Genomic DNA, 57,671 nt, shown 5'->3' on the forward strand with positions numbered 1-57,671 from the left:
GCGACGCTCTCGGTCTTGGTCTTGCGCAGGGTGTCGGCCTGGGCCTTGCCGCGGCCCTCGGCGACGGCCTCGGCCAGGTTGGCGAAGACCGTGGTCAGCCAGAGCCACACGGTGATCGACCAGGCGAACACCGACGGGTCGGCGATCGCGGAGATCGTGGTGACGACCGAGCCGACCTCGACCACGAACATGACCGGGTTCTTGACCATCACCCGGGGGTCGAGCTTCTTCACCGCGTCGGGGAGCGACGTGAGGATGAGTTTGGGGTCGAGAAGGCCGCTCTGGACTCGGTGCGGGGTCGTGCTGTGGTCGACCGGTGCGGGGTTGTGGGTGGTGGACATCAGTGGAGACCTTCTGCGAGCGGCCCGAGGGCCAGGGCCGGGAAGTAGGTGAGGCCGACGACGATCAGCACGACACCGGACAGCAGCCCGACGAACAGCGGCTTGTGGGTGGGCAGGGTGCCCGGAGTGGCCGGCACCGGCTGCTGCTGCGCGAGCGAACCGGCCAGCGCCAGGACGAACACCATCGGCAGGAAACGGCCGAACACCATGCACAGGCCCAGCGCGGTGTCGTACCAGTCGGTGTTGACGGTGATCCCGGCGAACGCCGAGCCGTTGTTGTTGCTCGCGGAGGTGAACGCGTACAGCACCTCGGAGAAGCCGTGCGCACCGCTGTTGAGCATCCCGGCCCGCTCGCCCGGCAGGGCCATCGCCACACCGGTGCCGACGAGCACCAGGATCGGGGTGGTGAGGATGTACAGCGACGCGAACTTCATCTCCCGGCCACCGAGCTTCTTGCCCAGGTACTCGGGGGTGCGCCCGACCATCAGGCCCGCGACGAACACCGCGACGACGGCGAGGATCAGCATGCCGTACAGGCCGGAGCCGGTGCCGCCGGGCGCGATCTCGCCCAGCATCATGTTGAAGACCGTCAGGCCGCCGCCGAACGGCGTGTACGAGTCGTGGAAGGAGTTCACCGCACCGGTCGACGTCAGCGTCGTCGAGGCGGCGAAGAGGCCCGACGCGGCGATGCCGAACCGCTGCTCCTTGCCCTCCATCGAGGCGCCCGCGGCCTGCAGGGCGGAGCCGTGGTGCTGCGACTCGGCGAGGGTGATCAGGGCGACCGAGGCGACCCAGAACAGGCCCATCACCGCGACGATCGCGTAGCCCTGGCGGTTGTCGCCCACCATCTTGCCGAAGGTGCGGGGCAGGGCGAACGGGATCACCAGCAGCAGGAAGATCTCCAGCCAGTTCGTGAACCCGGTCGGGTTCTCGAACGGGTGCGCCGAGTTGGCGTTGAAGAAACCGCCGCCGTTGGTGCCCAGCTCCTTGATGACCTCCTGCGAGGCCACCGGACCACCCGGGATCTTCTGCACGTCACCCGCGAGGTTGGTCACCTCGTGGAAGCCGTGGAAGTTCTGGACCACACCGTTCGCCACCAGCACGAGGGCGAACACGACCGACAGCGGCAGCAGCAGCCGCAGCGTGATCCGGACCAGGTCCACCCAGAAGTTGCCGACCCGGTCGGTCCTGTTCCGCATGAAACCGCGGATCAGCGTGGCCATGACGGCGATGCCGACGGCGGCGGAGACGAAGTTCTGCACCGCCAGGCCCGCCATCTGCACCAGGTGGCCCATCGCGGACTCACCGCTGTAGGACTGCCAGTTGGTGTTGGTGACGAACGAGATCGCGGTGTTCCAGGCCTGGTGGCCGTCCATCTGCTGGACACCCAGGTTCAGCAGCAGGTGGCCCTGGAGGCGGATCAGGCCGTACAGGAAGAGCACGGAGACGGCCGAGAAGGCCAGCACCGAGCGCAGGTACACCGGCCAGCGCTGGTCGGCGTCACCGTCGACGCCGATCACCTTGTAGATGCCGCGCTCGACTCTGAGGTGCTTGGCGGTGGTGAGGAGCTTGGCGATGTAGTCGCCGAGCGGGCGGTAGCACAGGGCCAGCGCGCCGACGAGGGCGAGGGCCTGCAGCCAGCCCGCGAGAGTGGAGCTCATGATCAGAACTTCTCCGGGAAGATCAGCGCGATGACGAGGTAGCCGACGAGCGCGACGGCGACGATGAGACCTGCGAGGTTCTCGGCGCTCACAGCTTCTCGACCCCCTTCGCGGCCAGGGCGATGACGGCGAACACGGCAACCGTGAGGCCGACGAACACAAGATCGAGCATGGGTTCCACCAGGTGGGGATGTGGGGGACGCCGCAGGCACTGCCCGGAGACGTGCGCGGCACCGGCAGACGAACCGGCAGAGGGCAGCAAACCAGCCGTATGGAACGCGCCATCGTTTCCTGACGCGTTCCATACGGGTGGTTCGGAACTTTGACGCGGCTTTGACGGCCGCGTCATGTGCCCGAGACCAGCGGTTGTCCGAAACGTTTCACGCGGAACGGTCCGCCGTGGCTGGATCCCGCGGTCAGTCCTCGTCGGAGACGGACCGACGGCGATGCAGAAGATGGCCGTGGGCTGCCTCGGCATGGGTGACGACGTAGACGTCGATGTCGTCGCCGGAGCCCTCGATGATCGCCTCGCCGGTGCCGCGACCGAGGAGGTTCTTGAGACGGCTGCGGCGGGTGGCGCCGATGACGATCTGGGTGGCGTTGACCTGTCGGGCGAACGCCAGGACCGCCTGGGCCGGATCGTCGCCGGTCACCGCGTGCCAGCTGCCGCCCAGGCTCTCCACCAGGGTGCGCTGGCGGGCCAGCAGCTGCGGGGACGCGCCGGCCAGCCCGTCGTCGTGGGCGACGTGGACGGCCAGGAACTCGCCACCGGCACCGCGGGAGGCGGTGCGCTTGGCCCGTCGGATCAGGGTGTCGCCCTCGGGACCGCCGGACAGTGCGACCAGGACGCGTTCCCGCGTGCCCCACGGCTGCTGGATGCCGTGGTCGTGGCGGTAGTGCAGCAGGGCCTCCTCGACCCGGTCGGCTGCCCAGAGCAGGGCGATCTCGCGCAGGGCGGTCAGGTTGCCGGCGCGGAAGAAGTTCGCGAGCGCCGTGTCGATCCTCTCGGACGGGTAGATGTTGCCGTGGACCATCCGTCGGCGCAGCGCCTCGGCGGACATGTCGACCAGCTCGATCTGGTCGGCGCGGCGCACCACGTCGTCCGGGACGGTCTCGTGCTGCCGGACGCCGGTGATCTGCGCCACTACGTCATTGAGCGACTCCAGGTGCTGGATGTTGACCGTGGAGATGACGTCGATCCCGGCCTCCAGCAGTTCCTCGACGTCCTGCCAGCGCTTCTCGTTCCGGCAGTCGGGGACGTTGGTGTGTGCCAGCTCGTCGACCAGGGCGACCCGGGGGTGACGGGTCAGCACCGCGTCCAGGTCCATCTCGGTGAAGGTGCAGGACCGGTACGCCACGGTCCGGCGGGGAACGGTCGCCAGGCCCTCGGCCATCCGGCGGGTCAGAGGTCGGCCGTAGTCCTCGACGTAGGCGATCACCACGTCCGTGCCGCGCGAGGCGCGGCGGTGGCCCTCGGCGAGCATGGCGTAGGTCTTGCCGACTCCGGGGGCCGCCCCGAGGTAGACCCGCAACCGACCACGAGGCATCACTGCCGTCCTTCCCCGCCGCCCGGTGAGACCTGGCGCGGCTCCGAGGCCTCCGTCACGGGTGGCCGCGGGCAGCGGACCACCGTCCTCTTCCATGGTCGTCCTCGCAGGTACCGAGCCGCATCGGGGGACAGACTGCGGTGCTCGCACCCAGGGTGCGTCGACCGTGCTCCCGGTGGCGGGTGCGCATGCCCTGCACTCCCGAATCCCTGCGGGAGATCACGACTGACGAGTCCCTGCTGTTCGGGGAGGCGGGTCCGGCCTCCGCGGTCGCCGCGGCCTGGTGCCCGCTCGCCCCTCGCCGCACGGGATGCGTTCACTCCCATCTCATTGCAACGACAGGCTCTGCCGGCCATTGCGTTTGGCGTCATAGTCATTGCAACGATAGTCAACATGCCGCTTCTGGCTTGGTATTTGGCGCCGGTATCGCGTTGACGTATATCTGAACGCAATGTAGCTTCATCATTGTTCAGTGATTCGCGAACGCTTTCACAGGGGGAGATCCATGATGGGACAGAGCAGCGGCGGCTTCTCCGAAGCAGGGCTGCGCAAGGTGCGCGACGTGCTGGCGCGCCACGTCGATTCCGGGCGGATCCCCGGGCTCGTCGCGCTGGTCGGCCGGGGCGACGAGACGTACGTCGAAGCGATCGGGACGATGAGCCACGACGGCGGTTCGCCGATGCGCCGGGACACGATCTTCCGGATGGCCTCGACCTCCAAGCCGGTCACGATGGCTGCGGCGATGGTCCTGCTCGACGAGTGCGGGTTGCGGCTGGACGACCTGGTGGAGCAGTGGCTGCCGGAGCTCGCCGACCGTCGGGTGCTGAAGCGGATCGACGGCCCGCTGGACGACACCGTGCCGGCGCGCCGCCCGATCACCGTGCGGGACGTTCTGACCTCGACGTTCGGGCTCGGAATGGACATGACCTCGCTGGGGACCCCGATCATGAACGCGGTCTTCGAGCAGGGGCTCACGCCCGATCTGCCGACGCCGATGCCCGAACCGGACGAGTGGATGCGCCGCCTCGGGACGCTTCCGCTGATGCACCAGCCCGGAGAGCAGTGGCAGTACCACATCGCCAGCGACCTGCTCGGTGTGCTCGTCGCCAGGGTTGCGGGCCAGTCCTTCGAGACGTTCCTGCGCGAGCGCGTCTTCGGCCCGCTGGGCATGAAGGACACCGGTTTCCACGTGCCCGCCGACCGGATCGACCGACTGCCGCCCCTCTACGCCCCCGACCCGCAGACGGGGGAGTTCACCGTGTGGGACGAGCCGGCGAACGGACGCTGGAGCCGGCCGCCGGCGTTCCCGGGCGGCGGTGGCGGGCTGGTCTCCACCGTCGACGACTACCACGCCTACTTCCGGATGCTGCTGAACCGGGGCATGCACGGGAGTGAGCGGATCCTGTCCCGGCCCGCCGTCGAGCTGATGACCGGCAACCGCCTCACACCCGAACAGACCGCGACCCGCACGGCAATGGCCCGTGACAACGTCCACGTGTCGTACGGCCAGGGGCAGCACGGCGGTTGGGGCTTCGGCATGGCGGTGCGCACCTACCGCGGCGACTACGCGCCCGTCGGTCAGTTCGGCTGGGACGGCGGAAGCGGCACCACGACCTACGCCGACCCGGAGAACCGGCTCGTCGGCATCCTGCTCACCCAGGTCGGGATGTCCGTCCCGCACGCGGCGCGGCTCGCTCAGGACTTCTGGACCACGGTCTACCAGGAGATCGTCGACTGACTCGGACCCGCTGTCCGGGCTACGGCTGACGGCCTCGCAGCGGCCGTCGGACCTCGGTGCGCTCTCCCGACGGACGGCGGAAGACGCGCCTACACCTCGATGTGCGCGCCCATGATGACCGTGCGGTCGCGGGGGAGACCGAAGTACTCGGCCGCGTCGGCCGTGATGTACGAGGTGGCGATGAACAGCCGCTTGCGCCAGGGCGCCATGGTCGGGGCCTTTCCCCGTCGCAGCTCGATCGTGGACAGGAAGTAGGACGCCTGGTCGAGCTGCAACGGCCCCTCGGTCCGGGCGGGGTCGAGCATCGAGAGTGCGCCCGGCACGTCCGGTGTCTCCATGTAGCCGAAGCGGGCGGTGACGTGGATGATCCCGTCCTCGGCGTATCCGAGGTCGTCGACGGCGAGCCGCCGGTCGTCGGGGAGACGCGGCAGCGGCTCGGTCTCGATGGACAGGATGACGACGTGGTCGTGCCGGACGTGGTTGTGCTCGACGTTGGCCCGCATGGCCAGCGGCGCCGTCTGTTTTCCGCGGTTGAGGAAGACGGCGGTGCCGGGCACTCGCAGCGCCGGCACCGCCCCGCTGTGCAGGCGGTCGACGAACTCGGGCAAGGGGCCCTCGTGCCGTGCCCGCTCGGCAGTGACGACCTCGCGCCCGTGCTGCCAGGTCGTCATGACGGTGAACACGGTGACGCCGATCAGCAGCGGCAGCCACGCGCCGTGGACGAGCTTGGTCACGTTGGCCGCGACGAACAGGAGGTCCACCGTGAGCAGCACCGCCGCGCCGGAGACGAGCAGCCAGACCGGGGTGGCCCACCTTGCCCGCGCGACGTAGAAGAAGAGCAGGGTGGTGATGGTGATGGTTCCGGTGACAGCCATGCCGAACGCGAAGGCCAGCGCCGTGGAGCTGCGGAAGGCGAAGACCAGGGTGAGCACCGAGACCATCAACAGCCAGTTGACCCATGGGACGTAGATCTGGCCCACGGTGGACTCGGAGGTGTGTGCGATGCGCAGCCTCGGCAGGTAACCGAGCTGGGCGGCCTGGGAGGTGACCGAGTAGGCGCCGGTGATCACCGCCTGGGAGGCGATCACCGTCGCGGCCGTGGCCAGTACGACCATCGGCAGCCGTCCCCAGTGGGGGACGAGCAGGAAGAACGGGCTGCTCACGTGAGCCGGATCGGCGAGGATCAGCGCACCCTGACCGAGGTAGCTCAGGATGCAGGCGGGGAAGACGAGGACCAGCCAGGCCCGGGTGATCGACCGGCGGCCGAAGTGCCCCATGTCGGCGTAGAGCGCCTCGGCGCCGGTGACCGCGAGCACGACGGCGGCCAGCGCGAAGAACGCGGTGCCGAAGTGGCCGAGCAGGAAGCCCAGGGCGTAACCCGGTGACAGCGCCCTGAGGATCTGCGGGTGGTCGGCGATCCCGGTCACGCCGCAGGCCCCGATGGTCACGAACCAGACGATCATCACTGGTCCGAACAGCCGGCCCACCGCTGCGGACCCCCTGCGCTGCACCAGGAACAGCAACACGATGATCACCGCGGTGAGCGGCACGACGGCGCTCTCCAGCGACGGCTCGACGACCTTGAGCCCCTCGATCGCCGACAGCACCGAGATCGCGGGGGTGATCATGCTGTCGCCGAAGAACAGCGAGGCGCCGAAGATGCCCAGCGCGGCCAGTACGGCCGTGGTCCGTCGGCCACGCGGCGAACCGGACCGCCGCAGCAGGGTGATCAGGGCCATGATGCCGCCCTCGCCGTCGTTGTCGGCGCGCATCGCCAGGAACACGTAGGTGACCAGGACGATGATCACCACCGACCAGAACACCAGCGACACCACCCCGTACACGTTCTCCGCCGTGACCGGGACCGGGTGCGGGTCGCTCGGGTTGAAGACGGTCTGGAGGGTGTAGATCGGGCTGGTCCCGATGTCGCCGAAGACCACCCCGAGCGCGGCGATCACCACCGCCGGACGCACGGAGTCGTGCACGCTCGGACCGGGAACGTCAGGCTGCCGCGCAGGCGAGCCGCTGTCGGCCATGGTGGACCTCCTCCGTGCGGGGCTGTCGGCCCGCAGACCAGGGGCATCCCGGCGGACGATACCGATCCGGCCGTTCGATCGCGGGGAGGCGTGCGCCGCCGGGCGGCGCATGTCGATGCCCCCGGCGCCTGCGGCCGAGGGCATCGGTGTCGGTGGCGGGAGCGCCTGCGGCGTCGACCTGCCGTGCGCAGTCGGGCCGATCGTCAGCGCGGACCGGCGGTCGGCGCGGACCGGCCGCCCGTGACGAGGGGGAGCGGCTCTCCGTCACGGGCGGCGAGGTCCAGCTGGCGGAGCAGCTCTTCCGGGGAGACGGCGATGATCGGGCAGGTCGCGTAGGTACGGCAGTGGTGCAGGACGGAGCCGTGCAGCAGCTGGTCGAGGCGGCCGTGCCTCCCTGTGCCGACGACGAGCAGATCGGTCGGCGCGGTGACGGCGCGGACCAGGGCCGCCCCGGCGTGGCCCCTGACCACCAGCGGGTGGACGACCAGGTCGGCCGGGTAACCGCCGAACACCTGCTCGAAGGCGGTGTCGACGCGCTTGCGGGCGGCGTGCTCCAGCTCGGGCAGCGGGCGCAGGTGGTCGCGGTCGGTGCCGCCGGAAGGACCCCACGCCACGACCGGCACCAGCGTGGCCCCGCGTCGGGCCGCCTCATCCACGGCACGTCGCAACGCGGCGAGACTGCTCAACGAGCCACTCAGCCCGACGATCACACGGGTAGTGCCGGTCATGGCCGTACGCCTCCGTCAGAGGATGGTTCACTGCGTCCAGTGAACGCGCCACGCGGGTCGGGCGGAGGGCCGCTGACGACATCATGACGCCCGGCCGCGGGTTCCTGACGGACCTCTGACGTGCGCGGTTCCCGGTGACGGCCGACCCCCTCGCGGGGCGAGGGCGGGCCCGGCCCGGTATGCGCCGTGGCCGCCCCGGCGGGTGGTGGTGATCGCCGGCGGGCCCGAGGGTGAGATGCTGATCCGCCGGCGCCCGGATCGCTGCCCGGACCGGGGGAGGGGGCCTCCTCGCCGTGCATGTGGTCACCCGCGAAGCCTCCGGCCGGCGGCAACCGCCGTGCCCGTCGGGCGGGTTCGGGCCGGCATGAGGGGGGGGCCGGGCCTCTTGCTTTCGGTGTCCGACCGCGTACATTCGGTAGCGGTGTGCCGGGAAGTCTGGTCGGCGTGAAGGTCGCGCGCGCCTCCGTGCGGTCGGGTGGCGCTGCCGACGTGGTCCCGATCACTGGAGCGCGCCATGGACGTCGTCGTTCCGCTCGTGTTCTTCCTCGCCCTGGTCTCCCTGGTGCTCGCCGCGCCGCGCCTCGACGCGTTCCGCGGGCGACGCCGGGCCGGGGCGCTCGCCGGTGACCTGATGACACATCACGGATTCAAGTCCAGGCCGGAGTTCACGGTTTCCCGGCTCCCGGTGGCCGGTCCCCCCTGCCACTACGGCGCCGCGCAGCGGCTCACCGACCAGGTCGGCGGCGTGGTCGGCGGCCTGCCGCTCACCTCGGCCGGGTACAGCTGCCGGTACAACGGCGCGACCCACGTCTACGGGATCGCGGTGGTGTCGCTGCCGACCCCGGTCGACGGCATCGAGGTGCGGCACGAACGCGCCTTCCACTCCGTTCTCGTCGTCGAGCCGGTGCCCGAGGGCCGGATCAGCAGTGGGGAGACGGAGTTCGACCGCCGGCACCAGAGTTACGCGGCCGATCCGGAGCAGGCCAGGCGGGTGCTCTCGGCCCAGGGCGTGCGCGAACTGTCCTCCGCGCCGGAGCCGTTCAGCTGGCGCGTGGACGGGACGGACCTGTTGCTCTGGCGCCCCGGCGGGTGGGACTCGGCGGACTCGCTGCTCGGCTGCGTACGCGCGGTGACCTCCGTGCTCCGGCCCGAGAACGGGTGACGGAGCCCGGAGCGCTCGGCCGGCCCCGTCCGCCCGCCGAGCGGGCGGGAAGTCTCGCAAATTCCTTAGCCGCGTCAGTGGTTCGCTGGCTGTGCCGAGAACGGTCCGCGAGCAGTGGCTGAAGGGGAACGGATGTCCAAGCGTGCACTGATCACCGGGGTGACCGGCCAGGACGGGTCATACCTGGCCGAGCACCTGATCTCCATGGGGTACCAGGTGTGGGGCCTCACCAGGGGACAGGCGAATCCGCGGAAGGACCGGGTCAGCCGGCTGATCCCGGACCTGCGGTTCGTCGACGGCGACCTGATGGACCAGGGCAGCCTGGTCTCCGCGGTCGACGCCGTCCAGCCGGACGAGGTGTACAACCTCGGGGCGATCTCCTTCGTGCCGATGTCCTGGCGCCAGCCGGAACTCGTCACCGAGGTCAACGGCACCGGCGTGCTGCGGGTGCTGGAGGCGATCCGGATGGTCAGCGGGATCAACAAGCCCGCGGCGACGAACGGCGGAGCCGGCCAGATCCGGTTCTACCAGGCGTCCAGCTCCGAGATGTTCGGCATGGTCGCCGAGACCCCGCAGAACGAGGACACCCGGTTCCACCCGCGCAGCCCGTACGGCGTGGTGAAGACCTACGGGCACTACATCACCCGCAACTACCGCGAGTCGTACGGGATGTACGGCGTGTCCGGGATCCTGTTCAACCACGAGTCCCCGCGCCGCGGTGCGGAGTTCGTGACCCGGAAGATCTCCCTCGCGGTCGCACAGATCAAGCTCGGCCTGCAGGACCGGCTGCTGCTCGGCAATCTCGACGCCGTCCGCGACTGGGGCTTCGCCGGGGACTACGTCCGGGCGATGCACCTGATGCTCCAGCAGGACGAACCGGGCGACTACGTCATCGGCACCGGCCGGATGCACTCCGTCCGCGACGCGGCCCGGATCGCCTTCGAGTGCGTGGGGTTGAACTGGGAGGAGCACGTCACCGTCGACCCCACGCTGGTGCGTCCCGCGGAAGTGGAGACGCTCTGTGCCGACGCGGACAACGCGCGCCGCACACTGGGCTGGGAGCCCACGGTGGACTTCCCCGAACTCATGCGGATGATGGTCGAGTCCGACCTCGAACAGGCCCGGCTCGCCCGCGACTACGGAGAGGTGCTGGCGGGCGCGCGCTGGTGACGGCGCTCCCGGGGCGGCGGGGCGACGGGGCGGTGGGGGACCGGAGTGGCCCTGGTCCCCCACCGCCCTACGGCTGTTCGGCGGTCGGTGCGGACGGCGGTCGGGAGAGTTCCAGGATCGCCAGTGCGATCCCGGCACCCGGATCGCCGAGTCGGGCGACGTACTGGCGCAGCATCGCGTTCTCCTGGGCCAGGCTGGTCGTCGGCAGACCGGCGGCACGTCGGCTCAGTTGATGGCCGCGTCCCAGGCGGATCCGCCGGACCAGCTGGGCGATCAGCTGCTCGTCGAGTGCGCTGAGCTTCTCCGCCGCCTCGTCTGCGGCGCCCTCGGTGGGCCGCAGGGGTCTCGGCAGGTCGCCGTGCGGGACGGATTGGGGCATGGCGGTGATCCTCGTCGACGTCGGTGGCCCGTTGGCTCGCCCGACGGACCGCACCCAGGGCTCGCGCATCCGACGATCCCGCCTGGGCGCCCGGCAAATCCCTAGAGTCCGCTCGCCGCCCCGGCCGCCCCGAAGACCCTAGGGATTTCCCGTGCCGGACCGATCGAGACTGATCGCCGAAGTGCGGGAATGCGAGCGCCGCGCGTGCGGAGCACGCGGGCCGTCCACAGCGGACCCCCTGCCGTTCGCCGGTCCTCCAGATGGGTTGCGTCGATGATGGACAAGGAACAGAAGCTCCGGGACTACCTCAAGCGGGCCAGCGCGGACCTCCAGCGCTCCCGGCAGCGGGTGGACGAGCTGGAGGCGGCCGCCCGCGAGCCGATCGCCATCGTGGGCATGAGCTGCCGCTTCCCCGGCGGGGTGGCGAGCCCGGAGGACCTCTGGGCCATGCTGGTCGCCGGCGAGGACGGCATCACCGGCCTGCCGGCCGACCGCGGCTGGGAACTCGACCCGGCGGACGGGCCGGTCGACGTCCGGGGCGGGTTCCTCCAGGGCGCCGCCGACTTCGACCCCGGCTTCTTCGGCATCTCGCCCCGCGAGGCGCTGTCCATGGACCCGCAGCAGCGCGTCCTGCTGGAAACCTCCTGGGAGGCCTTCGAACGAGCCGGCATCGATCCCACGACCGTCCGCGGCACCCGCACCGGGGTCTTCGTCGGCGCGATGCCGCAGGACTACCGCACCGGCCCGGACGACGACGTCCAGGGCTTCGTGCTGACCGGCAACGCCACCAGCGTGATCTCCGGCCGGCTCTCGTACGTGTTCGGCGCCGTCGGTCCGGCCGTCACCGTCGACACCGCCTGCTCCTCCTCGCTGGTCGCCCTGCACCTGGCCGCCCAGTCGCTGCGGGCCGGGGAATGCGGGCTGGCGCTCGCCGCGGGCGTCACCGTGATGTCCACCCCCACCACCTTCGTGGAGTTCGCCCGCCAAGGCGGGCTGGCCGCCGACGGCCACTGCCGCTCCTTCGCCGACTCCGCGGACGGCACCGGCTGGTCCGAGGGCGTCGGCGTGCTCGTCCTGGAGCGGCTGTCGGTGGCCCGGCGCAACGGCCACCGGGTGCTGGCCGTGGTGCGTGGCAGCGCGGTCAACCAGGACGGCGCCTCCAACGGCCTGACCGCCCCCAACGGCCCCTCCCAGCAGCGGGTGATCGAGCAGGCGCTGCGCAGCGCCCGGCTCTCGGCCGACCAGGTCGACGTGGTCGAGGCCCACGGCACCGGCACCGTGCTCGGCGACCCGGTGGAGGCCCAGGCACTCCTGGCCGCGTACGGACAGAACCGCGAGACGCCGCTGCTGCTCGGCTCGGTCAAGTCGAACCTCAGCCACACCCAGGCCGCGGCCGGTATGGCCGGGGTGATCAAGACGGTGCTGGCGCTGCGGCACGAGCTGCTGCCGCGCACCCTGCACGTGGACGAGCCGTCCTCGCACGTCGACTGGGAGTCCGGCGCCGTCCGGCTGCTCACCGAGGCCACGCCGTGGCCGCAGGGCGCCGAGCCGCGCCGGGCAGGCGTCTCCTCCTTCGGCCTCAGCGGCACCAACGCGCACGCCATCATCGAGGAGGCCCCGGCGCCCGAGGAGATCCCCGCGGCCGAGACGGCCGAGCCGGGCGCGCTGCCGTGGCTGGTCTCCGGCCGCACCCCTGAGGCACTGCGCGCCCAGGCGCAGCGGCTGGTCGCCTTCCTGGGGACGGACGCCGAGGGCTCCGACGCCGACCTCGCCCACGCGCTCGCCACCACCCGCGCCGCCCTGGAGCACCGCGCTGTCGTCACCGCGGTCGGCCGGGCCGAGGCCGTCGCGGCGCTCACCGCGCTCGCGGACGGCGAGGGCGACGGCCGGGCCGTCCTGGGCACCATCCAGGGCCGGGGCAAGCTCGCCTTCCTGTTCGCCGGGCAGGGCTCGCAGCGCCTGGGCATGGGCCGCCGACTGGCCGCCCGCTTCCCGGTGTTCGCCGCCGCGCTGGACGAGGTGCTCGGCGAGCTCGACGGGCGGCCGGACTCGCCGCTGCGCGGCGTGCTGTGGGGCGCCGACGAGGAACTGCTGAACCGCACCGGCCACGCCCAGCCGGCACTGTTCGCCGTCGAGGTCGCCCTGTACCGGCTGCTGGAGTCCTGGGGCGTGCGGCCGGACTACCTGGCCGGCCACTCGGTCGGTGAGATCGCCGCCGCGCACGTCGCCGGAGTGTTCTCACTCGCCGACGCGTGCGCGCTGGTCGCCGCCCGGGCCCGGCTGATGCAGGCGCTGCCGGCCGGTGGCGCCATGGTCGCGCTGCAGGCGAGCGAGGACGAGGTCGTCCCGCTGCTCGGCGACCGCGTGTCGCTGGCCGCCGTCAACGGGCCGCAGGCCGTGGTCGTCGCGGGTGAGACCACGGCGGCCGAGGCCGTCGCCGCGCACTTCGCCGAACTCGGTCGCAAGGTACGGCGGTTGCGGGTCTCGCACGCCTTCCACTCGCCGCTCATGGACCCGATGCTCGACGAGTTCCGTGCCGTCGTCGCCGGATTGAACCCGCAGGCGCCCACGATCCCGGTCGTCTCGACGCTCACCGGCACGCTCGCCACCGTCGAGCAGCTGACCTCCGCCGACTACTGGGCCGACCAGGCCCGCCGCGCCGTCCGCTTCGCCGACGCCGTCGCCTGGCTCGGCAGCCACGGCACCGGGCTGTTCCTCGAACTCGGCCCGGACGGCGCCCTCGCCGCACTCGCTCAGGGCAGCCCGGACGAGCCGGCCGGCGACGGCCGCAGCGCCCTCGCCGCGCTGCGCCCCGGCCGCGACGAGACCGAGGTGCTGACCGAGGCCCTGGCCGGCCTGCACGTGCGGGGCGTCCCGGTGCGCTGGGACGCCTACTTTGCGGGCACCGGTGCCCGCCCCGTCGACCTGCCCACCTACGCGTTCCAGCACCGGCGCTACTGGCCGAAGACCGCGCTGGCCCGCACCGGCGACGTCCGCGCCGCCGGGCTCGGCTCGGCCAACCACCCGCTGCTCGCCGCCGCAGTCTCGCTCGCCAACACCGACGGCCTGCTGCTGACCGGCCGGCTCTCGCTGCGCACCCACCCGTGGCTGGCCGACCACACCGTCGACGGCACCGTGCTGTTGCCCGGTACGGCCTTCCTGGAGCTCGCCGTGCGCGCGGGCGACGAGGTCGGCTGCGACCGCGTAGAGGAACTGACGCTCACCGCGCCGCTGGCGCTGCCCGAGCAAGGCGCCGTGCAGGTGCAGGTCTGGGCCGGGCGGGCCGACGCGCGCGGACGGCGCACCGTGGGCGTCTACGCCCGCCCCGAGGGCGACGAGGACGCCCCGTGGACGCAGCACGCCGACGGTGTCCTCACGGCAGGTGAACACCCGGACACCACCGAGGAGTTCACGGCGTGGCCGCCGGCCGGTGCCGAACCGCTGGACCTGGACGGCCTGGACGGGCGGCTGGCCGGGGCGGGCTTCCGCTACGGCCCGGCCTTCCGCGGGCTGCGCGCGGCCTGGCGGCGCGGCGAGGACGTGTTCGCCGAGGTCGCGCTGGACGAGGGCGTGAGCGGCGAGGCGGGCGCGTTCGGGATCCACCCGGCGCTCCTGGACGCCGCGCTGCACGCCACCGCGTTCCTGGGGCTCGGTGGGGTGCCGTTCTCCTGGCAGGACGTCAGCCTGCACGCCACCGGGGCGTCGGTGGTGCGGGTGCGGCTCTCCGTGACCGGTGACGACGCGGTGGCGGTCGAGGTCGCCGACGCGGCGGGCGGTCCGGTCGCCTCGGTCGGCTCGCTGTTGCTGCGGGCGCTCCCGGGCCTCCCTGCTACCACCGTCGGGCCGGTGCGGGACGCGATGTTCGAGCTGCGCTGGTCCCGGCCGCGCGGCGGCACATCGGCGCCCGCCTCGGTGACCGTCCAGGGCGAGGACCCGCTCGGCCTCGGCGCGGTGCCGACGGGCGAGGGACCTGCCGAGGTGGTGCTCGTGCCGCTCGCGGGCGACCCGGCCGACCCGGTCGGCTCGGCCCACGCCTTGACGGCCCGGGCCCTGGCCCGGCTCCAGGAGTGGCTCGCCGACGACAGGCGCGACGGCAGGCTGGTCTTCGTGACCCGCGGCGCCGTCGCCACCGGCGCGGACGACGAGGTCACCGACCCGGCGGCGGCCGCCGTCTGGGGCCTGGTGCGCTCCGCACAGGCCGAGCACCCGGGCCGCTTCGGGCTCGTCGACCTGGACCCGGCCGGCGGCCCGCTGCCCGAGCGGGCGCTCGGCGGCGACGAGCCGCAGCTGGCCGTGCGCGGCGGCAACGTCCTCGCGGCCCGGCTGGCCCGGGCTGCTGCGGTGGAAGCCGCCGACAGCGTGTGGGGCCGGGACGGGACCGTCCTGATCACCGGCGGCACCGGTGGGCTCGGTGCCGTCCTCGCCCGACACCTGGCCGCCGAGCACGGCGTTCGGCGTCTGCTGCTCGCGAGCCGCCGGGGCGCCGAGGCCGAGGGCGCCGCCGACCTGGCGGCGCAGCTCTCCGGGCTGGGCGTCGCCGTCGCCGTCGAGGCCTGCGACCTCACCGACCGCGCCGCCGTGGAGCGCCTGATCGCGGGCGTGCCGGCCGAGCACCCCCTGACCGCCGTGGTGCACGCCGCCGGTGTGCTCGACGACGGCGTGATCGCGTCACTCACCCCCGAACGGCTCGCCGCCGTGCTGCGGCCCAAGGCCGACGGCCTGTGGCACCTGCACCAGGCCACCCGCGCGCTCGACCTCGCCGCCTTCGTCGTCTTCTCGTCCTTCTCCGGCACGGTCGGCGCGGCCGGCCAGGGCAACTACGCCGCCGGCAACGCCTTCGCGGACGCGCTCGTGCGCACCCGCCGCGCCGCCGGACTCCCCGGGCAGTCGCTCGGCTGGGGCCCGTGGGCACCGGTCGGCGGTATGACCGACGGTCTGACGGACGCGGACCTCGACCGGCTCGCCCGACTCGGCACTCCGGCGCTCTCCGAGGCCGCCGGCACCGCGCTGTTCGACGCCGCCCTCGCCCGCCCCGAGGCGGTCCTCCTCCCCGTCCGGCTGGACCTCCCGGCGCTGCGCGCCCGGGGCGAGGTGCCGCCACTGCTGCGCGGCCTGATCCGCACCCCCGCCCGGCGCGCCGCCGTGACGGCGTCCGAGGCGTCGGGCGCCCTCGCCCGCCGACTGGCCGGGCTGGACGACCGCGGCCGCACCGAGGCCGTCGTCGAGCTGGTCCGCGGCCAGGTGGCCGCCGTGCTGCGGCACGCCGACCCGTCCGAGGTCGACACCCACCGCCCGTTCCAGGACCTCGGCTTCGATTCGCTCACCGCCGTCGAGCTGCGCAACCGGCTGAGCGCCGCCACCGGCCTGCGCACCTCGGCCACCGTCGTGTTCGACTACCCGACCGTCACCGCCCTGGCCGGGCACGTCCTGGAGGGGCTCACGGGCGCCCAGGCGCCCGCCGCCGCGGCCCCCGTGCGGGCCGCGGCCGACGACGACCCGATCGTCATCGTCGGCATGAGCTGCCGCTACCCCGGCGGCGTCGCCTCGCCCGAGGACCTGTGGCGCCTGGTGCGCGAGGGCACCGACGCGATCTCCGGCCTGCCCACCGACCGCGGCTGGGACGTCGACGCGCTCTACCACCCGGACCCGGACCACCTCGGCACCAGCTACACCCGCTTCGGTGGCTTCCTGCACGAGGCCGCCGACTTCGACCCGGACTTCTTCGGCATGAGCCCGCGCGAGGCGCTGGCCACCGACGCCCAGCAGCGTCTGCTGCTGGAGGCCTGCTGGGAGGCGGTCGAGCGGGCCGGGATCGACCCGGTGTCGCTGCGCGGCAGTCGCACCGGCGTGTTCGCCGGCGTGATGTACAACGACTACTCCGCGCTGCTCGCCGGGGGCCGGTTCGAGGGCCACCAGGGCAGCGGGACCTCGCCGAGCATCGCCTCCGGCCGCGTGTCCTACACCCTCGGCCTGGAAGGCCCGGCCGTCACCGTCGACACCGCGTGCTCGTCGTCGCTCGTCGCCATGCACTGGGCCATGCAGGCGCTGCGCGCCGGCGAGTGCACGCTCGCGCTGGCCGGCGGTGTCACGGTGATGTCCACCCCGACCTCGCTGATCGAGTTCTCCCGTCAGCGCGGCCTCGCCCCGGACGGGCGGTGCAAGGCGTTCTCCGACCGGGCCGACGGGGTCGGCTGGTCCGAGGGCGTCGGTGTGGTCGCCCTGGAGCGCCTGTCCGACGCACGTCGCAACGGGCACCCGGTGCTGGCCGTCGTGCGCGGCTCCGCCGTCAACCAGGACGGCGCCTCGAACGGGCTCACCGCCCCGAACGGGCCGTCCCAGCAGCGCGTCATCCGTCAGGCCCTGGCGACCGCCGGGCTCGCGACGGCCGACGTCGACGTGGTCGAGGCGCACGGCACCGGCACCCCCCTGGGCGACCCGATCGAGGCCCAGGCCCTGCTCGCCACCTACGGCCAGGACCGCGAACTCCCGCTGCTCCTCGGCTCGGTGAAGTCGAACCTCGGGCACACCCAGGCCGCCGCGGGCGTCGCGGGCGTGATCAAGACGGTGCTGGCGATGCGGCACGGCATCGTGCCCCGCACCCTGCACGCCGCCGAGCCCTCCTCCCACGTGGACTGGGACGCGGGCGCGGTGGAACTGCTGACCGAGGAGGCGGACTGGCCGGACACCGGTCGGCCGCGCCGGGCCGGCGTGTCGTCGTTCGGTTTCAGCGGCACCAACGCCCACGTCATCCTCGAACAGGCCCCCACAGCGGCGGTGCACGTCCGGACTCCGACCGTAGCGGAGCCCGTCCTGCTCTGGCCGCTGGCCGGCCGCAGCCAGGCCGCCCTGCGCCACCAGGCCGCCCGCCTGCGCGCCTTCGCCACCGCGGACCCGGCGGCGAGCCCGGCCGACCTCGGCCTCTCGCTCGCGACGACCCGCTCCGGCTTCGATCACCGCGCCGTGGCCGTCGGCGGCGACCGTGACGAACTGTTCACGGCCCTGACCGCCCTCGCCGCGGGCGAGCCCGCTGCCGGGCTGGTCGCGGGCGAGACCGGCGCCGGCAAACTCGCCCTGCTGTTCGCCGGCCAGGGCGCCCAGCGCCTCGGCGCCGGACGCGAACTCGCCGAGCGCTTCCCGGTGTTCGCCGAGGCGCTGGAGGAGGTGCTGCGCGAGTTCGGCCCCCGTCTGGACCGCCCGCTGCGCGACGTGCTGTGGGGCGAGGACGAGGAGCTGCTGAACCGCACCGGCTGGGCGCAGCCCGCGATCTTCGCCGTCGAGGTCGCGCTGTTCCGCCTGGTCACCTCGCTCGGCGTGCGACCCGACGTGCTGCTCGGCCACTCCGTCGGCGAGATCGCCGCCGCGCACTGCGCCGGGGTGCTCTCGCTCGCCGACGCGTGCGCGCTCGTCGCCGCGCGGGCCCGGCTGATGGACGCGCTTCCCGAGGGCGGCGCCATGGTCTCCGTCGAGGCCACCGAGGACGAGATGCTGCCACGCCTGGCGCCCGGCGTCTCCGTCGCGGCCGTCAACGGGCCCCGGGCCGTGGTCGTTTCCGGCCTGGAGGACGAAGTCCTGCGCATCGCCGGGGAGTTCGCGGCCGAGGGCCGCCGGACCAAGCGGCTGCGCGTCTCGCACGCCTTCCACTCGCCGCTGATGGACCCGATGCTGGAGGAGTTCCGGCGCACCGTCGCCGAGCTGGAGTTCCGCGCGCCGGCCGTCCCGATCGTCTCCGACACCACCGGCGAGCTCGCCACCGAGGCCGAGCTGTGCTCCCCGGACCACTGGGTCGAACACGTCCGCCGGGCCGTGCGCTTCGCCGACGGCGTCCGGACCGCCCGCGCGGCCGGCGCCGCCACCTTCCTCGAACTCGGCCCCGACAGCGTGCTGTCCGCGCTGACCGAGGAGATCCTCGCCGAGGACGTCCTGGCGGACGCCGCCGCCGTGACGGCCGTCCCGCTGCTGCGCGCCGCGCGTCCCGAGGAGCGGACCGCCGCCCTGGCCCTGGCCGCGCTGCACGTGCGCGGCCACGCCCTCGACTGGGCCGCGCTGTACGCGGGCACCGGCGCCCGCCGCACCGACCTGCCCACCTACGCGTTCCAGCACGAGCGCTACTGGCCCGAGGCCGAGGGCGGCACCGCCCACCCGTCGCCCGCCGCCCCCGGCGACTCCGCGCTGTGGGGCGCCGTCGAGCGCGGCAGCGCCGCCGAACTCGCCGACCTGCTCGGCCTGCGCGACGAACAGCACGCCGGCCTCTACGCCCTCCTGCCCGCCCTCGCCGACTGGCGCCGCACCCGGCACGAGAAGGCGCAGCTCGACGCGGCCCGCTACCGCGTCCACTGGCGGCCCGTGCGCCCGGCGGCCGCCCCCGTGCTGGACGGCACCTGGCTGGTCGTCACCACCGATGCCGTCGACGACAGCGAACTCCTCGACGCCCTGCGCGGCCATGGCGCCCGCCTGGAGCGGCTGGTGCTCGACGAGGCCTGCCGGGACCGCGCCGAACTCGCCCGGCGGGTCGCCGAGTTCGGCGAGCTGAGCGGCATACTGTCGCTCGTCGCGCTGGCCGACCGGCCCGTCCCCGGGCCCGGCCTGCCAGAGGGTGTCGCGCTCGGCGTCGTCCTCGCCCAGGCCCTCGGCGACCTGCACTCCGCCGCACCGCTGTGGACCATCACCCGCGGAGCCGTCTCCACCGGTCCCGCCGACCCGCTCACCAACCCCGTCCAGGCCGCCGCGTGGGGCCTCGGCCGGGTCGCCGCCCTGGAGCGCCCGCAGGCGCCGGGCGGGCTGGTCGACCTTCCGCCGGTACTGGACGCGCCGACCGTGCAGGGCCTGGTCGGCGTCCTGGCGGCCGGTGTGCGCGGCGGCGAGGACCAGGTCGCGCTGCGCGGCACCGCCGCGTACGGCCGCCGCCTGGTGCGGCACGCGGTCGACGAGCTGCCCCGTGCCGAGGAGTTCACCGCCGACGGCACCGTCCTCGTCACCGGCGGCACCGGTGCGCTCGGCGCCGAGGTGGCCCGCTGGCTGGCCCGCAGCGGCGCCCGGCACCTCGTGCTCACCGGCCGCCGTGGCCCGGACGCCCCCGGCACCGCCGAGCTCGTCGCCGAACTCGCCGAACACGGCGCCTCCGCGACCGTCGTCGCCTGCGACGTCGCCGACTGCGACGCGCTCGCCGCCGTCCTCGCCGCGATTCCCGCCGAGCACCCGCTGACCGGCGTCGTGCACGCCGCCGGCGTCGGCCAGGCCGCCCCGCTCACCGACACCCCCCTGGAGGACCTGTACGGCCTCACCGCCGCCAAGCTCCACGGCGCCGCCCACCTCGACGCCCTGCTCGCCGACCACGACCTGGACTTCTTCGTCCTGTTCTCCTCCGTCGCCGGCATCTGGGGCAGCGCCGGCCAGAGCGCCTACGCCGCGGCCAACGCCTACCTCGACGCCCTTGCCGAGAACCGCCATGCCCGCGGCCTGACCGCCACCTCGATCGCCTGGGGCCCGTGGGCCGGCGCCGGCATGGCCGCCCACGAGGCCGTCTCCGACGGGCTGCGCCGCCAGGGCCTGCGCTTCCTCGCCCCGGAGACCGCGCTCACCGAGCTGCGCCGCGCGATCGTCCACGAGGACGTCGCCGTGACCGTCGCGGACGTCGACTGGGAGCGCTACGCCCCCGTCTTCACCGCTGCCCGGCCGAGCGTCCTGTTCGACGAGCTGCCCGAGGTCCGTGCCCTCGCCCGCGGCGCCGAGGCCGACACGGGCGCCGCCTCCGACCTCCTCCGCCGGCTGCGCGGCCTGCCCGAGGCCGAGCGGGACCGGTTGCTCGTCGACCTGGTGCGCCGCGAGGCGGCCGCCGTCCTCGGCCACGCCTCCGTCGACGGGGTGCCCGACAAGCGTGCCTTCCGTGACGTCGGCTTCGACTCGCTCACCGCCGTCGAGCTGCGCAAGCGGCTCGCCGTGCTGACCGGCCTGCCGCTGCCCAGCACGATGGCCTTCGACCACCCGACGCCGGTCGCGCTGGCCGCCTTCCTCCGTGGCGAACTGCTCGAAGGACCGCAGGAGGTGACGGCACACCCGGTCGCCGCCGCCGACCCGGACGAGCCGATCGCCATCGTCGGCATGGGCTGCCGCTTCCCCGGCGGCGCGGCCACCCCCGAGCAGCTGTGGCGGTTGGTCGCCGAGGGCACCGACGCCATCTCCGAGTTCCCGGACAACCGCGGCTGGGACACCGGACTCCACGACCCCGACCCGGACACGCCCGGCCGCACCTACTCCACCCGGGGCGGCTTCCTGCACGGGGCCGGCGAGTTCGACGCCGCGTTCTTCGGGATCTCCCCGCGCGAGGCCCTCGCCATGGACCCGCAGCAGCGCCTGCTGCTGGAGACCACCTGGGAGGCCCTCGAATCCGCGGGCATCGACCCGACCTCCGTGCACGGCACCGCCACCGGTACCTTCATCGGGTCCACGTACCAGGAGTACGGGCTCGGCATGGACGACAGCTCCGCCGGGCACGCCGTCACCGGCACGAGCCCGAGCGTGCTCTCCGGCCGCCTCGCCTACCTGTTCGGACTGGAGGGCCCGGCCGTCACCGTCGACACGGCGTGCTCCTCGTCGCTCGTCGCGCTGCACCTGGCCTGCCAGTCGCTGCGCGGCGGCGAGAGCTCCCTCGCGCTCGCCGGCGGCGCCACCGTCATGACCAACCCGAACGCCTTCATCGCCTTCAGCCGCCAGCGTGCGCTCGCCGTCGACGGCCGCTGCAAGGCCTTCTCCGAGGCCGCCGACGGCATGACCCTCGCCGAGGGCGTCGGCGTCGTCGTCCTGGAGCGGCTCTCCGACGCCGAGCGCAACGGCCACCCGGTGCTCGCCGTCATCCGCGGCTCCGCGATCAACCAGGACGGCGCCTCCAACGGGCTCACCGCGCCCAACGGGCCGTCCCAGCAGCGCGTCATCCGTCAGGCCCTCGCCAACGCGGGCCTGACGCCGGACGACGTCGACGTGGTCGAGGCACACGGCACCGGCACGGCCCTCGGCGACCCGATCGAGGCCCAGGCCCTCCAAGCCGCGTACGGCCGCGACCGCGACCCGCGGCGCCCGCTGCTGCTCGGCTCCGTCAAGTCCAACATCGGCCACACCCAGTCGGCGGCCGGCGTCGCCGGCGTGATCAAGATGGTCCAGGCGCTGCGCCACGGCGTGCTGCCGGCCACCCTGCACGCGGACGAGCCGTCCTCGCACATCGACTGGACCCCGGGCACCGTCAGCCTGCTGAACGAGCCCACACCCTGGCCGGCCGGCGAGCGGACCCGCCGCTGCGCGGTGTCCTCCTTCGGCATCAGCGGCACCAACGCGCACGTCGTGCTGGAAGAGGCACCCGCCGCCGCCGAGGCTCCGGTCGCCGAGGCACCGGACGGCGTCGTGCCGTGGGTGCTCTCCGCCCGCACGCCGGGCGCCCTGCGCGCCCAGGCCGCACGCCTCGCCGACCACCTCGACGCCGAGCCGGACCTGCGCCCGCGCGACGTCGGGCACACCCTGCTGACCACCCGCGCCCTGTTCGAGCACCGGGCCGTCGTGCTCGGCACCGACACCGCCGAACTGCGCGAGGGCCTCGCCGCGCTCGCCACCGGCGCCTCCGCGCCGACCGCCGTTCACGGCCTCGCCTTGGACGGCGGTCGGACGGTCTTCGTGTTCCCCGGCCAGGGCTCGCAGTGGGCCGGCATGGGCGCCCGCCTGCTCGACGAGTCGCCGGTGTTCGCCGAGCGCATCGCCGAGTGCGCGGCGGCCCTGTCCGCGCACCTCGACTGGTCGCTGCTCGACGTGCTGCGCCAGGCCGAGGGCGCGCCCGCGCTGGACCGCGTCGACGTCGTCCAGCCCGCGACCTTCGCCGTCATGGTGGCCCTCGCCGAGCTGTGGCGCGCCCACGGGATCCACCCGGACGCCGTGGTGGGCCACTCCCAGGGCGAGATCGCCGCGGCCGTCGTCGCCGGGGCGCTCTCCCTGGAGGACGGCGCCCGTGTGGCCGCGCTGCGCAGCCGGCTGATCGGCCGGGTCCTGGCGGGCTCCGGCGGGATGATCTCCGTGCCGCTGTCGGCCGACAAGGTCGAGGAGCGGCTGCGCTCGCGCGGCGGCGGGCTGACCGTCGCCGCCGTGAATGGCCCGCGGACCGTCGTCGTCGCCGGTCCGGCCGGCGAACTCGACGAGCTGATGGCCGAGTTCGAGGCCGAGGGCCTGCGGGCCCGGCGGATCAGCGTGGACTACGGATCGCACTCCGCCCAGGTCGAACTCCTCAGGGACGACCTGCTCACGGCCCTCGCCCCCGTGCGGCCTCGCGCCGCCCAGGTGCCGTTCTTCTCCACCGTCACCGGCGACTGGCTCGACACCACCGCCATGGACGCCGGCTACTGGTACCGCAACCTGCGGCGGCCCGTGCGCTTCGACCCGGCCGTTCGGGAGCTGCTGGCCCAGGGCCACGGCCTGTTCGTCGAGGTCAGCCCGCACACCGTGCTCACCATGGCGATCGAGGCCACCGCCGAGGACCGCGGCCACCGCGCCACCGCCGTCGGCACCCTGCGCCGCGACAAGGGCGGCACCGACCGCTTCCTCGCCTCACTCGCCGAGGCCTTCGTCCGCGGCGGACGGGCCGACTGGTCCGCCCTGGTGGGCGGCGGGCGCCGCGTCCCGTTGCCCACCTACGCCTTCCAGCACGAGCACCTGTGGGCCGTCGCGCCGCGCCCCGGCGGGGCACCGGAGGACGGCGAGTTCTGGAGCGCCGTCGAGGAGGCCGACATCGGGGCGCTGGCCGCCCGGCTGCGCATCGACAGCGATGCGCTCGCGCCGGTGCTGCCCGCACTGTCCGACTGGCACCGCCGCCGGCGAGAGCGCTCGACGCTCGACTCCTGGCGCTACCGAGTGACCTGGAAGCCGCTCTCCGTCGCCCCCGCCCGCCTGGACGGCACCTGGCTGCTCGTCACCGCGGAGGACCGCGAGGGCGAAGACGTCACCGAGGCCCTGACCGCGCACGGCGCCCGGGTCGAACGGCTCGTCCTGGACGACACCTGCACCGACCGGCAGCGGCTCGCCGGCCTCCTCGACTCCCCCTCCGGGGACCTGGCCGGGATCGTCTCCCTGCTCGCCACCGCCGGGCGGCCGAGCGAGCGCCACCCCGCCCTGCCCCAGGGCGTCGCGCTCACCCTCGCGCTGATCCAGGCCCTCGGCGACACCGGCCAGGACGCCCCGCTGTGGTGCCTCACCCGCGGCGCCGTCGCCGCCGGGCGCACCGACCGGGTCGCCAACCCGGTCCAGGCGCAGGTCCACGGCCTCGGCTGGACGGCCGCCCTGGAGCACCCGCAGCGCTTCGGCGGCGTCGTCGACCTGCCGGACGTGCTCGACCGGCGCGGCGGCGAGCGGCTGGCCGCCGTGCTGGCCGCCCGCGACGAGGACCAGGTGGCGATCCGCCCCTCCGGCGCCTTCGCCCGCCGCATCGTCCGTGCCGAGGCCGTCACCCGTGCCGAGACCCGGCCGCTGCGCGGCACCGTCCTGATCACCGGCGGCACCGGCACCCTGGCCCCGCACCTGGCCCGCCGGCTCGCCGCCGAGGGCGCCGAGCGGATCGTGCTCACCAGCCGCCGCGGCCCCGCCGCGCCCGGCGCCGCCGACCTCCTCGCCGAACTCGCCGCCGCGGGCTGCGAGGCCGCGATGCTGGCCTGCGACCTCACCGACCGCGACGCCGTCGAGCGGATGCTCGCCGAACTCGCCGCCGCCGGCCACCAGGTGCGCACCGTCGTGCACACCGCCGCCGTCATCGAGCTGTTGTCCGTCGAGGAGACCACCCCCGAGGCGTTCGCCAAGGTCCTGCACGCCAAGACCGCAGGCGCCCGCCACCTCGACGAGCTTCTGCCCGACGACCAGCTCGACGCCTTCGTGCTGTACTCCTCCACCGCCGGCCTGTGGGGCAGCGGCCGGCACGCGGCCTACGTCGCCGGCAACGCCTACCTCAACGCACTCGCCGAGCACCGCCGCGCCCGCGGCGGCCGGGCGACCGCGATCTCCTGGGGCATCTGGGCCGACGACCTGAAGCTCGGCCGGGTCGACCCCGGCCAGATCCGCCGCAGCGGCCTGGTCTTCATGGACCCGTCGCTCGCCCTGGACGGGCTGCGCCAGGCCCTGGACGCCGACGAGCAGGTGCTCGCGATCGCCGACGTCGACTGGGAGCGCTACCACCCGGTCTTCACCTCCGGCCGCCCGACCGCGCTGTTCGAGGACGTCCCCGAGGTGCGCCGGCTCGCCGAGGCCGCCGAACGCCCTTCCGGGGACGGCGAGTTCGCGGCTCGGCTGCGCGCCCTGCCGGCCGCCGAGCAGGAGCGCCGGCTGCTGGACCTGGTCCGCGCCGAGGCGGCCACCACGCTCGGCCACGCCTCGCCCGAGGTCCTGTCCGAGCAGCGGGCCTTCCGCGACGTCGGCTTCGACTCGCTGACCGCCGTCGACCTGCGCAACCGGCTGACCGCCGCGACCGGTCTCACGCTGCCCAGCACCCTCGTGTTCGACCACCCGAACCCGCTCGCCCTGGTGCGCCACCTGCGCGAGAAGATCGCCGGCGCCGTCGGCGGCCCCGCTGCCACCATGGTGAGCGTCGCACCGGACGAGCCGATCGCGATCATCGGAATGAGCTGCCGCTACCCTGGCGGGATCGCCTCGCCCGAGGACCTGTGGCGGCTCGTCACCTCGGGCGGCGACGCCATCACCGAGTTCCCGGCGGACCGCGGCTGGGACACCGAGGGGCTGTACGACCCGGACCCGGACGCGCCCGGCCGCACGTACTCGGTGCGCGGCGGCTTCCTGCAGGGCGTCGCCGACTTCGACGCCGCGTTCTTCGGCATCTCCCCGCGCGAGGCCCTCGCCATGGACCCGCAGCAGCGCCTCCTCCTGGAGACGGCCTGGGAGGCGATGGAGCGCGCCGGCCTCGACCCGTCCGCCCTGCGCGGCAGCCTCACCGGCACCTTCATCGGCGCCAGCTACCAGGACTACAGCCCCGGCGACTCCGCCCAGGACGGCGCCGAGGGGCACCTCGTCACCGGCACCATCCCCAGCGTCCTGTCCGGCCGGCTCTCCTACACCTTCGGCTTCGAGGGCCCGGCCGTCACGCTCGACACCGCGTGCTCGTCCTCGCTCGTCGCGCTGCACCTGGCCTGCCAGTCGCTGCGCAACGGGGAGAGCTCCCTCGCCCTGGCCGGCGGTGTCAGCGTGATGGCCACGCCCAACGCGTTCGTCGGCTTCAGCCGCCAGCGCGCGATGGCCGTCGACGGCCGCTGCAAGGCCTACGCCGAGGCCGCCGACGGCATGAGCCTCGCCGAGGGCGTCGGCCTCGTCCTGGTCGAGCGCCTCTCCGACGCCGAGCGGCTCGGCCACCCGGTGCTCGCCGTCCTGCGTGGCTCCGCCGTCAACCAGGACGGCGCCTCCAACGGGCTCACCGCCCCCAACGGGCCCGCGCAGCAGCGCGTGATCCGCGCCGCACTCGCCGGCGCCCGGCTCGCCCCGGGCGAGGTCGACGCCGTCGAGGGCCACGGCACCGGCACCAAGCTCGGCGACCCGATCGAGGCGCAGGCACTGCTCGCCACCTACGGCCAGGAGCGCGAGCTGCCGCTGCTGCTCGGCTCGGTGAAGTCCAACCTCGGCCACACCCAGATGGCCTCCGGCGTGGCCGGCGTCATCAAGACCGTGCTCGCCATGCAGAACGGGGTTCTCCCGGCCAGCCTGCACATCGACCGGCCGTCCACGCACGTCGACTGGACGGAGGGCGCCATCGAGCTCCTCGTCGAGGCGCGCGACTGGCCCGAGACCGGGCGTCCTCGCCGGGCCGCCGTCTCCTCCTTCGGGCTCAGCGGCACCAACGCACACGTGATCCTGGAACAGGCGCCGGCCGCTGTCGTGGCCGCTGCGCCGACGGACGGCGACACCGTGCCGTTCACGCTGTCCGCCCGTACCGACGAGGCCCTGCGCGCCCAGGCCGAGCGGCTGCTGACCGCGCTCGACGAGCGGCCCGAACTGCCGCTCGCCGACCTGGCGTTCTCCCTCGCCACCACCCGCACCGCGCTCGACCGGCGCGCCGCCGTCACCACCGGCGGCCGCGCCGAGCTGCGGCGCGCCCTCGCCGCGCTGCGGGACGGGCTGCCGGACGCGGCCCTGGTCGCCGGTCGACCGGCCGCGGGTGGCCTGGCCTTCCTGTTCACCGGCCAGGGCAGCCAGTACCCGGCCATGGGCAGGGAGCTGTACGACCGGTACCCGGTGTACGCGGAGGCGCTCGACGCCGTCCTGGCCCGATTCGACCTCGCAGACGAACGGCCCGTCCGGGACGTCCTGTTCGCGGAGGAGGGTTCGGCTCAGGCGGCTCTGCTGGACGACACGGGGTATGCGCAGCCGGCGTTGTTCGCGCTGGAGGTGGCGCTGTTCCGCTTGGTGGAGTCGTGGGGTCTGCGCCCGGATGTCGTGGTCGGGCATTCGATCGGTGAGATCGCGGCGGCGCACGTGGCGGGGGTGTTCTCGCTGGAGGACGCGTGCACGCTGGTTGCGGCTCGGGCCCGGCTGATGTCCGAACTCCCCGGTGGGGGAGCGATGGTGTCCGTCGAGGCGCCGGAGGCGGAGGTGCTGCCGCTGCTGGCGGACGGCGTCTCGATCGCCGCCGTCAACGGGCCCACTTCGGTGGTCCTCGCGGGCGACGAGAGCGAAGTCCTGCGCATCGCCGGGCAGTTCGAAGCCCAGGGGCGGCGCACCAAGCGGCTGCGCGTGTCGCACGCCTTCCACTCGCCGCTCATGGAGCCGATGCTCGACGCCTACACCCGCGTCGCCGCCACGCTCACTTACGACGCCCCGGCGATCCCGCTGATCTCCACGGTCACCGGCGCGCCTGCCACCGCCGACGAGCTCGCCGCGCCCGCGTACTGGGCCCGGCAGGTGCGCGACACCGTCCGCTTCGCCGACGCCGTCCGCGCCCTCGCCGGCCACGGCGCCGCCGCCTTCCTCGAACTCGGCCCGGACGGCGTCCTCACCGCCGCCGCCCGCAGCACCCTCGGAGACGGCGCCCGCGTGGCCGGCGTGCCCGCACTGCGGCGCGGCCGGCCCGGCGTCCCGACTCTGACGGCCGCGCTGGCCCGGCTGTTCGTTCAGGGCGTGCGTCCCGACTGGACGGCCGTCTTCGCCGGCACCGGTGGCCGCCGCGCCGACCTGCCCACGTACCCGTTCCAGCGGGAGCGTTACTGGCCGGAGGGGCGGTCCGCCCCGTCGGTGGGATCCGACCCCGTGGATGCCGAGTTCTGGGCCGCCGTCGACCGCGGCGACCTCGGCGCGCTCGGCAGCGGGCTCGACCTCGACCGGGACGCCGTGGCCGCCCTGTCCACCTGGCGCCGCGCCCGGCGTGAACGCTCCATCGTCGACGCCTGGCGCTACCGCGCCGCCTGGACGCCGCTCGACGCGAAGGGCGCTGTTGCGGCCCGGCCGTCCGGCCGCTGGCTGGTGCTCGCCTCGGACGACGCGAGCTGGGCGGACGGGCTCGTCGACGCGGTGACCCTCCGTGTCGTCGGCGACCGGGCCGCACTCGCTTCACAGCTCCGTGACGTGACCGCGGAAGAGCGTGAGCTCGCCGGCGTCCTGTCCCTGCTCGCGCTCGGCGACGACCCGCTCGCGGCCACCGTCGCCGCCGTCCAGGCCCTCGGCGACGCGGACATCACCGCCCCGCTGTGGTGCCTCACCCGCGGCGCCGTCGCCACCGGCCGCTCCGACCGGCCCGCCGACCCCCGGCAGGCCGCCGTCTGGGGCCTCGGCCGCTCCGCCGCCCTCGAACTGCCCACCCGCTGGGGCGGGCTGATCGACCTACCGGAGCAGCTGGACGACGCCGCGCTGCGCCGTCTGGCCGCCGCGGTCGCCCGCACGGACGGCGAGGACCAGCTCGCCGTCCGCGCCTCTGGCACCTTCGCCCGGCGCCTCGTGCGGCACCCGCTGGATCACCCGCTGGGCGAGCGCCCGGCCGCCAGGCCGTACACACCCACCGGCACCGTCCTGATCACCGGCGGCACCGGCGGACTCGGCGGGCAGCTCGCCCGCCGCCTCGCCGCCCAGGGCGCCGCGCACCTGCTGCTGGTCAGCCGCAGCGGCGCGGACGCCCCCGGCGCGACCGAGCTCCGCCGGGAACTCACCGCGGTCGGAGCGACCGTCACCCTGGCCGCCTGCGACGTCGCAGACCGGGACGCCCTCGCGGCCGTCCTCGCCACGGTGCCCGCCGATCAGCCGCTCACCGCCGTGTTCCACACCGCCGGCGTCGTCGCCGACGGCACCCTCGACACCCTGACCGCCGAGCGGTTCGCCGAGGTGCTCCGCCCCAAGGTCGATGCCGCGCTCCACCTCGACGAGCTGACCCGCGACGCCGACCTCGCCGCCTTCGTCCTGTTCACCTCCACCGCCGGCACCATCGGCGCGGCCGGACAGGCCAACTACGCGGCCGCCAACGCCTTCCTCGACGCCCTTGCCGAACGGCGGCGCGCCGACGGCCGCCCGGCCACCGCGATCGCCTGGGGCCCATGGGCCGGCGACGGCATGGCCGGGGCCGGCAGCGGCGTCGAGCAGCGGGTGCGCCGGGGTGGCTACACCCCGATGGTGCCGCAGCGCGCCCTGGCCGCCCTCGGGCACGCGCTCGACCACGACGACACCGCGCTCACCGTCGCCGACATCGACTGGCAGCGCTTCGCCGCCGTGTTCACCGCGCAGCGGCCCGTCCCGCTGATCGCCCAGCTGGCCGGACCGGCCGGCCGGCCGGTGGCGTCCGCCCCGGAGTCCGGACTGCGTCAGCGCCTGGCCGAGCTCTCCGAGCGGGCCCGGGAGCGGTTCGTCCTCGACTTCGTGCGCACCCGCGTCGCGGCCGTCCTGGGCCACCCGGGCGGCGAGCGCGTCGGCGCCGACCAGCCCTTCACCGACCTCGGCATGGACTCCCTCACCACCGTCGAACTGCGCAACGCCCTCACCGCCGTCACCGGCCTGACCCTGCCCGCCACCCTGGTCTACGACCACCCGACCCCGGCCGACCTGGCCGCCCACCTCCTCGGTGAACTCCTCGGCACCCTGCCCGAACCCGACCGGGCCCCGGCCCTGCGGGACGTTGCGGACGACCCGATCGTGATCGTCGGCATGGCCTGTCGCTTTCCCGGTGGCATCGAGTCGCCGGAGGACCTCTGGCAGCTGCTCGGCGACGGCGCCGACGCCATCCGCCCGTTCCCCGCCGACCGCGGCTGGGACCTCGACACCCTCGGCCGCGGCGGCTCCGCCACCCTCCACGGCGGCTTCCTCGACGGCGTCGGCCGCTTCGACGCCCGCTTCTTCGGCATCTCGCCCCGCGAAGCCCTCGCCATGGACCCCCAGCAGCGCCTCCTCCTGGAGACCTCCTGGGAGGCCCTGGAGCGCTCCGGCATCGCCCCCGACCGCCTGCGCGGCAGCGACACCGGCGTCTTCGTCGGCACCAACGGCCAGGACTACCTGACCGTGCTGCGCCGCGGCACCGCCGACGTCCGCGGCCACGCCGCCACCGGCAACACGGCGAGCGTCCTGTCCGGCCGCCTCTCGTACACCCTCGGCCTGGAGGGGCCCGCCGTCACCGTCGACACCGCCTGCTCCTCCGCCCTCGTCTCGCTCCACCTGGCCGCCCGCGCGTTGCGCGCCGGGGAGTGCTCGCTGGCCCTGGCCGGCGGCGCCTCGGTGATGTCCAGCCCGGACGCCTTCGTCGAGTTCACCGCGCAGGGCGGCCTCGCCGCCGACGGCCGCTGCAAGCCCTTCGCCGACGCCGCCGACGGCACCGCGTGGTCCGAGGGCGCGGGCGTGCTCGTCCTGGAGCGGCTCTCGGACGCCCGCCAGCTCGGGCACCCGGTGCTCGCGGTCGTGCGCGGCAGCGCCGTCAACCAGGACGGCGCCTCGAACGGGCTGACGGCCCCCAACGGCCGAGCCCAGCAGCGGGTGATCCGCGCGGCGCTGGCCGACGCGGGCCTGACCGCCGCCGAGGTCGACGCCGTCGAGGCGCACGGCACCGGCACCGCCCTCGGCGACCCGATCGAGGCGCACGCCCTGCTGGCCGCGTACGGGCGGGAGCGCGAACGGCCGCTGCTGCTCGGCTCGGTGAAGTCCAACCTCGGCCACACCCAGGCCGCCGCCGGCGCCGCCGGCGTGATCAAGACGGTGCTCGCGATGCAGCACGGGGAACTGCCGAAGTCGCTGCACGTCGACGCGCCCTCCCGGCACGTCGACTGGACGGCCGGCGCCGTGGAGCTCCTGACGGAGACCCGCGACTGGCCGGAGACCGGCCGCCCGCGCCGGGCAGGCGTCTCCGCCTTCGGCGTCAGCGGCACCAACGCGCACGTCCTGCTGGAGCAGGCGCCTCCGGCTGCGGAGCCGGCCGGTCCGGTGCTGCGCGCGGACGCGGAGCCGTGGGTGGTCTCCGCCCGGTCGGAGGCCGCCCTGGACGCATCGCTCGCGCGTCTGGCCGAGGTGGACGGGCCGTCCGCGCTGGACGTCGCCCACTCGCTGGCCGTCGGCCGGGCCTCGCTCGGGCACCGGGCGGTGCTGCTGGACGGCGCCGAGGTCGCGCGCGGCGTCGCCGCCGAGCGCTCGACGGCGTTCCTGTTCTCCGGGCAGGGCTCGCAACGGCTCGGCATGGGACAGGAGTTGTACGACCGCTTCCCGGTGTTCGCCGAGGCCTTCGACGGCGTCTGCGCGCGTCTGGACCAGCTGCTGGACCGACCGCTGCGGGACGTCGTGTGGGGCACGGACGAGGAACTGCTGAACCGGACGGAGTACGCCCAGGCGGGGTTGTTCGCCGTCGAGGTGGCGCTGTTCCGGCTCGTCGAATCGCTCGGCGTGCGGCCCGAGTTCGTGGCCGGGCACTCGATCGGCGAGGTGGCGGCGGCTCATCTGGCCGGAGTGTTCTCGCTGGAGGACGCGTGCACGCTGGTGGCCGCCCGTGGCCGGCTGATGCAGGCGCTGCCGGAGGGCGGCGCGATGCTCGCCGTGGAGGCGACGGAGGACGAAGTCCTGCCGCAGCTGGGCGAGTCGGTGTCGATCGCGGCGGTGAACGGGCCCACGTCCGTGGTGGTTTCGGGTGACGCCGAAGCCGTCGCGGCGATCGAGGCGCACTTCGCCGACCGGCGGACCACGCGCCTGCGGGTCTCCCACGCCTTCCACTCGCCGCTGATGGACCCGATGCTGGACGACTTCCGGGCCGTCCTCGACGGGCTCGTGTACGGGGCGCCGTCGATCCCGCTGATCTCCAACCTGACCGGAACCCTGGCCGACGGTGTCGAGTCGCCCGACTACTGGGTGCGCCACGTCCGCGAGACCGTCCGCTTCGCCGACGGCGTCCGGGCACTGGCGGACGCGGGTGCCACCGCCTTCCTGGAGCTGGGCCCCGACGGCGTCCTCGCCGCGCTCGCCCAGCGCTCCACCGGCGACCGCGACCTCGTCGCCGAACCGGCCTGCCGCCGGGACCGGCCCGAGGAGCGGACGCTCGTCACCGCCCTCGCCCGGCTGCACGTCGCCGGCGTGCCGGTCGACTGGACCACACTGCTCGCCGGCACCGGCGCCGCGCGCGTCGACCTGCCCACCTACCCGTTCCAGCGCGAGCTGTACTGGCCCGAGCGCGCACCCGAGACCGTCGCCGTCGGCGACCCGGCGGACGCCGCGTTCTGGTCCGCCGTCGAGCGCGCCGACACCGCCGCCCTCGGCACGACCCTGGGCCTCGACGACGACACGTCGCTGACCGCGCTGCTCCCCGCCCTGTCCGCGTGGCGCCGCCGCCGGACCGAGCGGAGCGACGCCGACCGGCTGCGCTACCGCGCCGTCTGGAAGCCGTACGCCGCCCCCACCGGCCCGGACACCCTGCCGGGCACCTGGCTCGCCCTCGTCCCGTCCGACCGGGACGACGACGCCTGGACGTCCGCAGTACTCGCGGCCCTCGGCGCGAACGTCGTGCGCGTGGCGGTCGACGGGGACGACGCTGTGGACCCGGGCCCGCTCGCCGCGCCGGTCACCGGCGTGGTGTCCCTGCTCGCCGCCTCCGAGGGCCTGCCCACCGGGCTCGCCCGGCCGGACGTCCTGCTCGCCGCCCTGGGCGAGGCAGGCGTCGAGGCCCCGCTGTGGTGCCTCACCCGCGGTGCCGTCGCCGTCGGCGACACCGAGGCCCCGCAGGACGCCGCGCAGGCGGCCGTCTGGGGCATCGGCCGGGTGGCCGCCCTCGAACACCCGCAGCGCTGGGGCGGGTTGATCGACCTCCCGGAGGCACCCGACGCCCGCACGTCGGCCCGTCTGCGCGCCCTGCTGACGGCCGGGGACGGCGAGGACCAGCTGGCGCTGCGCCCCGCCGGAGCCTTCGCCCGCCGCCTCGTGCACGCCACGACGGCCGACACCGCACGCCCGTGGACCCCGCGCGGAACGGTCCTGGTGGTCGGCGACGCGCAGGGTCACGCGGCCCCCACCGCCCGCTGGCTGGCCCGCGCGGGCGCCCGGCAGGTGGTGCTGCTCTCCGGCGTCGACGGCCGGGCCGTCGACCGCCTGCGCGCCGAGGTCGCCGAGCACGGCGCCGAGCTGACGCTCGTCACCGGCACGCCCGGCGACCCGGAGGCCGTCGCCTCCGTCCTCGGGCTCCCCGAGCTCTCCGCCGTCCTCTACACGGGCCGGGCCGGCGAGCCCGCCGACCACCTCGCCGGGCTGCTAGCCGACGTCAGGGCGCTCGACGAGGCGATCGCGGACCGGGAGCTCGACGCCTACCTGCTGTTCGGGTCGATCACCGGCACCTGGGGCGTGAAGGGGCGGTCCGACGAGGCCGCTGCCAGTGCGCTCCTCGACGCCCTCGCCCAGGGCCGTCATGCCGCCGGGCGGGCCGGTACCGCCGTCTCGTGGGGTGCCTGGGCCGGTAGGACGCCCGACTCGCTGGCCGCGCACCTGCGGGCCAACGGGCTGCCGCCGATGTCGCCCGACCGCGCCCTGACGGCCCTCGCCGCCGCCCTCGACGGCCCCGCCGTCACGGTCACCGACGTGGCATGGGAGCGCTTCGCGCCCGCCTTCGCCGAGGCCCGGCCCAGCCGGCTCTTCGCCGACCTGCCCGAGGCCCGCGTGGCCGTCAGCGAGACCCCCGCGAGCGTCGGCGGCTCCGGCCGGGCCGACGCGCTGCGCGCCGGCCTGCGCGAGCGGTCGGCCACCGAGCGCACCGATGCCCTGCTGGCGATCGTCCGGGCCGAGTCGGCCGCCGTGCTCGGCCACGCCGACGCCGACGACGTGCCGTCCGGGCACCCGTTCAAGGACCTCGGCTTCGACTCGCTGACCGCCGTCGACCTGCGCAACCGGCTCGACACCGCGACCGGCCTGCGCCTGCCCGCGACCCTCGTGTTCGACTACCCGACCCCGGCGGCCCTCGCCGCCCACCTGCGCGCCGAACTCTTCGACGAGGCCCAGGAGGTGGAGCGTTCGGCTGCCGCGGCCGACACCGACGACCCGATCGTGATCGTCGGCATGGGCTGCCGCTACCCGGGCGGCGTCCGCTCGCCCGAGGACCTGTGGCGGCTCCTGCGGGAGGGCACCGACGCGATCGGCCCGTTCCCGGCGGACCGCGGCTGGGACCTCGACCGGCTCGCCCACGGCGACCGCGACGGGCGCGGGCGCAGCGTCACCCAGCAGGGCGGGTTCCTTTACGACGCGGGCGAGTTCGACGCCGCCTTCTTCGGGGTCTCCCCGCGCGAGGCGATGGTGGTCGACCCGCAGCAGCGCCTGCTGCTGGAGACCGCGTGGGAAGCGCTGGAACGAGCCGGGATCGACCCGGCGGGCCTGCGCGGCGGCGACACCGGTGTGTTCGTCGGCGGCGGCAGCGGCGACTACCGGCCGGCCATCGGCCAGCTCGGTCACGTCGAGACCGCGCAGTCCGCGAGCCTGCTCTCCGGCCGGCTCTCCTACACCCTCGGGCTGGAAGGCCCCTCGGTCAGCGTGGACACCGCGTGCTCGTCCTCCCTGGTGGCCCTGCACCTGGCCGCCCAGGCGCTGCGCGCCGGCGAGTGCTCGCTGGCCCTGGCGGGCGGCGTGACGGTGATGTCGAGCCCGGTCGGGTTCGTCGAGTTCGGCGAGATGGGGGCGCTGTCCCCGGGCGGCCGCTGCCGCACCTTCTCCGACGCCGCCGACGGCACCGCGTGGTCCGAGGGCGTCGGCGTCCTGGTGGTCGAGCGGCTGTCGGACGCCGAGCGCCGCGGCCACCGGGTGCTCGCCGTCCTGCGCGGCTCCGCGACCAACCAGGACGGCGCGTCGAACGGCATCACCGCGCCCAACGGCCCGTCCCAGCAGCGCGTCATCCGGCGCGCCCTGGCCAACGCGGGCCTGGAACCCGCAGAGGTCGACGCCGTCGAGGCGCATGGCACGGGCACGACGCTCGGTGACCCGATCGAGGCCCAGGCGCTCCTCGCCACCTACGGCCAGGACCGTGAACGGCCCGTCCTCATCGGCGCGCTGAAGTCCAACCTGGGTCACACCCAGGCCGCCTCCGGCGTGGCCGGCGTGATCAAGATGGTCCTCGCCATGCGGCACGGCCTGCTGCCGCGCACCCTTCACCTCGACGCGCCCTCCCGGCACGTCGACTGGGCGGCCGGCGCCGTCGAGCTCCTCACCGAGGAGACCGCCTGGCCGGCCACCGGCCGCCCCCGCCGGGCGGGCGTCTCCGCCTTCGGCGCGAGCGGGACCAACGCCCACGTGATCGTCGAGGCGCCGCCCGCGGCCGAGCCCGTCGAAGCGCGTCCGGACGACCGGCCGCTGCCCGTCCCGCTCTCCGCCGCGACGCCGGGAGCGCTGCGCGAGCAGGCCGACCTGATGCTCGCCCGCCTCGCCGCAGACCCGGAGCTGACGGTCCGCGACCTCGGCCACTCGCTGGCCACCACCCGCACGCTGCTCGACCACCGCGCCGCCGTGCTCGCCGCCGACCGCGACGAGCTGGCACAGGGCCTGCGCGCCCTCGCCGACGGGCAGGCCGCGCCCAACCTGGTCCAGGGCGCGGCCCTGGGCGGGAAGACCGCCTTCCTCTTCCCCGGCCAGGGCTCGCAGCGCCCCGGCGCCGGGCGGGAGCTGTACGCGGCGTACCCCGTCTTCGCCGACGCGCTGGACGCCGTCCTGTCGGGCTTCGAGGGACGGCTGGCCGGGCCACTGCGCCCGGTGCTGTTCGCGGAGGAGGGTTCGGCTCAGGCGGCTCTGCTGGACGACACGGGGTATGCGCAGCCGGCGTTGTTCGCGCTGGAGGTGGCGCTGTTCCGGCTGGTGGAGTCGTGGGGCCTGAGCCCGGACTTCGTCATGGGCCACTCGATCGGTGAGATCGCGGCGGCGCACGTGGCGGGGGTGTTCTCGCTGGAGGACGCCTGCACGCTGGTCGCGGCCCGGGCCCGGCTGATGTCCGAACTCCCCGGTGGGGGAGCGATGGTGTCCGTCGAGGCGACGGAGGCGGAGGTGCTGCCGCTGCTGACGGACGGCGTCTCGATCGCCGCCGTCAACGGCCCGCGCGCCGTCGTCCTGTCCGGAGACACCGACGCCGTCGAACGCATCGCCGCCGGATTCGCCGCCGCCGGACGCAGGACTAGGCGTTTGCGGGTGAGCCATGCGTTTCACTCCGTACACATGGACGCCATGCTCGACGACTTCGAGCGGACCGCCCGGGGCATCGCCTACACCGCCCCGCGCATCCCGCTCGTGTCCAACCTGACCGGTGACGTGGTCACCGGTGACACCGGGGCGGCGTACTGGGTGCGCCACGTCCGCGACGCAGTCCGCTTCGCCGACGGCGTCGCCGCCCTCACCGCCCGCGGTGTGCGCCGCCACCTCGAACTCGGCCCGGACGGTGTCCTGTCCGCCCTCGTCCAGGCCGACACCGGGGAGGACGCCGACCCGGCCCGACCCGTGGTCACCGCCACGGCGTTGCGCCACGGCCGCGACGAGCGCACGACCCTGCTCGTCGCCGTCGCCCGCCTGCACACCGACGGGCTCGCGCCGGACTGGTCCGCGGTCTTCGCCGGCACCGGCGCCCAGCGGGTCGACCTGCCCACCTACCCGTTCCAGCGGCAGCGCTACTGGCCCGAACAGTCGTTCGCCTCGGCCGCGTCCCCGGACGGGGAGTTCTGGACGGCGCTGCGCACCGCGTCCTTCGACGCGCTCGCCGGCACCCTGGACGTCGACGGCGACGCCCTCGCCCAGGTGCTCCCGGCGCTGCGCGACTGGCACGACCGGCGCGAGGAGCAGACTGCCGTGGACGCCCGTCGCCGGCGGATCGTCTGGAAGCCGCTCGACCGGGCGCGCTCCGGCGCCCCGGCCGGCAGGTGGCTCGCCGTCCTGCCGTCCGGACACGTCGACGCGGCCTGGACGGACGCCGTCCTCGCCGTGCTCGGCCCGGACGCCGTCCGGCTGACCGTCGAGGCCGACGCCGACCGCGCCGGCCTCGCCAAGCAGCTCGCCGAACTCCCCTGCCCGGCCGAGGAGATCACCGGAGTGTTGTCCCTCCTGGCGCTCGACGAGTCGGCGGACGGCAGCATCCCCGCCGGGCTCGTCCGCACCGCCGTCCTGGTACAGGCCCTCGGCGACGCCCGGATCGGCGCACCCCTGTGGGGCCTCACCCGCGACGCCGTCGCGGCCGCCCCCGGCGACCGCGTCACCGGCCTGCCCCAGGCAGCCGTCTGGGGCCTCGGCCGAGTGGCGGCGCTCGAACTCCCACAGCGCTGGGGCGGCCTGATCGACCTGCCCGCCACCATCGACCGGCGCGCGGGCACCCTCCTGGCCGCCGTCCTCGCCGACCCGGACGGGGAGGACCAACTGGCCGTCCGGCCCACCGGCGTCCTCGTCCGCCGCCTGGCCGCCACACCGGGCGGGTCCGCGAGCGACCCGACGAGCTGGGACCCGACCGGCACCGTCCTGATCACCGGCGGCACCGGGGCACTCGGCGGCGAGGTCGCCCGCAGCCTCGCCGCCGCCGGGGCCCGGCACCTCGTGCTGCTGAGCCGCCGCGGCCCGGACGCCCCCGGCGCGACCGAGCTCCGCCGGGAACTCACCGCGGCCGGAGCGACCGTCACCCTCGCGGCCTGCGACGCGGCCGACCGGGAAGCGCTGGCCGCCGTCCTGGCCGCCGTGCCCGCCGAGCACCCGCTGACGGCCGTCGTCCACGCCGCCGGCGTGCTCGACGACGGCGTCATCGACGGCCTCACCCCCGACCGGTTCGAGGACGTCTACCGCGCCAAAGCCACCTCGGCCCTCCTGCTCGACGAGCTGACCAGGGACCACGACCTCGCCGTGTTCGCCCTGTTCTCCTCCGCCTCCGCGGCCGTCGGCAACCCCGGCCAGGGCAACTACGCGGCCGCCAACGCCGTCCTCGACGCCCTCGCCGAACGCCGCCGCGCCGACGGACTCGCCGCCACGTCCCTCTCGTGGGGCGCCTGGGCCGGCGGCGGCATGGCCGCCGACGCCCGGGCCGGCGAGGCCGCCCGCCGCACCGGCATCCGGCCGCTCGACCCGGCCGTTGCCGTCGCCGCGCTGCGCCGCGCCGTCCTCGACACCGCGCCGACCACGCTGGTCGCCGACGTCGACCCGGACCGCTTCGTCCGGGCCTTCACCGCCGTCCGCCCGAGCCGACTGCTCGCCGACCTCCCCGGCTACGCCGACCCGCAGGGTCCGGGTGGGGACAACGCCAACGGTCGCGAGCTGCGGGCCGAACTGGCCACGCTCAGTCCGGCCCGTCGCTCCGCCGCCCTCCTCGGGCTGGTGCGCGGCCGCGCGGCCGAGGTGCTCGGACTGCCCGGCACCGAGGCCGTCGGCCCCGAGAAGGCCTTCCGCGACCTCGGGTTCGACTCGCTCGGCGCGATCGAGCTGCGCAACCGGCTCGGCGCCGCCACCGGCCTCGACCTGTCCCCGACGCTGGTCTTCGACCACCCGAGCCCGACCGAGCTCGCCGAGCACCTGCTCGGCCTGCTGTTCGAGGGCGACGGCGGGGCCGGAACGGACGGCTCGGACCCCGAGCGCGCCCGCCTGCGGGCGCTCTTCGAGTCCGTCCCGCTGGACCGCCTGCGGCGCAGCGGCGTGCTGGACGCGCTGCTGAGGCTCGCCGACGGTTCGCCCGCCCAGGAACCCGACGGCACCGACGCGATCGACGCGATGGACCTGGACGACCTGGTGCAGGCCGCCCTGCGCAACGACCCCGACCACGCCCAGGACTGACGGAGCACCCATGACCACGCCCCACGACAAGGTAGTCGCCGCTCTCCGGTCCTCGATGAAGGAGACCGAACGGCTGCGCACGCAGAACCGTCGACTCCTGGCCGCGGCCGCCGAACCCGTCGCCGTCATCGGCATGGGCTGCCGTTACCCCGGCGGCGTTGCCTCGCCCGAGGACCTCTGGGACCTCGTGGCAGGCGGCACCGACGCCACCGGCGGCTACCCGGCCGACCGCGGCTGGGACCTCGGCGCCCTGGCGGACGCCGGCGTCGACGAGCGCGGCACCCGCGTCTCGCGGCGTGGCGGCTTCCTCGACTCGGTGTCCGGCTTCGACGCCGACTTCTTCGGCATCTCGCCCCGCGAGGCCGTCTCCACCGACCCGCAACAGCGCCTGCTGCTGGAGACCTCGTGGGAGGCGTTCGAGCGGGCGGGCCTCGACCCGACGGCGCTGCGCGGCAGCCGTACCGGTGTCTTCCTCGGCACCAACGGCCAGGACTACGCGTACCTGCTGGTGCGCTCCCTGGCCGATGCCACCGGCGACATCGGCACCGGCATCGCCGCCTCGGCCCTGTCCGGCCGCCTCTCCTACACCCTCGGGCTGGAGGGCCCGGCGGTCACGGTCGACACCGCCTGCTCGTCCTCTCTGGTCGCCCTGCACTGGGCGGTCCAGGCGCTGCGGGCGGGCGAGTGCACACTGGCGGTTGCGGGCGGCGTCAACGTGATGGCGACGCCCGGCGCGTTGCTGGAGTTCAGCCGGCAGGGCGGGCTCGCCTCGGACGGGCGCTGCAAGGCGTTCGCGGACGGCGCCGACGGGACGGGCTGGTCGGAGGGTGTCGGCGTCCTGGTGTTGGAGCGGCTCTCGGACGCCCGCCGCAACGGGCACCGCGTCCTCGCGGTCGTCCGGGGCTCGGCGGTGAACCAGGACGGCGCGTCCAACGGTTTCACGGCACCCAACGGCCCTTCCCAGCAGCGGGTGATCCGCCAGGCCCTGGCCGCCGCCGGACTGTCGGCCGCTGAGGTCGACGCCGTCGAGGGTCACGGGACGGGGACGCCGCTCGGCGACCCGATCGAGGCCCAGGCCCTGCTCGCCACCTACGGGCAGGGGCGGGAGGACGGCCGGCCGCTCTGGTTGGGCTCGATCAAGTCCAACCTCGGCCACTCCCAGGCGGCGGCCGGCGTCGCGGGCGTGATCAAGATGGTGCAGGCGATGCGGGCGGGCGTGCTGCCGAAGACGCTCCACGCAGATGCGCCGTCCTCGCGCGTGGACTGGTCGGCGGGCTCGGTGCGGCTGCTGACGGAGGCGCGAGAATGGCCGGGGGTCGAGCGGCCCCGCCGGGCGGGGGTGTCCTCGTTCGGGATCAGCGGCACGAACGCGCACGTGATCGTCGAGGAGGCTCCGGCGGAGGACGCTTCCGGGGCGGATCCCTCGGTCGTGCCGGGTGTGGTGCCCTGGGTGGTCTCGGCGAAGTCGGAGGCCGCGCTGGACGCACAGGTGGAGCGGCTGACCGGGGTCGGGGGCTCTACGGGGGATGTGGGGCTGTCGCTGGCGGGGCGGTCGCGGTTCGGGCACCGGGCGGTGCTGGTGGACGGGGCCGAGGTCGCGCGCGGGTTGGCGGGGGAGCGGTCGACGGCGTTCCTGTTCTCGGGGCAGGGATCGCAGCGGCTGGGGATGGGGCGGGAGTTGTATGCCCGCTTCCCGGTGTTCGCCGAGGCGTTCGATGCGGTGTGTGCGGAGTTCGAGCCGGGCTTGCGCGAGGTGGTGTGGGGCTCGGACGAGGAGCTGATCGACCGGACGGAGTACGCCCAGGCGGGGTTGTTCGCGGTCGAGGTGGCGTTGTTCCGGCTGCTCGAATCGCTGGGCGTGGAGGCGGAGTTCGTGGCCGGGCACTCGATCGGTGAGGTGGCTGCGGCGCATGTGGCCGGGGTGTTCTCGCTGGAGGATGCCTGCACGCTGGTGCGTGCCCGTGGCCGGCTGATGCAGGCACTGCCGGAGGGCGGCGCGATGCTGGCCGTGCAGGCGACGGAGGATGAAGTCCGGCCGCTGCTGGGTGAGTTCGTGTCGATCGCGGCCGTCAACGGCCCGACCTCCGTGGTCGTCTCCGGTGTCGAGGAGGCCGTCGAGGAGATCCGCGCGCACTTCTCCGACCGCAAGACGACGCGGCTCAGGGTCTCCCACGCGTTCCACTCGTCGCTGATGGATCCGATGCTGGCGGACTTCCGCGAGGTCCTGAACGGCCTGTCCTACAGCGCCCCTTCGATTCCGGTTGTTTCCAACCTCACCGGCGCTCTGGGTGCGGACCTCACCACCCCCGACTACTGGGTGCGCCACGTCCGCGAGACCGTCCGCTTCGCCGACGGCGTCCGCGCCCTGCACGAGGCCGGCGCCACCGCCTTCGTCGAGGTCGGCCCCGACGGCGTCCTCGCCGCCCTCGCCCAGCAGGACCCGGACGCCCCCGCGCTCCCGCTGCTGCGCCGTGACCGGCCCGAGGAGCACACCCTGGTCACCGCGCTGGCGCGGCTGCACGTCGTCGGCGTCCCGGTCGACTGGACGCGGCTGTTCGACGGCACCGGCGCCCGCCAGGTGGAGCTGCCCACCTACCCGTTCCAGCACGAGCACTACTGGCCCGCTCTGGGCAGTGGTGTCGGCGACGTGACCGGCGCCGGCCTGCTGGCGGCGGACCACCCGCTGCTCGGGGCGGCCGTGCCGCTCGCGGGCACGGACAGCGTCGTCTTCACCGGGCGGCTCGTGCCCGGCACCGTGGCGGCGTGGGAGGGCGACGCGGAGGTCTTCCCGTCGTCCGGGTTCCTGGAGCTGGCGATCCGGGTCGGCGACCACGTCGGCTGCGACCGGGTCGAGCGGCTCGCCGTCACCCGGCCGCTCGCCTTGGGCGGCGCGGGCGGCGGCACGACGCTCCAGGTCCGGGCAGGCGCGCCGGACGGGTCGGGTGCGCGGACGGTGACCTTCTTCTCGCGCCCCGACGGCGGGCTCGACGAGCTCTGGACCGAGCACGCGGCCGGGGTGCTGACCACGGGAGCGCGCGCCGCCGACTTCGACGCGGCGGTCTGGCCGCCGACCGGCGCCGCCGTGGACGGTCCCGGTGTCTGGCGGGGCGGCGAGGAGACCTTCGTCGAGGCCGGGCTCCCGGCCGAACTGGCGGGCTCGGCGGCCGGGTTCGGTCTGCACCCGGCGTTGCTGGCCGCCGTCCTGCGGGCGGACGGCCGAGGGCTCGTGCCGGTGGCGTGGTCCGGGGTGTCGCTGCACGCCACGGGTGCCACGGTGGCGCGGGCCCGGCTGACGAGGACGGGCGCGGACACGCTGTCGCTGGTCCTCGCCGACGCGGCGGGCGAGCTCGTGCTGTCGGCGGAGTCCGTGGAGCTTGGCGAGCCGGCCGCTGCTTCCCACGGGGCGAACGGGTCGCTGCTGCGGCTGGAGTGGGTCGCGGCTGCGCCCGCCCGACCGGTGAGCGCCCGGTCCGTGACGCTGGGCGTGGAGGCCGCGGAGCTGTCGGAGCTCGGCGGCGAGGTGCCCGGCGCTGTGGTGGTTCCGGTGACGGGTGGTTCGACGCCGGAGGCCGTGCACGAGGTGGCGGCGTGGGCGTTGGGCCTGGTGCAGGAGTGGCTGGCCGAGCCGCGTTTCGCGGACGCGCGCCTCGTCTTCGTCACGCGGGGTGCCGTGGCGGGCGGCGAGGTCGCGGACCTGGCCGGCGCTGCCGTGTGGGGCCTGGTGCGGGCGGCGGAGTCGGAGAACCCGGGCCGGTTCGTCCTCGTGGACGCGGACGGTGAACTGCCGCTGGACGCAGTGCTGGCGACCGGCGAGTCGCAGGTGCTGGTCCGCGCCGGAGCCGTGCGGGTGGGCCGGCTGGCCCGGGTGGCGGGCGGCGGGTCGTCCGCGGGCTGGGGCTCGGGGACGGTGGTGATCACGGGTGGGACGGGTGGTCTGGGCCGTCTTGTCGCGCGGCATCTGGTGGTGGAACACGGCGTCCGGGACCTGTTGTTGCTGAGCCGGCGTGGTGGCGTCGGTGCGTGGCTGGAGGAGCTGCGGGAGCTGGGTGCGCGCGTCGAGGCGGTGGCGTGTGACGCGGCCGACCGGGAGGCGCTCGCGGAGGCGCTGCGCGGCCGGAAAGTCACGGGTGTGGTGCATGCGGCCGGTGTGCTGGACGACGGCGTCGTGAGCGCGCTGACGCCCGAGCGGCTGTCGGGCGTCCTTCGCCCGAAGGTGGACGCGGCGTGGAACCTGCACGAGCTGACCGAGGACCAGGACCTGAAGGCCTTCGTCCTGTTCTCGTCGATCTCCGGTGTGCTGGGCAGCGCCGGGCAGGGCAACTATGCGGCGGCCAACGTCTACCTGGACGCGCTGGCGCACTGGCGCCGCCACCGGGGTCTGCCCGCCCAGTCCCTGGGCTGGGGCGCCTGGATGCCCACCGCCGGCATGACCGGGACGCTCTCCGAGGCTGACCTGCACCGTATCCACGCCTCCGGAGTCCCGCCCCTCACCGAGGAGGACGGTCTCGCCCTGCTCGACGCGGCCATGGCCGTCGACGAGCCGTACCTGGTCGCGACCGGCCGCATGGCCGCCGGCGCCCGCCCGCGCGGCGAGGTGCCCACGATGTTCCGTGCGCTCCTGCCCACCGCGCGCCGTACCGCCGTCAGCACCACGGGCACGGGCGCCGCGCTCGCCGCCCGTCTCACCGAGCTGCGCGAGACCGACCGGCTGCGCCACGTCGTCGACCTCGTCCGCGCGGAGGCCGCCGGCGTCCTCGGCCACGCCTCGGGCCAAGCGGTCGCCCCCGGACGGGAGTTCCGGGACCTCGGATTCGACTCCCTCACCGCGATCGAGCTGCGCAACCGCCTCGCCGACGTCACCGGGCTCCGGCTCCCGGCGACCATGGTCTTCGACTACCCGACCCCGCACGCGCTCGCCGCGCACCTCCTCGGGGAACTCCTCGGCGAAGAGGACGACGTGGTGACTCCGGAGGCCGCCACCCGCGCCGACGCCGGGGACCCGATCGCGATCGTCGGCATGGCCTGCCGCCTGCCCGGCGGAGTGCGGACACCCGAGGACCTCTGGCGGCTCCTGAGCGATGGCCGCGACGGCATCACCGACTTCCCGACCGACCGAGGCTGGGACCTCGACGCACTGTTCGGCACCGGCCACGGCGTGAGCGCCACCCGCCAGGGCGGCTTCCTCGCCGGCCTCGGGGACTTCGACGCCGGCTTCTTCGGGATCTCGCCGCGCGAGGCTCTCGCGATGGACCCGCAGCAGCGCCTGCTGCTGGAGACGTCCTGGGAGGCGTTCGAACGGGCGGGCATCGACCCGACGGCGCTGCGCGGCAGCCGCACCGGCGTCTTCGTCGGCACGACCGGACAGGACTACGCCTCGCTGGTGATGAACTCCCGGGACGAGGTCGAGGGCCACGCGAGCACCGGGCTGGCCAACAGCGTGATCTCGGGCCGGGTGTCGTACTGCTTCGGCCTGGAGGGCCCCGCGCTGACGATCGACACCGCGTGCTCCTCCTCGCTCGTGGCGATGCACCTGGCCGCGCAGTCCCTCGACAGCGGTGAGTGCACCCTGGCGCTGGCCGGCGGCGTGACCGTCCTGTCCACGCCGATGAGCTTTCTCGGCTTCACCCGCCAGGGCGGACTGGCCACGGACGGGCGCTGCAAGGCGTTCGCGGACGGCGCCGACGGGACGGGCTGGTCGGAGGGCGCCGGTGTGCTGGTGCTGGAGCGGCTCTCGGACGCCCGCCGCAACGGGCACCCGGTCCTGGCCGTCGTTCGCGGCTCGGCCGTCAACCAGGACGGTGCGTCGAACGGCCTGACGGCGCCCAACGGCCCGTCCCAGCAGCGGGTGATCCGCCAGGCCCTCGCCAACGCGGGGCTTTCGCCCGCCGAGGTCGACGCCGTCGAGGCGCACGGTACGGGGACCACGCTGGGCGACCCGATCGAGGCCCAGGCGCTGCTCGCGACCTACGGCCAGGACCGCGAACGGCCGCTGTTCCTCGGCTCGGTGAAGTCCAACCTCGGGCACACCCAGGCGGCGGCCGGGGTCGCGGGCGTCATCAAGATGGTGGAAGCCATGCGCGCGGGCGTGCTGCCGAAGACGCTGTACGTCGACGCGCCGTCGTCGCACGTCGACTGGTCGACAGGCGCGGTGGAGCTCCTGACGGAGGCGCGCGACTGGCCGGAGGCCGGTCACCCGCGCCGGGCCGGGGTCTCGTCGTTCGGGATCAGCGGGACGAACGCCCATGTGATCGTGGAGCAGGCGCCCGTGGTGGATCAGGCCGGGGAGCCGGGCATCGTGCCGGCTGTCGTGCCGTGGGTGGTCTCGGGAGTGTCGGAGGCCGCGCTGGACGCGCAACTGGCCGGACTCGCGGGGGCGGCCGGTTCGCCGCTGGACGTGGGGCTGTCGCTGGCGGGGCGGTCGCGGTTCGCGCACCGGGCGGTGCTGCTGGACGGCACCGAGGTGGCACGCGGAGCGGCGGGAGAGCGCAGGCTCGCGCTGCTGTTCTCGGGGCAGGGGTCGCAGCGGTTGGGGATGGGGCGGGAGTTGTATGCCCGGTTCCCGGTGTTCGCGGCGGCGTTCGATGCGGTGTGTGCGGCGATGGACGTGCCCTTGCGCGATGTGGTCTGGGGCTCGGACGAGGAGCTGATCGACCGGACCGAGTACGCCCAGGCCGGGTTGTTCGCGGTCGAGGTGGCGTTGTTCCGGCTGCTCGAATCGCTGGGCGTGGACGCGGAGTTCGTGGCCGGTCACTCGATCGGTGAGGTGGCGGCCGCACACGTGGCCGGGGTGTTCTCGCTGGAGGATGCCTGCACGCTGGTCCGTGCCCGCGGCTGCCTGATGCAGGCGCTGCCGTCGGGTGGCGCGATGCTCGCGGTGTCGGCGACGGAGGACGAAGTCCGGCCACTGCTGGGTGAGTTCGTGTCGATCGCGGCCGTCAACGGCCCGACCTCCGTCGTCGTCTCCGGCGCCGAGGGAGCTGTCAAGGAGATCCGCGCGCACTTGACCGACCGCAAGACGACGCACCTGCGGGTCTCGCACGCGTTCCACTCGCCGCTGATGGATCCGATGCTCGACGGCTTCCGGGCCGTCCTCGACGGGCTGACCTACCACGCGCCTTCGATCCCCGTCGTCTCCAACCTGACCGGCGCCCTCGCCGACCCCGACGATCTCCGCACCCCCGACTACTGGGTCCGCCACGCCCGCGAGGCCGTCCGCTTCGCCGACGGGATCCGTACCCTCGACGCCGCCGGCGCGACGGACTACCTGGAGCTCGGTCCCGGCGGCGTCCTCACCGCCCTCGCCGCACAGAATCTGGACGAGGGCGCCGACCGCGTCGCGGCTGCCGCGCTGCGCCCCGGCCGGCCGGAGGAGGGCGCCCTGCTGACCGCACTCACCCGCCTCCACGTCGTCGGCGTCCCCGTCGACTGGGCCCGGGTCTTCGACGACACCGGCGCCCGGCGGGTCGACCTGCCGACCTACGCCTTCCAGTACGAGCGCTACTGGCCCACCCCGGCCGCGCGCACCGGTGACGTGACCGGCGCGGGCCTGCGGCCGGCCGAACACCCGCTGCTGGGCGCGGTGGTCTCCCCGGCCGACTCGGGCAGCGTGCTGCTGACCGGCCGACTGTCGGTCAAGGCGCAGCCGTGGCTGGCCGACCACCGGGTGGCCGGCGTCGCCGTGTTCCCGGGGACCGGGTTCCTGGAGCTGGCCGTCCGGGCCGCGGACCAGGTGGGCTGCGACCGGGTCGAGCGGTTGACGCTCGCCGATCCGCTCGTGTTGCCCGAGGACGGCGCCGTCGTCGTCCAGCTGGTGGCCGGCGCCCCGGACGAGGCCGGGACGCGTCCGCTGAGCTGCTACGCCAGGCCGGAGGACACGGTGGACGGTGCGTGGATCTGCCACGCCACCGGCACGCTGGCCATCGGCGAGCGCGAGGGCGGCTTCGACGCCTCCGTGTGGCCCCCGGCGGACGCGGTGGCCGTGGACCCGGAGTCCTGCCACGAGCCGCTGGACCACGGCCCGGCGTTCCGCACTCTGCAGGCCGTGTGGCGGCGGGGCGACGAGGTGTTCGCCGAGGCGGTCCTGCCGGGCCGGGCCGAGGATGCGGCACCGTACGGGCTGCACCCGGCGCTGTTGGAGGCGGCCGTCCAGATCGCGGCCCTGACCAGGGCGGACGACGACGGGCGGCTGGTGCCCGTTGACTGGCGCGAGGTGGCGCTGCACGCGGCCGGCGCGACCGTCGTCCGGCTGCGGGTCGCCCCGGCCGGCGCGGACGCGGTCGAGGTCGAGGTCGTGGACGCGGCGGGCGGGCCCGTGCTGTCGGCGGGGTCGCTGACGCTGGGCGAGCCGGCCGCCGTGGCCGGGCGGGCCGGGCCGGCCGGGGCGCTGCTACGGCTGGACTGGGTGGACGTCCCGGCGCGTGCCACCGGGCCGGCGCGGGCACTCACGCTGGGCGAGGACGTGCCGTCGCTCGCCGACCTGACCGGCGAGGTGCCGGACATCGTGCTCGTGCCCGTGGCGGGCGGCGAGTCGCCCGAGGCCGTGCACGAGGTGACGGCGTGGGCGTTGGGCCTGCTGCAGGAGTGGCTGGCCGAGCCGCGTTTCGCGGACGCGCGTCTGGTGTTCACGACCCGGGGCGCGGTGCCGGGCGGCGAGGTCGCGGACCTGGCCGGCGGAGCGGTCTGGGGCCTGGTGCGGGCGGCGGAGGCGGAGAACCCGGGCCGGTTCGCCCTGCTCGACGTCGAGCGAGAGTCGGATGTGACGGCGGCACTGCCCGCTCTCGGGGCACAAGCGGACGGTGGAGACTTCCAGTTCACCGCCTACGCCGGAGCCGTGCGGGTGGGCCGGCTGGCCCGGGTGGCGGGCGGCGGGTCGTCCGCGGGCTGGGGCTCGGGGACGGTGGTGATCACGGGTGGGACGGGTGGTCTGGGCCGTCTTGTCGCGCGGCATCTGGTGGTGGAACACGGCGTCCGGGACCTGTTGTTGCTGAGCCGGCGTGGGGGCGTCGGTGCGTGGCTGGAGGAGCTGCGGGAACTGGGCGCCGACGTCGAGGTCGTGGCGTGTGACGCCGCCGACCGGGAGGCGCTCGCCGAGGCCCTGGACGGCCGGACGATCACGGGTGTGGTGCATGCGGCTGGTGTGCTGGACGACGGCGTCGTGAGCGCGCTCACCCCCGAGCGGCTGTCGGGCGTCCTTCGCCCCAAGGTGGACGCGGCGTGGAACCTCCACGAGCTGACCGAGGACCAGGACCTGAAGGCCTTCGTCCTGTTCTCCTCCATCTCCGGCGTGCTGGGCAGCGCCGGGCAGGGCAACTACGCGGCGGCGAACGTCTACCTGGACGCGCTGGCGCACTGGCGCCGCCGGCAGGGCCTGCCCGCCCAGTCGTTGGGCTGGGGCGCCTGGGTGCCCACGGCGGGCATGACCGGGACGCTCTCCGAAGCCGACCTGCACCGCATCCACGCCTCCGGAGTCCCGCCCCTCACCGAAGAGGACGGTCTCGCCCTGCTCGACGCCGCCATGGCCGTCGACGAGCCCTACCTCGTCCCCATCGGCCGTGCCTCCGGCCCGGCCCGGATGCCCGGCACCGTGCCCGCGCTGCTGCGCGGCCTCGTCCGCGGCGCCCGCCGCGTGGCCGAGCCCACCGGCGCCCGCAGTGGCGCGGTGGCCGCGCTCGCCGCCCGCCTCACCGAGCTGCGGGAGACCGACCGGCTGCGCCACGTCGTCGACCTCGTCCGCACCGAGGCCGCGGCCGTTCTCGGCCATGCCTCGCCGCAGGCCGTCGCCGCCGACCGGGACTTCCACGACCTCGGCGTGGACTCCCTCACCGCACTCGAACTGCGCAACCGCCTGACGGCCGTCACCGGCCTGCGCCTCCCGGCGACGCTGGTCTTCGACCACCCGACGTCCACCGTGCTCGGCACCCACCTGCTCGGCGTGCTCCTGGACGAACAGGACGCCGCGGACGGCACCGCGCTGCTCGGTCAACTCGACCGCCTGGACGCGGCCCTGGCGGACACCGACACCGACGAGGCGACCCGCAACGCGGTCTCGCTCCGGCTGCGCCGAATGCTGGAGAAATTGCGAAACCAGGACGCGCAGAATGCCGAGGACGTCATCGCGGAGCGGCTCGAAGCGGCGAGCGCGGACGAGGTCCTCGCCTTCATCGACAACGAGCTCGGCCGTCTGAGCGACCGCTGAGAACCGCTGAGAGACCCGCCTCAACACAGGAAGGCACCACCCCCCATGTCGAACGACAGCAAGCTCGTTGACTACCTCAAGTGGGTCACGGCCGACCTGCACCAGACACGCCAACGACTGCTGGAGGCCGAGTCCGGACGGCACGAGCCGATCGCCATCGTCGGCATGGCATGCCGCCTGCCGGGTGGGGTGACCACCCCCGAGGAGCTCTGGGAGCTGGTCGCGGACGGACGGGACGGCATCTCCGGGTTCCCCGCCGACCGCGGGTGGGACATGGCCGCGCTGCTCGGCGAGGGCAGCGGCAGCAGCGCCTCGATCGAGGGCGGGTTCGTCGCGGCCGGTGAGTTCGACGCGGGCTTCTTCGGGATCTCACCGCGCGAGGCCCTCGCGATGGACCCGCAGCAGCGGCTCCTGCTGGAGACGTCGTGGGAGGCGTTCGAGCGGGCGGGCATCGACCCGGCGGGACTGCGCGGCACCCGCACCGGCGTCTTCGTCGGCACGGCCGGCGTCGACTACGTCGGCGTGGTGATGAACTCGGACGAGGACATGGAGGGCCACGCGACCACCGGTCTGACGGCGAGCGTGCTGTCCGGCCGCGTGTCGTACACCTTCGGTCTGGAGGGCCCGGCGGTCACCGTCGACACGGCCTGCTCCTCCTCGCTGGTGGCGATGCACCTGGCGTCGCAGGCGCTGCGGGCCGGTGAGTGCACGCTCGCCCTCGCGGGCGGCGTCACCGTGCTGTCGACGCCGATGAGCTTCTCCGGGTTCTCCCGGCAGGGCGGGCTCGCCCCGGACGGGCGCTGCAAGGCGTTCGCCGACGCGGCGGACGGGACGGGCTGGGCCGAGGGTGCGGGCGTCCTGGTGCTGGAGCGTCTCTCGGACGCCCGCCGCAACGGGCACCCGGTCCTGGCGGTCCTGCGCGGCTCGGCCGTCAACCAGGACGGTGCCTCGAACGGGCTGACGGCGCCCAACGGCCCGTCCCAGCAGCGCGTCATCCGTCAGGCCCTGGCCGCCGCCGGACTGTCGGCCGCTGAGGTCGACGCCGTCGAGGGCCACGGCACGGGGACGCCGCTCGGCGACCCGATCGAGGCCCAGGCCCTCCTCGCCACCTACGGGCAGGGCCGCGAACGGCCGCTGCTGCTCGGATCGTTGAAGTCCAACATCGGCCATACCCAGGCCGCGGCCGGCGCAGCCGGCGTGATCAAGACGGTGATGGCGCTGCGGCACGGCGTGCTGCCGAAGACGCTGCATCTCGACGCCCCGTCCGCCGAGGTGGACTGGTCGGCCGGGGCGGTCGAGCTGCTCACCGAGGCCAGGGCCTGGCCGGAGGTGGACCGGCCGCACCGCGCGGGCGTGTCGGCCTTCGGGATCAGCGGCACCAACGCGCACGTGATCGTCGAGGAGGCGGTGGAGGAGGGCGCGGACCCACTCGCCGAGCCCGCCGTGGCGCCCGGTGTGGTGCCGTGGGTGCTGTCCGCCAAGTCGGAGGCTGCGCTGGACGCGCAGGTGGAGCGGCTGGCCGACCTCGACGGCTCGGTCGGCTCGCCCGTGGACGTGGGGCTGTCGCTGGCGGGGCGGTCGCGGTTCGGGCACCGGGCGGTGCTGGTGGACGGGGCCGAGGTCGCGCGCGGGTTGGCGGGGGAGCGGTCGACGGCGTTCCTGTTCTCGGGGCAGGGGTCGCAGCGGCTGGGGATGGGGCGGGAGTTGTATGCCAGGTTCCCGGTGTTCGCCGAGGCGTTCGATGCGGTGTGTGCGGAGTTCGAGCCGGGCTTGCGCGAGGTGGTGTGGGGCTCGGACGAGGAGCTGATCGACCGGACGGCTTACGCCCAGGCGGGGTTGTTCGCGGTCGAGGTGGCGTTGTTCCGGCTGCTCGAATCGCTGGGCGTGGAGGCGGAGTTCGTGGCCGGGCACTCGATCGGTGAGGTGGCTGCGGCGCATGTGGCCGGGGTGTTCTCGCTGGCGGATGCCTGCGCGCTGGTGCGTGCCCGTGGCCGGCTGATGCAGGCGCTGCCGTCGGGTGGCGCGATGCTGGCCGTGCAGGCGACGGAGGACGAAGTCCGGCCGCTGCTGGGTGAGTTCGTGTCGATCGCGGCCGTCAACGGCCCGACCTCCGTCGTCGTCTCCGGTGTCGAGGAGGCCGTCGAGGAGATCCGCGCGCACTTCTCCGACCGCAAGACGACGCGGCTCAGGGTCTCCCACGCGTTCCACTCGTCGCTGATGGATCCGATGCTGGCGGACTTCCGCGAGGTCCTGAACGGCCTGTCCTACAGCGCCCCTTCGATTCCGGTTGTTTCCAACCTCACCGGCGCTCTGGGTGCGGACCTCACCACCCCCGACTACTGGGTGCGCCACGTCCGCGAGACCGTCCGCTTCGCCGACGGCGTCCGCGCCCTGCGCGAGGCCGGCGCCACCGCCTTCGTCGAGGTCGGCCCGGACGGCGTCCTCGCCGCCCTCGCCCAGCAGGACCCGGACGCCCCCGCGCTCCCGCTGCTGCGCCGTGACCGGCCCGAGGAGCACACCCTGGTCACCGCGCTGGCGCGGCTGCACGTCGTCGGCGTCCCGGTCGACTGGACGCGGCTGTTCGACGGCACCGGCGCCCGCCAGGTGGAGCTGCCCACCTACCCGTTCCAGCGCGAGCACTACTGGCCGCGCCCGGCCCGTCGGATCGGGGACGTGACCGGCGCCGGCCTGTCGCCCGCCGAGCACCCGCTGCTGGGCGCGACCGTCGCGCTCGCGAACGCCGAGGGCACCCTACTGACTGGCCGGCTGTCGCTGAAGGCGCAGCCGTGGCTGGGCGACCACCGGGTGGGCGGCGTGGCGGTCTTCCCGCCGGCCGGGTTCCTGGAGCTGGCGGTCCGTGCCGGTGACCAGGTCGCCTGCGACCGGGTCGAGCGGCTGACGCTGGCCGAGCCGCTGGTGCTGCCGGAGGACGGGGCGGTCGTCGTCCAGATCCAGGTGGAGGCCCCGGCGGCCTCCGGCGCCCGCCCGGTGCGGATCTTCTCCCGGCCGGACACCGACGACGGCCCGTGGACGGAGCACGCCACGGGCGACCTCGTCCGCGGCGAGCGCACGGCCGAGTTCGACGCCTCGGTGTGGCCGCCGAAGGGCGCGGTCGTCGCGGAGCTCACCGCGCTCCGGGAGGAGGCGGACCTCGGCCCGGCCTTCGACGGGCTGCGGTCGGTCTGGCGGCGCGGCGAGGAGACCTTCGTCGAGGCGGTCCTCCCGGGCGACTCGGTCGGCGAGGCCGCAGGGTTCGGCGTGCACCCGGCGCTGCTGGCGGCGGTGGTGCGGGCGGACGGCCGCGGGCTGGTGCCGACGGCGTGGTCGGGGGTGTCGCTGCACGCCTCGGGCGCGACCGTGGTGCGGGCGCGGCTTGTGCGCACGGGCGCGGAGACGCTCGCGCTCGCCGTCGCGGACGCGGCAGGGGACCCGGTGCTGTCGGCCGAGGCCCTGACGTTGGCCGAGCCGGCCGCTGTGGCGCAGGGAACGGCGGCGGGGTCGCTGCTCAGGCTGGAGTGGGTGCCCGCGCCGTCGCGTGCGGGTGAGCGCGTGGCGGCGGTGACGCTGGGCGTGGACGTCGCCTCGCTGGCTGAGATCGGCGACGAGGAGCCGGGTGCCGTGGTGGTCCCGGTGACGGGCGGTTCGACGCCGGAGGCCGTGCACGAGGTGGCGGCGTGGGCGTTGGGCCTGGTGCAGGAGTGGCTGGCCGAGCCGCGGTTCGCCGACGCCCGCCTGGTGTTCGCCACACGGGGTGCGGTGGTCGGCGGCGAGGTCACGGACCTGGCCGGCGCTGCGGTCTGGGGCCTGGTGCGGGCGGCCGAGGCGGAGAACCCGGGCCGGTTCGTCCTCGTGGACGCGGACCCGGACGCGGACCGTGAGCTGCCGCTGGACGCCGTGCTGGCCGTGGGCGAGTCCCAGGTGGTGGTGCGCGACGGCGTCGTCCGGGTGGGCCGGCTGGCCCGTGCCGCCCTCGGCGACGAACCTTCGAAGGGCTGGGGCGCGGGCACGGTGGTGATCACCGGTGGCACGGGCGGTCTGGGCCGTCTCGTCGCCCGGCACCTCGTCACCGAACACGGCGTCGGCGAACTGCTGTTGCTGAGCAGGCGCGGCGGCGCGTCCGAGCTGGTGGACGAGCTGGCGGAGCTGGGTGCGCGCGTCGAGGTGGTGGCCTGTGACGCGGCCGACCGGGGGGCGCTCGCGGAAGCCCTCCACGGCCGGACGGTCACGGGTGTGGTGCATGCGGCTGGTGTGCTGGACGACGGCGTCGTGAGCGCGCTCACCCCCGAGCGGCTGTCGGGCGTCCTTCGCCCCAAGGTGGACGCGGCGTGGAACCTCCACGAGCTGACCGAGGACCAGGACCTGAAGGCCTTCGTCCTGTTCTCCTCCATCTCCGGCGTGCTGGGCAGCGCCGGGCAGGGCAACTATGCGGCGGCAAACGTCTACCTGGACGCGCTGGCGCACTGGCGCCGCCGGCAGGGCCTGCCCGCGCAGTCCCTGGGTTGGGGCGCCTGGGTGCCCACGGCGGGCATGACCGGGACGCTCTCCGAGGCTGACCTGCACCGCATCCACGCCTCCGGAGTCCCGCCCCTCACCGAGGAAGACGGTCTCGCCCTGCTGGACGCCGCCATGGCCGTCGACGAGCCGTACCTGGTCGCGACCGGCCGCATGGCCGCCGGGGCGCGCCCGCGTGGCGAGGTGCCCACGATGTTCCGCGCCCTCCTGCCCGGCGGGCGCCGCACGGCCTCCGCCACCGGCACCGGCGCCGCGACCATGACGGCCCTCGCCGCCCGCCTGTACGAGCTGCGCGAGACCGATCGCCTGCGCCACGTCGTCGACCTCGTCCGCACCGAGGCCGCGGTCGTCCTCGGCCATGCCTCGCCGCAGGCCGTCGCCGCCGACCGGGACTTCCACGACCTCGGTGTGGACTCCCTCACAGCACTCGAACTGCGCAACCGCCTGACGGCCGTCACCGGCCTGCGCCTCCCGGCGACGCTGGTCTTCGACCACCCCACCCCCGCCGCGATCGCCGACCTCGTCCTGGCGGAGGTGCTCGGACAGCACGAGGAGCCGGCGGCCCCGGCCGTCGCGGTCGTCCCCACTGCGGACGACCCGATCGCGATCGTCGGCATGGCCTGCCGGCTGCCCGGCGGGATCGGCACGCCCGAAGAGCTGTGGGCGCTGGTCGCCGAGGGCCGCGAGGGCATCTCCGACTTCCCGACCGACCGGGGCTGGGACCTCGACACCCTGCTCGGCGGCGGCCCCGGCGACCGGGGGCGCAGCGCCACCGCGAAGGGCGGCTTCCTGCACGGGGTGGCCGACTTCGACGCGGCGTTCTTCGGCATCTCGCCGCGTGAGGCCCTCGCCATGGACCCGCAGCAGCGGCTCCTGCTGGAGACGTCCTGGGAGGCCGTCGAGCGCGCCGGGATCGACCCGGCGGCGCTGCGCGGCAGCCGGACCGGCGTCTTCGTCGGCACCGGCGGCCAGGACTACCTGACGCTCGTCATGAACGCCCAGGAGGACATCGAGGGCCACGCGAGCACCGGCCTGGCCGCCAGCGTGGTCTCCGGCCGGATCTCCTACACCTTCGGCCTGGAGGGACCGGCGGTCACCGTCGACACGGCGTGCTCCTCCTCGCTGGTGGCGATGCACCTGGCCGCGCAGTCGCTGCGCAGCGGCGAGTGCACGCTGGCGCTGGCCGGCGGCGTCACCGTGATGTCGTCCTCGCTCGGCTTCCCCGGCTTCACGCGGCAGGGCGGACTGGCCCCGGACGGGCGCTGCAAGGCGTTCGCGGACGGAGCGGACGGGACGGGCTGGTCCGAGGGCGCGGGCGTCCTGGTGCTGGAGCGCCTTTCGGACGCCCGCCGCAACGGGCATCCGGTGCTGGCCGTCGTGCGGGGCAGCGCCGTCAACCAGGACGGAGCCTCGAACGGCCTCACCGCCCCCAACGGCCCTTCCCAGCAGCGCGTCATCCGCCAGGCCCTCGCCAACGCCCGTCTCTCGGCGGCGGAGGTCGACTTCGTCGAGGGCCACGGCACCGGCACCACCCTGGGCGACCCGATCGAGGCCCAAGCTCTCCTCGCCACCTACGGGCAGGACCGCGAACGGCCGCTGCTGCTCGGCTCGTTGAAGTCCAACATCGGCCACACCCAGGCCGCCGCCGGCGCGGCCGGCGTGATCAAGGCCGTGCTCTCGATGCAGCACGGCGTGCTGCCCCGCACGCTGCACGTGGATGCGCCGTCCTCGCACGTCGACTGGGCGGCCGGTGACATCCGGCTGCTCACCCAGGCCGAGGAATGGCCGGACACCGGCCGACCGCGCCGCGCGGGCGTGTCCGCCTTCGGAATCAGCGGCACCAACGCGCACGTGATCGTCGAGCAGGCTCCGCCGGTCGAGGACCCAGTGGCGGACCCGTCGCTCGTGCCGGGCGTCGTGCCGTGGGTTCTGGCGGGCACGTCGGAGGCGGCGCTGGACGCGCAGCTGGCGCGGGTCGCCGGGCTGGACGGCTCGCCCGTGGACGTCGGCCTGTCACTGGCCGCCGACCGGTCGCGGTTCGCGCACCGGGCGGTGCTGCTGGACGGCACCGAGGTGGCTCGCGGTGTCGTCGACGGCGAGCGCAGGACGGCGCTGCTGTTCTCCGGGCAGGGAGCCCAACGTCTCCGCATGGGACGGGACCTGTACGCGCGTTTCCCCGTGTTCGCCGAGGCCTTCGACGCGGTCTGCGCGCAGTTCGACCTGCCTCTTCGCGAGATCGTCTGGGGTGAGGACGAAGAGCTGATCAACCGGACCGCGTACGCCCAGGCCGGGTTGTTCGCGGTCGAGGTGGCGCTGTTCCGCCTCGTCGAATCGCTGGGCGTGCGGGCCGACTACGTCGCGGGGCACTCGATCGGCGAGATCGCGGCCGCGCACGTCGCCGGGGTGTTCTCGCTCGGCGATGCCTGTGCTCTGGTCGCTGCTCGCGGCCGGCTGATGCAGGCGCTTCCGGACGGTGGTGCGATGCTCGCGGTCCAGGCGACGGAAGAGGAAGTCCTGCCGCTGCTGGGCGACTTCGTGTCGATCGCTGCCGTCAACGGCCCGACCTCCGTCGTCGTCTCGGGCACGGAGGAGGCCGTCGCGGCGATCGAGGAACAGTTCGCCGACCGCCGGACCACGCGTCTGCGGGTGTCCCACGCCTTCCACTCCCCGCTGATGGATCCGATGCTGGAGGACTTCCGCGAGGTCCTCAACGGCCTCGCCTACAGTGCGCCTTCGATCCCGCTGGTCTCCAACCTGACGGGTGGGATCGCCGCACCCGAGCAGCTGTGCACCCCTGACTACTGGGTGCGCCACGTCCGCGAGACCGTCCGCTTCGCCGACGGCGTCCGGACCCTGTACGCCGCCGGCGCGACCGACTTCCTGGAGCTGGGCCCCGACACGGCCCTGTCCCCGGCCGTCCACCAGACGCTGGCCGATTCCCCGCGCGCTGACGCCCCGGACGCGGTCGTCGAGCCGGTCGGCCGCCGGGGCCGCCCCGAGGAGGCCGCCCTGCTGACCGCGCTCGCCCGCCTCCACGTCGTCGGCGTGCCCGTCGACTGGGCGCGGCTGTTCGACGGCACCGGCGCCCGCCGCACCGGCCTGCCGACCTACGCGTTCCAGCGCGAGCGCTACTGGCCGCAGACGCACGCCCCGGCCGGCCGGCCCGGCGGCGCTGCGCCGGACGACCCGCTGGACGCCCGGTTCTGGGCCGCCGTCGAGGGCGAGGACCTGGACGCGCTCGCCGCCGGTCTCGCCGTGGACGGCGACGCGCTCGGCGCGGTGCTCCCCGCCCTGTCCGCGTGGCGGCGCCACCACCGCGACCAGTCCCTGCTGGACGCGCTGCGCTTCCACGAGTCCTGGCGGGCGCTCCCGGGCGGGTCGACGGCCCGGCCGTCCGGCCCGTGGCTGGTGGTGACGCCGGCCGGGGACGTCGACGAGGCGTGGGCGACGGCAGTCTGCGAGGCCGTCGGACCGGACGCGTTGTGCCTGCGCGTGCCCGCGTCGGAGCGGGTCGAGCTCGCCGCGCTGCTGCGCGAACTACCCTCGACCGGGCGCCCGTTCACCGGTGTCCTGTCCCTCCTCGCGCTCGGCGGGGGCGCCGAGCCGGCCGCCGCGACCCTCACCCTGCTGCAGGCGCTGCGCGACGCCGACGTCACCGCGCCGCTGTGGTGCCTGACGCGCGGCGCGGTCTCCGTGGCCCGCACCGACGCGCCGACCGCGCCCGAGCAGGCCGCCGTGTGGGGCCTCGGCCGGGTCGCCGCACTGGAGCACCCCCAGGAGTGGGGCGGCCTCGTGGATCTGCCCGAGACGCCGGACCGGTCCGCCGTTCGCCGACTGGCCGCCGTCCTCGCCGGCGCGGACGGCGAGGACCAGATCGCGATCCGCGCCGCCGCCGTCCACGCCCGCCGGCTGGCGCCGGCCCCGGCCGGTGCGCCGGACGCGGGCTGGACGCCGGGGGAGACCCCGGGCACCGTGCTGATCACC

At 74.8% G+C, this 57,671-nt stretch carries 12 protein-coding genes and 1 pseudogene (1 of these 13 running past the window's edge); 6 read left to right on the forward strand and 7 right to left on the reverse strand.

The features are described 5' to 3' along the window. The 4 genes and pseudogenes from ACIGG8_RS07985 to ACIGG8_RS08000 all read right to left on the reverse strand — a co-directional run. Positions 1 to 341, reverse strand: a pseudogene (locus ACIGG8_RS07985) (potassium-transporting ATPase subunit B); the annotation flags it as partial. Then, positions 341 to 2,002 (reverse strand): potassium-transporting ATPase subunit KdpA, encoded by a 1,662-nt coding sequence (gene kdpA, locus ACIGG8_RS07990; RefSeq protein ID WP_396546371.1) that lies wholly within the window; start codon positions 2,000 to 2,002, stop codon positions 341 to 343. The gene kdpA and the pseudogene ACIGG8_RS07985, both read right to left, overlap by 1 nt. A 2-nt stretch (positions 2,003 to 2,004) precedes the next feature. Beyond that, positions 2,005 to 2,094 carry a K(+)-transporting ATPase subunit F gene (gene kdpF / locus ACIGG8_RS07995; RefSeq protein WP_396546372.1) on the reverse strand — a complete coding sequence of 30 codons (90 nt, stop codon included), beginning with the start codon at positions 2,092 to 2,094 and terminating at the stop codon, positions 2,005 to 2,007. 324 nt (positions 2,095 to 2,418) lie between these two features. Beyond that, positions 2,419 to 3,549 (reverse strand): universal stress protein, encoded by a 1,131-nt coding sequence (locus ACIGG8_RS08000; RefSeq protein ID WP_396546373.1) that lies wholly within the window; start codon positions 3,547 to 3,549, stop codon positions 2,419 to 2,421. 508 nt (positions 3,550 to 4,057) lie between these two features. Between ACIGG8_RS08000 and ACIGG8_RS08005 the strand changes: the two genes are divergently transcribed. Further along, complete coding sequence (locus ACIGG8_RS08005; protein ID WP_396546490.1) at positions 4,058 to 5,287, forward strand: serine hydrolase domain-containing protein; 1,230 nt, start codon at positions 4,058 to 4,060, stop codon at positions 5,285 to 5,287. 89 nt (positions 5,288 to 5,376) lie between these two features. On the opposite strand, the gene ACIGG8_RS08010 is transcribed toward ACIGG8_RS08005, so the two are convergent. Both ACIGG8_RS08010 and ACIGG8_RS08015 read right to left on the reverse strand, forming a co-directional pair. Then, positions 5,377 to 7,272, reverse strand: coding sequence for a potassium transporter Kup (locus ACIGG8_RS08010; protein WP_396546374.1), 1,896 nt, complete (start codon positions 7,270 to 7,272; stop codon positions 5,377 to 5,379). A gap of 254 nt (positions 7,273 to 7,526) precedes the next feature. Next, positions 7,527 to 8,051, reverse strand: coding sequence for a universal stress protein (locus ACIGG8_RS08015; protein WP_396546375.1), 525 nt, complete (start codon positions 8,049 to 8,051; stop codon positions 7,527 to 7,529). A 514-nt stretch (positions 8,052 to 8,565) separates the two neighbouring features. Between ACIGG8_RS08015 and ACIGG8_RS08020 the strand changes: the two genes are divergently transcribed. Together ACIGG8_RS08020 and ACIGG8_RS08025 are read left to right on the forward strand one after the other, a co-directional pair. Then, positions 8,566 to 9,213 (forward strand): hypothetical protein, encoded by a 648-nt coding sequence (locus ACIGG8_RS08020; protein WP_396546376.1) that lies wholly within the window; start codon positions 8,566 to 8,568, stop codon positions 9,211 to 9,213. 132 nt (positions 9,214 to 9,345) lie between these two features. After that, on the forward strand, positions 9,346 to 10,383 hold the full coding sequence (locus ACIGG8_RS08025; RefSeq protein WP_396546377.1) for a GDP-mannose 4,6-dehydratase: 1,038 nt from the start codon (positions 9,346 to 9,348) through the stop codon (positions 10,381 to 10,383). A gap of 67 nt (positions 10,384 to 10,450) precedes the next feature. On the opposite strand, the gene ACIGG8_RS08030 is transcribed toward ACIGG8_RS08025, so the two are convergent. Beyond that, positions 10,451 to 10,762 (reverse strand): hypothetical protein, encoded by a 312-nt coding sequence (locus tag ACIGG8_RS08030; protein ID WP_396546378.1) that lies wholly within the window; start codon positions 10,760 to 10,762, stop codon positions 10,451 to 10,453. Between the two features lie 276 nt (positions 10,763 to 11,038). Between ACIGG8_RS08030 and ACIGG8_RS08035 the strand changes: the two genes are divergently transcribed. The 3 genes in view from ACIGG8_RS08035 to ACIGG8_RS08045 are tightly spaced (at most 45 nt apart) and all read left to right on the forward strand, a layout consistent with a single transcriptional unit that may run on beyond the window. Beyond that, complete coding sequence (locus ACIGG8_RS08035; RefSeq protein WP_396546491.1) at positions 11,039 to 38,980, forward strand: type I polyketide synthase; 27,942 nt, start codon at positions 11,039 to 11,041, stop codon at positions 38,978 to 38,980. A 10-nt stretch (positions 38,981 to 38,990) separates the two neighbouring features. Further along, the gene (locus ACIGG8_RS08040; protein WP_396546379.1) at positions 38,991 to 49,175 is read left to right on the forward strand and encodes an SDR family NAD(P)-dependent oxidoreductase; all 10,185 of its coding nucleotides are present in this window, start codon (positions 38,991 to 38,993) and stop codon (positions 49,173 to 49,175) included. Between the two features lie 45 nt (positions 49,176 to 49,220). After that, on the forward strand, positions 49,221 to 57,671 hold the 5' portion of the coding sequence (locus ACIGG8_RS08045; RefSeq protein ID WP_396546380.1) for a type I polyketide synthase. The gene runs 7,824 nt beyond the window's last position; only the first 8,451 of its 16,275 coding nucleotides appear in the window; its start codon is at positions 49,221 to 49,223; its stop codon lies beyond the right edge, outside the window.

It is taken from the genome of Kitasatospora sp. NPDC085464, assembly GCF_044541955.1.
Lineage (GTDB): Bacteria > Actinomycetota > Actinomycetes > Streptomycetales > Streptomycetaceae > Kitasatospora.

What these genes read in the sequence shown, in the direction of transcription:
- ACIGG8_RS08005 (WP_396546490.1), top strand. Translation starts at nt 4,058, where the DNA reads ATGGGACAGAGCAGCGGCGGCTTCTCCGAAGCAGGGCTGCGCAAGGTG.
- ACIGG8_RS08000 (WP_396546373.1), bottom strand. Translation starts at nt 3,549, where the DNA reads ATGCCTCGTGGTCGGTTGCGGGTCTACCTCGGGGCGGCCCCCGGAGTC.
- kdpA (WP_396546371.1), bottom strand. Translation starts at nt 2,002, where the DNA reads ATGAGCTCCACTCTCGCGGGCTGGCTGCAGGCCCTCGCCCTCGTCGGC.
- ACIGG8_RS08035 (WP_396546491.1), top strand. Translation starts at nt 11,039, where the DNA reads ATGGACAAGGAACAGAAGCTCCGGGACTACCTCAAGCGGGCCAGCGCG.
- ACIGG8_RS08015 (WP_396546375.1), bottom strand. Translation starts at nt 8,051, where the DNA reads ATGACCGGCACTACCCGTGTGATCGTCGGGCTGAGTGGCTCGTTGAGC.
- ACIGG8_RS08030 (WP_396546378.1), bottom strand. Translation starts at nt 10,762, where the DNA reads ATGCCCCAATCCGTCCCGCACGGCGACCTGCCGAGACCCCTGCGGCCC.
- ACIGG8_RS08020 (WP_396546376.1), top strand. Translation starts at nt 8,566, where the DNA reads ATGGACGTCGTCGTTCCGCTCGTGTTCTTCCTCGCCCTGGTCTCCCTG.
- ACIGG8_RS08025 (WP_396546377.1), top strand. Translation starts at nt 9,346, where the DNA reads ATGTCCAAGCGTGCACTGATCACCGGGGTGACCGGCCAGGACGGGTCA.
- ACIGG8_RS08040 (WP_396546379.1), top strand. Translation starts at nt 38,991, where the DNA reads ATGACCACGCCCCACGACAAGGTAGTCGCCGCTCTCCGGTCCTCGATG.